The organism is Sphingomonas sp. (assembly GCF_036402235.1).
In the GTDB taxonomy this organism is placed as follows: Bacteria; Pseudomonadota; Alphaproteobacteria; order Sphingomonadales; family Sphingomonadaceae; genus Sphingomonas.
Genome location: NZ_DASWTG010000082.1, coordinates 1 through 42,924 on the forward strand (window position 1 = coordinate 1; position 42,924 = coordinate 42,924).

39 protein-coding genes, 1 tRNA gene and 1 pseudogene are annotated in these 42,924 nt (G+C 67.5%); 19 read left to right on the forward strand and 22 right to left on the reverse strand.

The features are described 5' to 3' along the window. Positions 1 to 124, forward strand: a pseudogene (locus VGD28_RS16805) (IS630 family transposase); the annotation flags it as partial. Between the two features lie 12 nt (positions 125 to 136). Here VGD28_RS16805 and VGD28_RS16810 read toward each other — a convergent pair. From VGD28_RS16810 to VGD28_RS16865, 12 genes are all read right to left on the reverse strand, one after another. Further along, complete coding sequence (locus VGD28_RS16810; protein WP_331029505.1) at positions 137 to 967, reverse strand: aldose 1-epimerase; 831 nt, start codon at positions 965 to 967, stop codon at positions 137 to 139. Beyond that, entirely contained in the window at positions 964 to 1,851 is an 888-nt protein-coding gene (locus VGD28_RS16815; protein WP_331029506.1) for an SMP-30/gluconolactonase/LRE family protein, read from the reverse strand. The genes VGD28_RS16810 and VGD28_RS16815 overlap by 4 nt, the downstream gene beginning before the upstream one ends. Then, on the reverse strand, positions 1,851 to 2,639 hold the full coding sequence (locus tag VGD28_RS16820) for an SDR family oxidoreductase (protein ID WP_331029507.1): 789 nt from the start codon (positions 2,637 to 2,639) through the stop codon (positions 1,851 to 1,853). Before VGD28_RS16820 ends, VGD28_RS16815 begins: the two co-directional genes overlap by 1 nt. Then, positions 2,640 to 3,710 (reverse strand): fumarylacetoacetate hydrolase family protein, encoded by a 1,071-nt coding sequence (locus VGD28_RS16825; protein ID WP_331029539.1) that lies wholly within the window; start codon positions 3,708 to 3,710, stop codon positions 2,640 to 2,642. A 144-nt stretch (positions 3,711 to 3,854) separates the two neighbouring features. Then, positions 3,855 to 5,429: an aldehyde dehydrogenase (NADP(+)) gene (locus VGD28_RS16830; RefSeq protein ID WP_331029508.1), complete on the reverse strand. Its 1,575-nt coding sequence runs from the start codon at positions 5,427 to 5,429 to the stop codon at positions 3,855 to 3,857. A gap of 177 nt (positions 5,430 to 5,606) precedes the next feature. Next, a complete protein-coding gene (locus tag VGD28_RS16835) occupies positions 5,607 to 6,353 on the reverse strand; it encodes a FadR/GntR family transcriptional regulator (RefSeq protein WP_331029509.1) in 747 nt (248 codons plus the stop codon). A 93-nt stretch (positions 6,354 to 6,446) separates the two neighbouring features. Continuing rightward, the gene (locus VGD28_RS16840; protein WP_331029510.1) at positions 6,447 to 9,323 is read right to left on the reverse strand and encodes a TonB-dependent receptor; all 2,877 of its coding nucleotides are present in this window, start codon (positions 9,321 to 9,323) and stop codon (positions 6,447 to 6,449) included. Positions 9,324 to 9,427: 104 nt separating this feature from the next. After that, positions 9,428 to 10,351: a rhamnogalacturonan acetylesterase gene (locus VGD28_RS16845; protein ID WP_331029511.1), complete on the reverse strand. Its 924-nt coding sequence runs from the start codon at positions 10,349 to 10,351 to the stop codon at positions 9,428 to 9,430. A gap of 131 nt (positions 10,352 to 10,482) precedes the next feature. After that, a complete protein-coding gene (locus tag VGD28_RS16850) occupies positions 10,483 to 11,235 on the reverse strand; it encodes a glucose 1-dehydrogenase (protein WP_331029512.1) in 753 nt (250 codons plus the stop codon). Between the two features lie 9 nt (positions 11,236 to 11,244). Further along, entirely contained in the window at positions 11,245 to 12,516 is a 1,272-nt protein-coding gene (locus tag VGD28_RS16855) for an MFS transporter (protein WP_331029513.1), read from the reverse strand. 157 nt (positions 12,517 to 12,673) lie between these two features. Further along, positions 12,674 to 14,851 (reverse strand): alginate lyase family protein, encoded by a 2,178-nt coding sequence (locus VGD28_RS16860; protein ID WP_331029514.1) that lies wholly within the window; start codon positions 14,849 to 14,851, stop codon positions 12,674 to 12,676. Next, positions 14,848 to 17,007, reverse strand: coding sequence for a polysaccharide lyase 6 family protein (locus VGD28_RS16865; protein ID WP_331029515.1), 2,160 nt, complete (start codon positions 17,005 to 17,007; stop codon positions 14,848 to 14,850). The genes VGD28_RS16860 and VGD28_RS16865 overlap by 4 nt, the downstream gene beginning before the upstream one ends. Before the next feature lie 205 nt (positions 17,008 to 17,212). Between VGD28_RS16865 and VGD28_RS16870 the strand changes: the two genes are divergently transcribed. The 5 genes from VGD28_RS16870 to VGD28_RS16890 all read left to right on the forward strand — a co-directional run bounded on the left by VGD28_RS16870 (position 17,213) and on the right by VGD28_RS16890 (position 22,244). After that, positions 17,213 to 18,121, forward strand: a complete 909-nt coding sequence (locus VGD28_RS16870) for an SH3 domain-containing protein (RefSeq protein ID WP_331029516.1) — start codon at positions 17,213 to 17,215, stop codon at positions 18,119 to 18,121. A gap of 78 nt (positions 18,122 to 18,199) precedes the next feature. Continuing rightward, positions 18,200 to 18,688, forward strand: coding sequence for an asparaginase domain-containing protein (locus tag VGD28_RS16875; protein ID WP_331029517.1), 489 nt, complete (start codon positions 18,200 to 18,202; stop codon positions 18,686 to 18,688). 141 nt (positions 18,689 to 18,829) lie between these two features. Continuing rightward, a complete protein-coding gene (gene kdgD / locus VGD28_RS16880) occupies positions 18,830 to 19,756 on the forward strand; it encodes a 5-dehydro-4-deoxyglucarate dehydratase (RefSeq protein WP_331029540.1) in 927 nt (308 codons plus the stop codon). Between the two features lie 20 nt (positions 19,757 to 19,776). Then, positions 19,777 to 20,703: a LysR substrate-binding domain-containing protein gene (locus VGD28_RS16885; protein WP_331029518.1), complete on the forward strand. Its 927-nt coding sequence runs from the start codon at positions 19,777 to 19,779 to the stop codon at positions 20,701 to 20,703. Next, a complete protein-coding gene (locus VGD28_RS16890) occupies positions 20,700 to 22,244 on the forward strand; it encodes a carboxylesterase/lipase family protein (RefSeq protein WP_331029519.1) in 1,545 nt (514 codons plus the stop codon). The genes VGD28_RS16885 and VGD28_RS16890 overlap by 4 nt, the downstream gene beginning before the upstream one ends. Positions 22,245 to 22,246: 2 nt before the next feature. Here VGD28_RS16890 and VGD28_RS16895 read toward each other — a convergent pair whose 3' ends face one another. The 3 genes from VGD28_RS16895 to VGD28_RS16905 are packed head-to-tail and all read right to left on the reverse strand — an operon-like array spanning position 22,247 to position 25,715. Further along, on the reverse strand, positions 22,247 to 22,504 hold the full coding sequence (locus tag VGD28_RS16895; RefSeq protein ID WP_331029520.1) for a hypothetical protein: 258 nt from the start codon (positions 22,502 to 22,504) through the stop codon (positions 22,247 to 22,249). A 53-nt stretch (positions 22,505 to 22,557) separates the two neighbouring features. Continuing rightward, positions 22,558 to 24,387, reverse strand: coding sequence for a hypothetical protein (locus tag VGD28_RS16900; RefSeq protein ID WP_331029521.1), 1,830 nt, complete (start codon positions 24,385 to 24,387; stop codon positions 22,558 to 22,560). Beyond that, a complete protein-coding gene (locus VGD28_RS16905; protein WP_331029522.1) occupies positions 24,384 to 25,715 on the reverse strand; it encodes an MFS transporter in 1,332 nt (443 codons plus the stop codon). The genes VGD28_RS16900 and VGD28_RS16905 overlap by 4 nt, the downstream gene beginning before the upstream one ends. Positions 25,716 to 25,999: 284 nt before the next feature. Between VGD28_RS16905 and VGD28_RS16910 the strand changes: the two genes are divergently transcribed. The 3 genes from VGD28_RS16910 to VGD28_RS16920 all read left to right on the forward strand — a co-directional run bounded on the left by VGD28_RS16910 (position 26,000) and on the right by VGD28_RS16920 (position 30,810). Then, entirely contained in the window at positions 26,000 to 28,786 is a 2,787-nt protein-coding gene (locus VGD28_RS16910; RefSeq protein ID WP_331029523.1) for a TonB-dependent receptor, read from the forward strand. Positions 28,787 to 28,910: 124 nt separating this feature from the next. Beyond that, a complete protein-coding gene (gene epsC / locus VGD28_RS16915; protein ID WP_331029524.1) occupies positions 28,911 to 29,867 on the forward strand; it encodes a serine O-acetyltransferase EpsC in 957 nt (318 codons plus the stop codon). Between the two features lie 196 nt (positions 29,868 to 30,063). Then, entirely contained in the window at positions 30,064 to 30,810 is a 747-nt protein-coding gene (locus tag VGD28_RS16920) for a DUF1080 domain-containing protein (protein ID WP_331029525.1), read from the forward strand. Positions 30,811 to 30,875: 65 nt separating this feature from the next. Here the strand turns inward: VGD28_RS16920 and VGD28_RS16925 are convergent, their stop codons facing one another. The 6 genes from VGD28_RS16925 to infA all read right to left on the reverse strand — a co-directional run bounded on the left by VGD28_RS16925 (position 30,876) and on the right by infA (position 33,999). Beyond that, positions 30,876 to 31,886 carry a DUF1080 domain-containing protein gene (locus tag VGD28_RS16925; protein ID WP_331029526.1) on the reverse strand — a complete coding sequence of 337 codons (1,011 nt, stop codon included), beginning with the start codon at positions 31,884 to 31,886 and terminating at the stop codon, positions 30,876 to 30,878. Positions 31,887 to 31,951: 65 nt separating this feature from the next. Then, positions 31,952 to 32,027 (reverse strand) — tRNA-Phe (locus tag VGD28_RS16930). 51 nt (positions 32,028 to 32,078) lie between these two features. Beyond that, positions 32,079 to 32,273 carry a DNA gyrase inhibitor YacG gene (locus VGD28_RS16935; protein WP_331029527.1) on the reverse strand — a complete coding sequence of 65 codons (195 nt, stop codon included), beginning with the start codon at positions 32,271 to 32,273 and terminating at the stop codon, positions 32,079 to 32,081. Beyond that, positions 32,270 to 33,208 (reverse strand): ribonuclease, encoded by a 939-nt coding sequence (locus VGD28_RS16940; RefSeq protein ID WP_331029528.1) that lies wholly within the window; start codon positions 33,206 to 33,208, stop codon positions 32,270 to 32,272. The genes VGD28_RS16935 and VGD28_RS16940 overlap by 4 nt, the downstream gene beginning before the upstream one ends. Then, entirely contained in the window at positions 33,201 to 33,770 is a 570-nt protein-coding gene (locus VGD28_RS16945) for a nucleoside triphosphate pyrophosphatase (protein WP_331029529.1), read from the reverse strand. The genes VGD28_RS16940 and VGD28_RS16945 overlap by 8 nt, the downstream gene beginning before the upstream one ends. A 10-nt stretch (positions 33,771 to 33,780) precedes the next feature. After that, on the reverse strand, positions 33,781 to 33,999 hold the full coding sequence (gene infA, locus VGD28_RS16950; RefSeq protein WP_066578926.1) for a translation initiation factor IF-1: 219 nt from the start codon (positions 33,997 to 33,999) through the stop codon (positions 33,781 to 33,783). A 164-nt stretch (positions 34,000 to 34,163) separates the two neighbouring features. Between infA and VGD28_RS16955 the strand changes: the two genes are divergently transcribed. From VGD28_RS16955 to VGD28_RS16985, 7 genes are all read left to right on the forward strand, one after another. Beyond that, positions 34,164 to 34,736, forward strand: a complete 573-nt coding sequence (locus tag VGD28_RS16955; RefSeq protein ID WP_331029530.1) for a NifU family protein — start codon at positions 34,164 to 34,166, stop codon at positions 34,734 to 34,736. Further along, complete coding sequence (locus tag VGD28_RS16960) at positions 34,736 to 35,326, forward strand: malonic semialdehyde reductase (RefSeq protein WP_331029531.1); 591 nt, start codon at positions 34,736 to 34,738, stop codon at positions 35,324 to 35,326. The genes VGD28_RS16955 and VGD28_RS16960 overlap by 1 nt, the downstream gene beginning before the upstream one ends. Positions 35,327 to 35,330: 4 nt before the next feature. Further along, positions 35,331 to 35,948 carry a tRNA (adenosine(37)-N6)-threonylcarbamoyltransferase complex dimerization subunit type 1 TsaB gene (gene tsaB, locus VGD28_RS16965; RefSeq protein WP_331029541.1) on the forward strand — a complete coding sequence of 206 codons (618 nt, stop codon included), beginning with the start codon at positions 35,331 to 35,333 and terminating at the stop codon, positions 35,946 to 35,948. Continuing rightward, positions 35,945 to 36,421 (forward strand): GNAT family N-acetyltransferase, encoded by a 477-nt coding sequence (locus tag VGD28_RS16970; RefSeq protein WP_331029532.1) that lies wholly within the window; start codon positions 35,945 to 35,947, stop codon positions 36,419 to 36,421. Before tsaB ends, VGD28_RS16970 begins: the two co-directional genes overlap by 4 nt. Positions 36,422 to 36,528: 107 nt before the next feature. After that, complete coding sequence (locus VGD28_RS16975; RefSeq protein ID WP_331029533.1) at positions 36,529 to 36,945, forward strand: MucR family transcriptional regulator; 417 nt, start codon at positions 36,529 to 36,531, stop codon at positions 36,943 to 36,945. Positions 36,946 to 37,071: 126 nt separating this feature from the next. Next, the gene (locus tag VGD28_RS16980) at positions 37,072 to 37,494 is read left to right on the forward strand and encodes a Fur family transcriptional regulator (RefSeq protein ID WP_331029534.1); all 423 of its coding nucleotides are present in this window, start codon (positions 37,072 to 37,074) and stop codon (positions 37,492 to 37,494) included. Between the two features lie 170 nt (positions 37,495 to 37,664). Further along, positions 37,665 to 38,477, forward strand: coding sequence for a lysophospholipid acyltransferase family protein (locus VGD28_RS16985; RefSeq protein ID WP_331029542.1), 813 nt, complete (start codon positions 37,665 to 37,667; stop codon positions 38,475 to 38,477). Between the two features lie 104 nt (positions 38,478 to 38,581). On the opposite strand, the gene VGD28_RS16990 is transcribed toward VGD28_RS16985, so the two are convergent. Continuing rightward, entirely contained in the window at positions 38,582 to 39,391 is an 810-nt protein-coding gene (locus tag VGD28_RS16990) for a L,D-transpeptidase family protein (RefSeq protein ID WP_331029535.1), read from the reverse strand. Positions 39,392 to 39,755: 364 nt separating this feature from the next. Between VGD28_RS16990 and VGD28_RS16995 the strand changes: the two genes are divergently transcribed. From VGD28_RS16995 to VGD28_RS17005, 3 genes are read left to right on the forward strand one after another with little or no spacing between them, the layout of a single operon-like run. After that, positions 39,756 to 40,316 (forward strand): murein L,D-transpeptidase catalytic domain family protein, encoded by a 561-nt coding sequence (locus VGD28_RS16995; protein WP_331029536.1) that lies wholly within the window; start codon positions 39,756 to 39,758, stop codon positions 40,314 to 40,316. A gap of 45 nt (positions 40,317 to 40,361) precedes the next feature. Beyond that, positions 40,362 to 40,868 carry a CinA family protein gene (locus VGD28_RS17000; protein ID WP_331029537.1) on the forward strand — a complete coding sequence of 169 codons (507 nt, stop codon included), beginning with the start codon at positions 40,362 to 40,364 and terminating at the stop codon, positions 40,866 to 40,868. After that, entirely contained in the window at positions 40,868 to 42,919 is a 2,052-nt protein-coding gene (locus tag VGD28_RS17005) for an NAD(+) synthase (RefSeq protein WP_331029538.1), read from the forward strand. Before VGD28_RS17000 ends, VGD28_RS17005 begins: the two co-directional genes overlap by 1 nt. Positions 42,920 to 42,924: the final 5 nt, after the last annotated feature.

A 42,924-nucleotide genomic window follows, 5' to 3' on the forward strand; every position in this document is an offset into this window, starting at 1 on the left:
CCTGCGCAAGGCCGCAGAGCGCACCGTCGAGGCAACATGGAAACGCATCGGCCAACTCCTCGACGCCTTCCCGCCCCACGAATGCGCCAACTATCTCAGAAACAGCGGATATGCCTCAATCTAAACAGGACAGACTCTAGATGCTCAGAATCATCGCCAGTCCGCGCGTCTGGCCGGGCGCCAGCAACTCCATCCCACCGCGATTGATCGCGTCGGGCAGGTGACTCACCGGCTCGGCGCAGAAGAAGCCGGCACCCGGCGGACGATAGATGTGCAGCACATCCGCGCCCTCGCCACGCATCGCAAATCCGCCCCAGCCTTGTCCGATCGCGGCCGCGCCGTCCCAGTCCTCATAGGCATTGTCGATCAGCGTCGTGCCCGCAACCGCTTCACCCGCCGACCAGTCGCCGAACCGTGCAGGCGCCGCCGGCTCGGTCGGCAGCATCGTTTCATCCGCGAGCCACACGCGCTCAGCCGCGAAGGTCAGATGTGTTTCCGCGTCGCACGGGAAATAGGGGTGCAGGCCCAGCCCGGCGGGCATCGGCGCATTCCCGGTGTTGGTGATCGACAGCTCGATCCGCAGGTCGCACGGTGCGAGCGTGAAGCGCTGCTCTGCCCGATAGACCCAGGGCCAGCTCGCGCCGCCGTCATGCGCGTGCGTCAACGTCGCCTGATCGGCAGCCGCTTCGGCCACTGTCCATGCCGACTGCCAGCCGAGCCCGTGCAGGCTGTGCGGATGATCACCGAAATTCAGTGGCAGCTGATGCGCCTGCCCGTCAAAGGTGAACCGCCCGTGCGCGATGCGGTTGGCATAGGGGACCAGCGGGAAGCAGCCGGTCTCGAGCGGATCGCGCGCGCCTTTCGGCGCCGGGCGCAGCACGTCGTGCCCGTCATGCCGCAACGCGCCGATCGCACCGCCCAGCGCGGGCACCAGCTCGAGCACCCAGCCATGCGCCTCGAGCTTCACAGCCCGACCGAAACCTCGGTCCCCGGCATCCCTGGGACGGAAACCTGAAACGCGAACAGGTCGCCGGCATGCGGCTCCGCAGCGCGCCCCTCCGCATCGAGATGCTTGTTGGCGGTGGTCGCATAGACGGTGCGCAGGTCCGGCCCGCCGAACGTGACCTTGGTGATCGCGCTCACGGGGAACTCCACCACCTCCAGCAGTCCGCCCGCCGGCGAATAGCGCCGCACCGCGCCGCCATTGTAGAGGCCGATCCACACGCAGCCCTCGGCATCCACCGCGGGACCGTCGGGGAAGCCTTCGGCGTTGGGAATGGTCGTGAAGATGCGCGACTCACCCAGCGTCCCGTCCACGCCGACGGCCGCAGCATGGACGCGCCCGCCCAGCGTATCGACATGATAGAGGGTGCGCCCATCGGGGCTGACCGCGGGGCCGTTCGAGATGCTCACCGCCGCCGTCTCGGCAACGCAGCGGCCATCGCCGCCGAGGCGGTAGATCCGCCCGGTCACCGCGCTCTCACCGTCGTCCATCGTGCCGAACCACAACCGCCCGGCCGGATCGACGGTCCCGTCGTTGAGCCGGTTGCCGGGCAGCGCCGGCTCGGGATCGACCAGCGGCGTGAAGCTGCCATCGGTGGTGTCGAAGATCGCAAGCCCCGTCTGCAGCCCGGCGACGAACTTGCCGTTAGCGGCCGGCAGGCAGAAGCCGATCTGCGCGGGTGCATCCCAGCTGCGCTTGCCGCCGCTGGCGGGATCGAGGCGGTGCACCTTGCGCGACTTGATATCGACGAACCACAGCGCGGCTTCGCGCGCGACCCATACCGGCCCTTCGAGCAGGGGCGCGCCGAGCGCCCAGACCGATTGCGGCGCGCTCAGCACGACGCCCATCAGCGCCAGCCCGCATCCACGAAATAGCTGTGCCCGGTCACCAGACGCGCATCATCGGAGGCCAGGAACAAAACCATCGCCGCAACGTCCTCCGGCGCGAGCCGCCCGTCAAGGCATTGCGCCGCGACGATCTCCGCCTCGCCTTCTGGGGTGTACCATCTGAGCTGGCGCGGGGTGCGGACATTGCCGGGAATGACGCAAGTCGCGCGGATGCCGTCGCGGCCGAGGTCGCGCGCCAGGCTGCGCGTCAGCCCTTCGATCGCCGCCTTGCAGGTCTGGTAGAGAACCAGGTCGTTGAGCCCGAGGTGCCACGAGATCGACCCGAGGTTGACGATCGCCCCGCCGCCCTTGGCGCGCATCGCCGGAACCACCGCCTGCGCGCAGAAGAACATGTGCTTGAGGTTCACGCTCAGCCGCTCGTCCCAATAGGCTTCGGTGATATCCTCAATCGAATGGCGGTCGTCGTTCGCGGCGTTGTTGACGAGGATGTCGAACCCGCCCGAGCGCGCGATCAGCTGCGCGATCATCGCCTGGAGCGTGGAGACGTCGGTGAGGTCGATGCGCTCGAAGCACGCCTTGTGCCCGTCCGCCGTCAGCCGCTCGACCAGCAGCATGGAATCGGTTTCAGCGATATCGAAGAAGGTGACGTCGGCGCCCTGCCGGGCAAACCCTTCGACGATCCCCGCGCCGATCCCCGAACCGCCGCCGGTGACGAGCACCCGCTTGCCGGCCAGGCTGGGATAGAGCGCGTGCGTCGATGCCTCGATCGCGGTCGGATGCGCGCCCATTCAGACGGTCTCCGTCACGCGCCGCGCCGCGAGGCTGCGGTAGAGGTCGCGAATGCCGAAGGTCCAGGGCGCGGCATCCTTCGAGGTGGTGACGCGATTGGCGAGCGTGCCCAGCCGCGGCGAGTAAATCCGCACTGTGTCGCCGACCTTGTGCGTGAAGCCGCGGCCGGGATCGTCGCGGTCCTGCACCGGCGCGAACAGCGTGCCGAGGAACAGCGCGAAGCCGTCGGGATATTGATGCTCGGACAGGGTTTGCCGCACCAGCTCGAGCGGGTCGCGGCTGATCTGGTTCATCGAGCTATGGCCTTCCAGGCGATAGCCCTCCGGCCCCTCGATCAGCAGGTCGAGTTCGGCATTGCGCACATCGTCGATGCCGAAATCCGCATCGAACAGCCGTACGAACGGCCCGATCGCACAGGCGGCGTTGTTGTCCTTGGCCTTGCCGAGCAGCAGCGCGCTGCGCCCTTCGAAGTCGCGCAGATTGACGTCGTTGCCCAATGTCGCGCCGACCACCTTGCCCGCAGCATTGGCGATCACCACCACTTCGGGCTCGGGATTGTTCCAGCTCGAATCCGATCGGATGCCGATCTCCGCCCCCCAGCCGACCGAGGACAGCACCGGCGCCTTGGTGAACACCTCCGCATCAGGGCCGATCGCGACCTCCAGATATTGCGACCACATGCCGGCCTCGATCAGCGCGGTCTTGAGCTTCGCAGCCTCGTCGCTGCCCGGCACCACCGACCGGATTCCGCCGCCGATCTTGTCCTCCAGCTCGGCGCGGATCGCCGCCGCCGCGCCCGCATCGCCCCGCGCGCGCTCCTCGATCACCCGCTCGATCGCCGAGACCGCGAAGGTCACGCCGCACGCCTTGACGCACTGAAGGTCGATCGGCGCAAGCAACGCACAAGCGCCGCCGCCGACGGTGAGGTCGTCCACGTCGCAGAGATAGGTCCCCTCGACCGCCGCCGGATCGGGCAAGTCGAAAAGGTCGGCGGTGGTCGGCGCTTCGGCCGACACGTCATGGACGCGGCCTTCGCGAACGATGACCGGCGCCGGCCCGTCGGCCAGCATCACCCGCCCCGCGAGCACGGCTCGCGCGGCATCGTCAGGAAGCGCCGATCGATCGAAAGCTTCAGGCACAAATCTCTCCTTCAGCCCGAAGCGAGCCGGGCAATGATAGCGCTATCATTCCTTCTCCCTCCCCGCAAGGGGGGATCAGATCGTCCAGGCGCCGTCGATCCGCGCGACCGTGCCCGCCTGCCCGCCTTCGCGCAGCGCCGCGGGCAGCAGCGCCGCGGGCATGTCCTGATAGCTCACCGGGCGCAGGAAGCGGTCGATCGCCAGCGTTCCGACCGAGGTGCTGCGCGCGTCCGACGTCGCGGGATAGGGGCCGCCATGCACCATCGCATGCGTCACCTCGACCCCGGTCGGCCAGCCATTGGCGATCACGCGGCCAACGGTGCGCTCGAGCACGGGCAGCAACGCCTGCGCCGCGGCATAATCGCCCTCGTCGACCTGAAGCGTCGCGGTAAGCTGACCCTCCAGCTCGCCCAGCACAGCGGTCAGCTCGTCGAGGCTCGCGCAACGCACCACGACCGACGAGACCCCGAACACCTCGTGCAGGTGCACCGGATCGGCGAGAAAGTCCTTGCCTGCCACGCTGAACAGCGCCGCGCGGCCGCGGTTCGGCCCCTCCGGCTCGACGCCTTCGGCCACCTTGGTGACGAAAGCGCTGCCGGCGAGCTTGGCTTTGCCGCTCTCGAACGCTTCCCAGATGCCGTCGGTCAGCATCACCTGCGCCGCCTGCCCCGACAGCACCTCGCCCGCGCGAGCGACGAAGGCGTCGAGCTCGGGGCCGTCCACCGCCATCACCAGGCCCGGATTGGTGCAGAACTGGCCCGCGCCCATCGCGAGGCTGGCGACGAACGCCTCGGCCAGCGCGGTGCCGCGCGCCTTCAATGCTTCGGGCATCAGGATCACCGGATTGATCGCCGACATCTCGGCATAGACCGGGATCGGGCGCGGGCGCGCCGCGGCGATCCGCATCAACGCTTCGCCGCCACCGCGCGAGCCAGTGAAGCCCACCGCCTGAATGCGCGGATCGGCGACCAGCGCCTCACCCACCTTGCGCGAAATGCCGTTGACCATGCTGAACACGCCGGCCGGCAGTCCGCACTTCTCAGCAGCGCGCGCAATCGCCGTCGCGATCAGCTCGGCGGTGCCGGGATGCGCGCGATGGCCTTTGACCACCACCGGACAGCCCGCCGCGAGGGCGGAGGCGGTGTCGCCGCCGGCGGTCGAGAAGGCGAGCGGGAAGTTGGAGGCACCGAACACCGCGACCGGGCCGAGCGGGATCATGCGCAGGCGCAGGTCGGGCTTGGGCGGGGTGCGTGCGGGATCGGCATGATCGATGCGCAGCTTCTGCCACTGGCCGTCGCGCACTTCCTTCGCGAACAGGCGCAGCTGACCCGCAGTGCGCCCGCGCTCGCCGGTGATGCGCGCGGCGGGCAGCCCGGATTCGCGGCAGGCCCGCTCGATCAGCGCGTCGCCCAGCGCCTCGATCTCGTCGGCGATCGTCTCGAGGAAGCGCGCGCGCTCCTCGAGCGGACGGGTCGAATAGGGCAGGAACGCGGCTTCGGCCGCAGCGCAGGCGTCGGCGACGTCCTGCTCGCTCGCGCCGGCGAAGCCGGCATCGTCAATGTCCGCTCCGGCGGCGGGATCATAGGCGCGGAAGCGCGCGTCCGACTGACGGCGCTCGCCGCCGATGAAAAGTCCGCCCGTCAGTTCCATGATCGTCTCCGTAGATCGGCGGCCGCGTCCGCAGCGCGGCGGGAAGGATGCCCAGCCCATCTAGAAACATCATATGAATTTTCAACCCGGGCCGGGCGCATCTGGTAGCGCTACCAAATTTTAGCGTCAACGCAGCGCCATCGTCAACGCGCGATCATTGCGTTTTCGGCGCAAATATCAGCGCAGGCGCGCGCTCATCAGGAACCGTTCGCGGCTCTCGGCCGCCTTGCGCCGCAACTCGGAGATGGCGCGCTCCTCGGTCGCATCGAGCATCGCCTCGAGCAGCCGGTTGAAGTGCGCACGCATCGCCACGCGCGCCGCGGCCGGATCCCCGGCGCGCAGCGCATCGACGATCGCGCCATGCTCGCGCTGGCGGGTGCGGCCGTCATGCTGGCAGACGCTGGCATAGGTGGTGCGCACTTCGGGCACGTCGGTGCGCATCCGCCACAGCGACTTGATGACGTGGATGATCGCCTGATTGCCCGAAGCCGATGCGATCAGCAGATGGAACTCCTGATCGGCCTCGGTCGATCTGGCGTCGTCGCCATCGTCATGCCCCATGATCTCGAGCAGCTCGTCGAGCCGGTCGAGCGTCTCGGGCGTGATCGTCGAGGCCGCCAGCGCCGCCGCCTCGGATTCGAACAGCGATCGCGCCTCGGTCAGCTCGAACGCGCTGACCGCGGGCGGCTCGTCGCCGCGCACGGTCTTGGCGTCGGTGACATAGACGCCCGATCCGGTCTTGATCGTCACCATCCCGCGCGCCTGCAGCGCGATCTCCGCCTCACGCACCGTGACGCGGCTGACGCCCAGCTGCTCGGCGATCTCGCGCTCGCCGGGCAGCCGCGATCCGGGGGGATAGCTCCCCCCTTCGATCATCGCCGCGATGCGCTCGGCGACTTCCTGAAACAGGCGGCGTTCAGCCATGCAATTCCTCGGTTCGATCCGGTCCGGCCTTCCGAATGCCCTAGCCATCTTCCATTTGGAATAGGCAATTGGTCCGCAAGGCCGGACGCGCGATCAGAGTCGGACTCGGGCGCCGATGAAGTAGCGCGGCCCGTAATAGTGATACTGGCGGATGCTGCCCTGCACCGGCATGTCGGTGATCTTGGGCGAATCGAGGATGTTGGTCGCCTCGAACCGCAGCGAGACGTTGCGGTTGATGTCGTACGAGGCGCGCAGGTCGAACGTCTCGTTGCCGCGGACGTAGCGCAGCTGCGTATTGCCGCCGACAAAGTCCTGATAGTAGTTCGACCGGTAGTTGTAGATGCCCTGGATCGAGAAGCCCTTGAGCTGATAGTAGAGCTGGGCCGAGACGACGTGCTTCGAGAAGCCCGACAGGCCGGCCGGCGGCACGATCCGTGGCGTCGTCACCCCCGTCGCCGGCGTGAAGATCTCGCCGAGCAGGATGTCCTCATTCTCGAAATTGGTGTCGGCATAGTTGTAGCTGACCTTGCCGCCAAAGCCGTCGAGTGGCTTGGGCAGCCACGAGAAGCGGTTGGCGAGCGTGATCTCGACGCCCCATAGCTGGCTCTTGTCTGGGCTGTTGGCGGTCTGGGTCACCGGAACAGTCACCTGCTGCCCGCCAATGGTGAACTGCTCGTCAGCCTGGATCGGCATGAAGCCGCCGCTGAACTCCTTGAAGTAGAGCGTCGCCGAGAACAGCGAATCCCGGTTCGGATAATATTCCAGCGCAAGGTCGCCGTTCCACGACATCAGCGGCTTCAGCGCCGGGCTGCCGTTGGCCCGTATCTCGCTGATCGCCTCCTCGATCGTCGTGCCGTTGGCGTCGAGGAAGAAGGTGCGCCCCGCCCCCAGCGCGCTCGGCGCGGGGCGAGACATCGCGCGATAGGCGGCAGCACGCAGCAGCAGCCGGTTGGGCCGCAGCTCGAAGATCGCATTGACGCTGGGCAGGAAGCGCGTGGTCTCGCTCTCCAGCGTCACCGTCTCGAAGCTGCCGGTTACCGGCTCGAGCGTGATCGTTCCGTCGCCGTTGTTCTTGACGTTGAGCGCGCTGCGCAGGCCGATCGACTTGACCTTGGTGTTGACCACGCGCACGCCGAAATTGCCGCGCACCGGCATGTCGCCCAGATCGCCCGCATATTCGGCCATGACGTAGCCGGCCAGCGTCTGCTCGGTCACGTCGCGATTGGCGGGCGAGCGCATCTCGGCGGGACGGCCCGGATCCTCCGACCCGGTATATTCGCGCATCAGGCACAGCGGGTCGAAGGTCGCCCAGCTGGTGATGGTGTTGCCGCGCGCCTGCTCGAGGAAGCCGGTCTGCGGGAATTGCGTGCGGCACAGCAGGTTGATCCGCGCATCCTCACGGCCCGCAGGCGGATCGATCGGCGAGATGACAGGCTCGTTGCGCACATCAAAATCGCGATAGGTCTGCTCGGCCCAGCGCCCGCCGACAGCGATGTTGGTGATGAAGCCGTCCAGCTTGTAGTCGGCGTCGAGCCGCACGCCCCAGATTTCGTTGCGCCGCTCGCTCTCGTCGCGGCGGGCGCGTGCATCGTCCCAGAACAGCGCGTGGTTGGTGATGTCGAAGCGCGGATCGAAGGTGATCGACGGCGCATAATTCCCCGGCTTGACCTCATAGGTGTAGGGGATGCGCATATGGTTGATCGGCTGACGCACGCCGTTCATGTCGAGCGCGTCGGTGCGCAGGCGGACCTGGCGCTCGATCTCGGTGCGGACGGTGCGCGAATAGGAGCCGTCGAGCGCGAGCGTCAGCCGGTCGCTCGCCTGCCAGCGCAGGTTCGCGCCGCCGCCCAGATACTCCTCGGAGCGCGCCAGGTTCGACGCGGTCGATTCGATCGCGCTGCGCCCGTTCATCTTCTGGATGACGCCATTCTCGTCGAAGACGATATTGGAAAGGCTGTTGCGCATCTCCGAGATGTTGAGGTCGCGCCGGTTCTCGACGAAGGTGCGGTCCGAATATTGCCCGTCGATGTTGAGCTCGACTCGATCGGAGAATTTCCACTGGATCGCGCCGAAGATCGCGTCGCGCTGGTCGGTCTCGCTGATCTGGCGCCACGCCATCGAGTTGGGCGCGAGATAATAGGGAGTGCCGGCCGCCGCCTGAGCGGGCGTGACCGCGGTGCAGTTGCTGTTGTTGGCGACCGCGATGGTCGCGTTGCACGCCGTCCAGGTCGAGCTGCCCGCGACGGTCTCTTCCGGATTGTTGGTGCTGTTGCGCTGGACGCCGATCGCGATGCCGAGCTCACCGAGGCCGCCCAGCTCATACTGATCGACATAGGAGAGCGTCCCGCGCCAGCCCCAGGCTGACGATCCGATCACCTTGTCCTGATAGGGGCTGTAGTTCGCCTTGATCTCGCCCTGGATGCGCGTCTTGCCGAAATCGAGCGGGCGCAGCGTGCCGATGTCGATCGTGCCGGCGACGCCGCCCTCGACCAGATCGGCCTGCTGCGTCTTGTAGATCTTGATGTTGTTGACCAGCTCCGAGGGGAACTGGTTGAAGTTGACCGAGCGGTCGCCCGACCCGTTGGTCGCGTCACGGCCGTTGAAGGTCGAATTGGACAGGAACGGGCCAAGACCGCGCAGCGCGATCTCCGATGCGCCGCCCTTTTCGCGGTGCGTCGTCGCGCCGGTGATCGTCTGGATCGCCTCGCCCACCGACAAAGCGGGCAGATCGCCGATCTCGTCGGTGGACAGCGCATCGACGATCGCGGTCTCGCGCTTCTTGACGTCGATCGAGGTCCGCATGGTCTCACGGATGCCGGTGATGACCAGCTCTTCCTCGTCCGCCGGCGCCTCGGCAGGCGGCGCATCCTGCGCCATCGCCTGCGTCGCGGCGAGCAGCGACAATGCCGCGCTTCCCATCAGCCATGCGCGGATGCGCACCGAGCGCTCGGCGGTTGCCGGCTTACCCATTTCTTCCTCTCCCTGAGTCCGATCTTGTCGATCTACTGTTTGCCGGTTGCCAACCAATTGTCAACCGATTGCGCATGCCGTTATTAGATAATTGGTCCTACCAATTACGGAACCAGCTGTGATGCCAGCACCGGAACGGCGCGCGCCAGATCCTCGGCCACAAGTTTGGCGAACACGCCCGCCCCGGTCTCGCCGACATGCGTGTAGTCGAACTTGCGCGTGTGCTGGCCACGCGGGCCGCCGGGCTTGACCGGCAGGTCCGGCAGCCGCGCCTCTTCGGCCGGCCGCGGCTTAAGCGTCGTCCCCGCTTTGGCCGCCGAGCGCTCCTCGGCGGTCGGCTCGGCCTGCGCGAGAGCCATCGATTCCTCCGCGCCCAGCCGCTGCACGATCGCCGCGCTGCGTCGGTTGAGATCGACCAGCGGGGCACTGGTCGCGGCGGCGACCTTGCGCACCTGCTCGGACCAGCTCTCGAGCGTGTTGTCCAGCTTGCCGTCCCTGAACTGGCGCCGCACCAGCGGAGTCACCAGCACCGGGATCGCGCCCGCCGCGCGCACCTCCTCGACCATCTTCGTCAGGTTCGCCGGGAACTCCGTGCCCTGCTCGGTCCAGCGCTCGGGCGCGCTCGACTGGTCGTTATGGCCGAACTGGATCAGTACATAAGTCGCGCGATACCCCGGCACCTTGGCCTCGGCGAGCGCGATCGGCCACGAGCCTTCCTGACGATAGCTGCGCGTCGAGCGCCCGCCGCGGCCGAGGTTGAGGCAGGCGACCGACGACTTCACATGCCGCGCACAGAACATCGATGCCCAGCCGCTCCCGACCGCCATGGTCGAATCCCCGACCAGCACGATCTTGTACGGCTCGATCGGCGGCGCATCGGTGCGCTCGCGCGCCTGCTGGGCATGAGCCGCCGGGGCGAGCGCCAGCGCAGCGGCGGCGAGGATCAGCTTCGACAGAAATCGATCCTCCCCCGCCAGGGAGTGTCGGGTTGGATTGCCCCCGGCAATCCAAGCCCGTGCCGGGGGCACGGGCGACCCGACACTGTGGCGCGCGCAGCGCGACGGAGGGGGAGGACTCCCAACCGCCGTGACCGCGTCCGCCCCCTCCGTCAGCTCCGCTGACACCTCCACCTGGCGGGGGAGGATTGAACCGATACGCATCACGAGAAGAACAGCCCGCCGTTGATGTCGACGTTCGTGCCCGTGAGGAACGAGGCATCGCCCGAGGCAAGGAAGGCGACCGCCGCCGCGACCTCGTCGGGATGCCCCTCGCGGCGCAACGGGGTGTTGCCGGCAACCACGGCGCGACCCTCGGGCTTGGAGAAGATGTCGTGGAACGAGGTGCCGATCAGCCCCGGACACAGCGCGTTGACGCGGATGCCCTGCGGCCCCAGCTCCTTCGCCCAGCTGCGCGTGATCGTCATCATCGCGCCCTTGGACGCGGCATAGACGCTCGCGCCAGGCCCGCCGCCGTCGCGCCCAGCCTGCGAGGCGATGTTGACGATCGCCGCGCCCGCGCCGAGGTGCGGCAGCGCCGCCTTGGTGACGAGGAAGGCGGACTTGAGGTTCAGGTCCATCACCGTGTCGAAGAATGCCTCGTCCATCTCGGCGAGCGTCTTTCGCGCGACCATGCCGCCCGCGCAGTTGACCAGTATGTCGATCTTGCCGCCGAATGCCTCGGTCGCCGCCTTGACCAGCCACGCGACCTCGTCCGCCTTGGTCACGTCGGCGCGCGCGAGCAGGCCGGTGCCGCCCGCCGCCTCGATCGCGTCGAGCGTGGCCTTGGCCGCCGCCTCGTCGCTGCGATAGTTGATGACGACCTTTGCGCCTTCGCTGGCGAGCCGCAGGGAGATCGACTTGCCGATATCGCGTCCACCGCCGGTGACGATCGCGACCTTGTCCTTGAAACGCATGTAAGCCCCTTATTCTTCGGTTTTGGGTTGAACGGGTTCGATCCGGCCGCCGAGCCAGATGCAGAGGAGCGAGAGCGGCACCAAGGCCGCGCCCAGGATGAAGATCGGCGCGAAGCTGGTCTTGGTCATGACGGGCACGAGCCAGGTGGTGACCAGCGTGCCGGCGACCGCCGCCGTGCCGCTGATCCCCGCGAGCGAGCCCACCGCGCCGCCGCCGAACCAGTCGCTCGGCAGCGTCTGGATGTTGTTGATCGCCATCTGGAAGCCGAACAGGATCGCTGCGATCAGCAGCACCGCATAGAGCGGCGTCGAGGCGGTAGCCGTCAGCAGCAGCGCCGGCAGCATGATCCCGCAGCCGAGCGTGATCGCGGTCTTGCGCGCCTTATCCGTGCTCCAGCCGCGCTGGATCAGCTTGCCCGACAGCCACCCGCCCGACAGCGATCCCGCCATCGCGCCGACGAACGGCACCCAGGCGAACATGCCGATCTGCTTGACGTCGAAGCCGAAGCTCTCGTTGAGGTAGATCGGCAGCCACGACACGAACAGCCACCAGATCGGATCGAGGAAGAAGCGCCCGACCATCACCGCCCAGGCCTGTTTGTAGCGCAGCAGCTGGCCCATCGACGGCGCGTAGCCGGCGGGTTTCGCGTCGCCGTGGACGCGCTCGTTGGCGCCGAGGATATGCTCGCGCTCGGCCTTGCTCAGCCAGGGGTGAGCATCGGGATCGGACTTGTAGACCCACAGCCACGGCAGCAGCCACAGGAAGCCGAGCACGCCGACGATCAGGAAAGTGGTGCGCCAGCCGACCAGGCCGAACAGGATCGCCACCAGCGGCGCGGAGACGATCGCGCCCAAGGACGCGCCGGCGTTGAAGATACCCTGCGCGAAGGCGCGCTCGGAGCGCGGGAACCAGGTGGCGTTGGCCTTGGCCGCGCCGGGCCAGTTGCCTGCTTCGCTGATCCCCAGGGTAGCGCGCAGGAGGCCGAGCATCGCCATCGACTTGACCAGGCTGTGCGCTGCGATCGACAGCGACCACACGATGATCGAGATGGCGAAGCCCATCCGCGTGCCGACCACATCGAAGATCTTGCCGAACAGCGACTGGCCGAGCGCATAGAAGACCATGAAGATGGTCACCAGCAGCGCATAGTCCTCCTTGTCGGCGCCGATGTCCTTGGCGACCTCGGGCCACATCACCGCGAGCGCGTTGCGGTCGATATAGTTGATCACGGTCGCGACCGCGATCAGCCCGATGATCCACCAGCGGAAACCCGATTTCATCGCGCGCTACCCTTCTTCACCAGACGGCCGTCATCCCCGCGAAGGCGGGGATCCATTGCCGCTGAACGCCGTGCTCTTTCCGCGACTTCGGCCAGAATGGATTCCCGCCTTCGCGGGAATGACGCGGCATTCTTGCTCAAGCCGAACGCATGGCTCGTCACTTGCCCGCTCCTTCGCCATCGAACCGGCCGACCGGTCCGCGCCATTCGAGCTTGCGCCCGTTCACGGTGACGCTGTGCGCCTTGTCCGCCGTCGTATCCGCCGCGATCGCGACGAGAATGTTCCGCCCACCGGCGAGTGCGATCGTCGCGATGCGCGCGTCGTCTACCTCGGTCATCGACAGGCCCGTCACCGCGCTGCGGCTGTTGGTCGTCGTCTCGGTCGCCGCGTCGTAGCGGCCGTGCGGCTCGATCAGGCTCAGGAACGCGGCGTCGCCCGCGCCCGCGATCCGCTGGATCACCACCGGCTCGCGCCGCAGGTTGAAGCGCGGGTCGTTGGCGCCGCTCTCCGCCAGGATCACCTGCGCGCCTGGCGTCGCCATGCGATAGGTGTAGAAGCGTCCGTCGGTGATCCAGGTCACCCGCCCCTGCCCATTGGCGAGCGGCGCCATCGCGTCGACCCACAGGTGCTGGTAGCCGTTCGCCTTGCCCAGCACCGGCCGCGCGGCGACGTTCGACGCGAGCTTAAGGTCGGTATCGATGATGTGCCCGGCAAAGTGCAGCGGCAGGTCATAGGTCGCCTTGACCCCGCCCTTCACCGTGAGCAGGTCGAGCACCAGCGGCGAGCCCTTCTCGACCTCGAGCTGCACCAGCGCACGGCGGAAGGTGACGCCCGGATAGGCCCCCGCCATCTCGCCGATCGACCAGCGCGCGAGGCCTTCGCCCCTGAACGCAAGCTGCGCCGGCGACGCTGCCTCGGCCGGCTTGAGCTTGGCGTCGAAATGGCTGGTCTCGTTCACCACCAGCGTGTTGTGCGCGATCGTCTGCTGCGCCCAGCTGTCATTCTCGGGCAGGTAACGCCCGCCGTCCTTGGCCTCGATGTTGAGGAAGCGCGCCGCGCCGTAATCGGTCACGATCGCATTGCCATTGTCGTAGAGCAGCCAGTTGAGCTTGTCGAAATGGCCATGGCCCATGCCCTGCGCGGTGTTCTTGGCGACGATGACCTGCGCCTTGTCCTCCGGCCCCGAGCGCAGGATGGCGAGCGCGCCGTCCTTGCCCTCGGGCCCGTCGCGCAGCAGCGTCGAGGCGAAGGCGAAGGGCTTCGCCTTGCCCGCCGCGATGTCGCGCGCGACCGCGAAGCCCTGCGGCGACAGCGCGACCTTGCCCTGCCATTGCGCGATCCCGAGCAGCCCCGGATCGCCGCTCGCGGCATAGCCGATCGCGACGCCTTGATAGAGTTCCTCGGTCTTGAGGCTCTTGTCCGGCATCGCGTCGTTGATCGGGAAGAAAAAGCCGGCGTAGGTCGTCTGGATTGCGGTGCGGATCGCCTTGAGCACGATGCCGTCGCGATACTCGAAGATCTTCCGCTCGGGCTCATTGTCGGCGATCGCCTGTGCGAACACCACGAAGGGCTGGAGCGCGTAACGCTGGTAATAGGGCCCTTCGGCATAATAGCCGTCGGGCGAGAAGAGCAGGTCGAGCTGGCGCAGGAAGCCGACCTTGCCGCTGCGGTCGCTCCCTTTCAGCGCCTGCTCCACCAGCATTTTGTCGCGCAGCACATAGCCGGTCATGCCGACCCCGGCATTGGCCCAGGTCGAATGGTTGTGGATGCGGTCGAAGGTGGTCGGCTCGCTCGTCAGGAAGGCGGCCATGCGGCGGAACAGCTGGTCGTCGATCGTCTTGCGCTCGGCGACGGTCAGATCGCCGCGCACCGCGTCATAGCCCTGGATCGCATGGACCAGCCACACGCTGTCGTTGAGGCTCTGCCAGAACAGCCTTCCGGGCACCTGGTTCGCCGCCGCGGGATGCTTGCCCAGTCCCGGATAGAGCTTCGCGTATGCCAGCAGCATGTCGCGGACATAGTCGGCGTAGCGCTTGTCGCCGGTCACCCGGTACAAGGTCCCCGCCAGCTGGATCAGCTTGTAGTTGTCCTTGTGCCGCTCATGCGTCGGCCCGCCGCCGCGATCCTTGGGCACCGGCACATCGATGCCCGCGTGCATCCCCGCCTCGACCGCCTTCTTCGCCGCGGCCAGCTCGCGTGCGAACAGCGGCGCGCGGGCGCCCTCGGCCGCCATCGCGCGATAGGCTTCGCTGGTCGCGAGCACGGGCGCGGCGTCCTGTGCGAGGGCAGGCGGAGCACCAGCAAGCAGCGCAGCAAGCAGCGCAACGCGGATCACGGGCGCGCCACCACGATATTGCCGGTCAGCGCCACGTCGGGTGTGCCCTGCTTGTAGAGCTTCACGATCTTTGGCTCAGGTGTCGCAGCGAAGCGGTTGTCGGAAATCCGCACCACCGGCGCGCCGACGCTGTTGACGATCTCGATTCCGCTCGCCTCGGCAAAGCGGTTGCCCGCGATCTCCACCGACTGCACGCCGGAGAGGCGCACCTTGCCGCCCCGCGCGATCGCATTGTTCGTCATTACGAAGCGCGGGCCGAAGGTGCTCTCGTCGGTCCCCAGCCGCGCGACATCGGCGATCGTCGCGACCTCGGCGAACTGGCTGTCGGCGATCTCGATCTGCTCGGCGCTGTAAAGGCCCTTGGTGCCGGCTTCGGCCGCCGCGGCGACCACCGCGCCCGACACTTTGGCGAAGCTCGATCCGCGCACCTCGACTTTCTCGGCAAAGGTCGCGGGGGTCGCCGCGAACACGTCGAAGCCCGGCGCGATCAGGTCGCGCACCGCGACGTCCTCGAGCGTCACGCGATAGTTCAAAGTGCTCACCGACTGCGGCGCGCGCACCAGCGCATTACCCGCCACAGCCGGTGAGGCGGCGCCGGAGAGGGTAGCGCCGCGAAGAACGATGCTGCCGCCCGGCAGCAACTGGAACAGGGTCGACGCGGCGCTCTCGATCACCGCTTCGCGGGGGCCGGCGACGGTCAGCGGATGCGCGACCGGGATCGGTTGCGCCACGCGGTGTGTGCCAGCCGCGATACGCACCGTATCGCCCGCCGCCGATGCGGCGACAGCATCGGCCAGCGCACCGGCAGCCGCGGGCACCGCAATCTGCCGGCCGGTCGCTGCAGCAGGCGCGTCCTTGGGATACCAGGCGGGACCCGTCTCCTCGCGCTTGAGCGGCACAAGGTCACGCGGAGCGCCCGCATTCACGGCCGGATCGGCGGGATAGAGCAGGCCATTGGCCGCGCGCTCGAGCTTCGCCGCCTGCCGCACATTGCCGGCCATCGCGATGCCCGAGACATCGCCTTCGTTACGCACGATGTCCTTGCCGTCGGCATTGACGATCAGGTTGCGCTCGAACCGGCTGCTCACCGGCGGCGCGCTGCGCTCGGCGTCGGCACCGGCGCCGAAGGTGATTCGCGCCGCCTCGATGACCGAATTCCGCTCGATCCGCGCATTGGCGACCTGATGATAGCGGTTGATCACCGAGTTCGGCACGCCATTCATCACCGCGATGGCGCTGAGGAACGATGTGCCGGTGACGCCCTCCAGATAATTGTCGCGCACAATCTGGTCGCGGTTGATCACGCGGATGCCGCCGGTGCTCGGCTTGCCCTTGCCGAGGAAGACGTTGCGCTCGACCAGATTGCCATTGCCGTGGCGCAGCACGATCGCGCCCTGCGACTCCACGATCATGTTGCCGCGGATCACATTGCCGCCCGATTTGATCGAGATGATCTCGACTTCGCCGTCGCATTTCTCGAACCAGTTGCGCTCGATCACACTCTTGGAATCGCTCAGCGATTCGTCGCTGGTGCCGATGCGGATCGTCTCTCCGCCGTTCGAACCGAGCGGGGGGCGGGGACCGAAGAAATTATGGTCGATCTGGGCACGGTTCTCGCCGCCCTGCCCCTTGGGCCGGATCACCGCGAGCGCCACCCCGGCATTGCCCTTGCCCGCAAACCAGCTGTGATCGACGCGGTTATCCGTGCCGTAGATCGCGACCCAGATATCCTCGGCGCGGCGATCGGGGTTGGTGAAATGGTCGACGACGATCTGCGTCAGCCGCACGTTGCGCGCCACCATCTTCGAGTCGCGGCGGAAGGCGATCAATTCCTTGGTCGGCGAGAAGCCGTTGCGGAAGACGAGACCCGACACCACCAGATGCGCCCCGCCGATGCGCAGGTTCGACTGGCCGGAGAGAATGACCTTGCCCGGCGTCTGCGCGGCGAGCGTGATCGGCTTGTCTGCGGTGCCGGCCCCGGTGAACACGATCTGGAAGTCGCGCCATTCGCCATCGGCAAGCAGGATGCGGTCGCCGGGCGCAGCCTTCTTGACCGCCGCGGCATAGGCGGCGGGATCGCGCACCAGATGATCGGCGGCCAATACGGGCACCGGCGCCAGCAGCACGCACATGATCAGCGCCCCCATTGCCCGCATGCCATCCGCTCCCTTCAATCTGCTCTGCCCATTGGACTAACCAAGTGGCATGAACTGTTCAAGAGTTGATTATACCACTTCATCAAATTGGTATAACGGCATCGCTCCACGGTCCTGGGCGAACCGAACGCACCGGACGCGCAACGCATTGACATTTGCGTCGAACAGGCGCGCCATTCGCCCGCTTCGGCAGGGAGAGATAGACATGCGCAAAACGGCTTCGTTCGGCATCGTATCCATCATCGCAACCGGCATCGCTGCGGCCATCATCGTCCCCGGCATGGCGCAATCCGAAAGGATCACCGCCCGCGTCAACGCCCCGCTCAAGGCGGCGCCCAACCCGCAGTCGGCGATCCTCGCCACCGTGCCCCGCGGCTCCACGCTCACGCTGGAATATTGCAACGCCGATCAATGGTGCCGCGTCCAGTTCGGGCGCCGGCCGGGGTGGATGGCGGCGGTCAACCTCAACCTGCCGGCGGGCAACGAAACCGCCCGGCTGATCAGCCAGGCCCGGCTGCGCGCGGGGCCGGGCACGCAATATCAAAGCCTGGGGACTCTTCAGGCCGGCACCCGCGTCAACGTCATCCGGTGCCAGCAGCAATGGTGCAACATCAGTGCCGGCTTTCGCCGCGGCTGGGTCGCGAGCCGGCTGATCGATCGCGGCGGCGACTGGAACAATCCGCGCCCGCCGCTGCCCGGCCCCGGCGCGCGCTCCGAACTTCAGATGTTCACCGGGCGCAATTGCCGCGGCAACACCTATTCGACGCGAGAGGCCGTGCCGAACGTCAACTATCCGGTCCGCTCGGTGCGTGTGATCGGCGGCACCGGCGATCCGGGGCGCGACGGCTGGCAGCTGTGCGTCGGCACCAACTATAACGGTATCTGCACCTCGACCACGCCGCGCTGCTCGAACCTTGACGAGCTTTCGGGCCGCGGCCTGCGTTCGGTGCGCCCCGCCTTCGGGCCGGGCAGCGGCATGCCGCAACCAACCATGTGCACCCAGGAATATGCCCCGGTCTGCGCGCGGCTGGGCCGGGAGGACAAGACCTTCGGCAATGCCTGCGAGGCCAAAGCGGCAGGCTATGTAGTCCGATATCAGGGACGCTGCCGGTAACGCAGCGGAGCACGGACCGGCCGAAACAGCAGCCGGTCCGTCTTTGCCGCGACGCTGCGCCCCGCTATAGGCGCGCGCATGGCTGACATCCTGATCCTCACCACCGGCGGCACGATCGACAAGCTCTATTTCGACGCGCTGAGCGAATATCAGATCGGCGACAGCGTGGTCGCGCGCCTGCTCGCCGTCGCGCGCTCGGCGCTCGACGTCCGCGTGGTCGAACTGATGCGCAAGGACAGCCTCGAGCTGACCGACGAGGATCGCGCGACGATCGCGCAAGCGGTGCGCGACGCGCCCGAGGATCGCATCGTCATCACCCATGGCACCGATACGATGACCGACACCGCCGCCGCGCTGACGGGCATCCCCGGCAAGCGCATCGCCCTGCTCGGCGCGCTCGCCCCCGCGCGGTTCGCGGAGAGCGACGCGACCTTCAACCTCGGCATGGCCTTTGCCACGGTACAGGTCGCCGCGGAGCCGGGCGTGTGGATCGCGATGAACGGCACGGTCTTCCCTGCCGGCAGCGTGCGCAAGGATCGCACCCGCAACAGCTTCGTCGCCGTCTGACTCCGCGGATCGATCCAAGCCGCGCATCGATCGATGGCGGCTTTGGTTTGGACGCCCAAGCCGCGAGCCAATAGTCACACCCTTCGAAGCGGTTCGCGCATCGATGCGAGATCGTGAGCTTGGGAGACGCATGTGACGACGATGAGCCCGGCCGACATGGGCCGCAGCCTTGGCCAGGGCCTCCTTTCCTTCCCCGTCACGCATTTCGACGCAGAAGGCCGGTTCGACGAAGCCCCCTATCGTGCGCATTGCGCATGGATGCTCGAGCATGACCTGGCCGGCCTGTTCGCGGCGGGCGGCACCGGCGAGTTCTTCTCGCTGACCCCGGCTGAGGTCGTGCAGGTGGTCAAGGCGGCGGTCGATGTCGGCGCGGGCAAGCTCCCCGTCATCTCCGGCTGCGGCTATGGCACCGCGATCGCGACCGAGATCGCGCGTGGCGCCGAAGCCGCCGGCGCCGATGGTCTGCTGCTCCTGCCCCCCTATCTGGTCGGATCGAGCCAGGAAGGGCTCGCCGCGCATGTCGAGGCGGTGTGCCGTTCCACCGGGCTCGGCGTGATCGTCTACAACCGCGACAACGCCGTGCTCAACGACGAGACTCTCGCTCGCCTGTGCGAGCGCAACCCCAACCTCGTCGGCTTCAAGGACGGCGTCGGCGATATCGAGCTGATGACGCGCATCTTCGTGCGCATGGGCGATCGCCTCACCTATATCGGCGGGCTTCCGACGGCCGAGACCTTTGCCACGCCGTACCTCACCATGGGCGTCACCACCTATTCCTCGGCGATCTTCAACTTCATGCCGAAATGGGCGCTGGCCTTCTACGCCGCGGTGCGCGCGGGCAATCACGCCGAGGTGCAGAAGCAGCTGCGCGAGTTCGTGCTGCCCTATCTCGACCTGCGCAACCGCGGGCGCGGCTATGCCGTGTCGATCGTCAAGGCAGGCATGCGCGTGATCGGCCGCGACGCCGGTCCGGTGCGCACCCCCCTCACCGACCTCACCGCGCAGGAGATGGATGAGCTTCGCGCGCTGGTCGAGCGGGCGTCCGGATCGATCGCCAAGGCCGCCTGAGGGGCGCGGTGCAGCCCGGCGTGACAGGACTTGCCGCGCCGCGCTACACCGGCGCCATGTTCGAATTGAGCCAGCTCCGCTGCTTCGTGGCCGCGGCCGAGGAACTCCATTTCGGCCGCGCGGCACAGCGTCTGAACATGACGCAATCGCCGCTCAGCCGGCAGATCCAGCTGCTCGAGCGAATCCTGGGCGTCACCCTGCTCGAACGCACCAGCCGCCAGGTCAGCCTGACGCCCGCCGGCCATGTCTTCCTGATCGAGGCGCGGCGCATCGTCCGCCTCGCCGAAAGCGCCTCGCTCTCCGCGCGCCGCGTGGCCAAGGGCGATGCCGGCAAGGTCGCGATCGGCTTCACCGCCGTCTCGGGCTACAGCCTCGTCCCCCAGATCGTCGCGCAGGCGCGCGCGAGCCTGCCCAATATCGACCTCGAATTGCGCGAGATGGTGAGCGGCGATCAGGTCGATGCGCTGCTCACCGGGCTGATCGACATCGGCTTCGTCCGCCCGCCGGTCGACCGCCACGAATTCGATACGCTGTGCGTGCTGCGCGAGCCGTTGCTGGTCGCGCTCCCGCCCGGCGATCCGCGGCAGGGCGAGCCCGCGCTGTCGCTCGACGCGTTCGATGGCGAACCGCTGATCATGTATGCGCGGCAGGGCGCGGGCTATTTCCACGACATGCTCGTGCGCCTGTTCGACGATGCCGGGGTAACGCCGAGCTATGTCCAGCACGTCACCCAGATCCACTCGATGCTCGGCCTCGTCCATGCCGGGCTGGCGGCGGCGATCGTGCCGCAATCGGCATCGGGGCTTCACCTGATGGACGTCCAGTTCCGCGCGCTGCGCACCGATCCGGAGGCGCCGGTCGAGCTGCACATGGCGTGGCGCCGCGACAACGCCAATCCCGCGCTCGAGCCGATGCGCCTGCTCTGCGCGCAGATGGCCGGGGCATGATCGCCCGCCGCGCACTGCTCGGCGCGCCCTTGCTGATCCCTGCGACGGCATGGGGCGTGCAGCGCGGCGACCCGGTCGCGTCCACCCGCCACGGCCGGGTACGCGGCACGCGCGAGCGCAGCGTTCTCATCTTCCGCGGCGTCCGCTACGGCGCCGACACGCGGCCCCGCCGCTTCGAGCGCGCGCTGCCGCCCCAGCGTTGGGCGGATATCGCCGACGCCACGCGCTACGGCGCCGCCGCGCCGCAGACCCGTGCCGCCGAACCGACCAGCGAGGATTGCCTGTTCCTCAACATCTGGACCCCCGCGCTCGACCGCGCCCGCCGCCCGGTGATGGTCTATTTCCACGGCGGCGCACATGCGCATGGCTCGGGCTCGGACCCGCTCTACGATGGCGCCAGCCTGGTGCGCCGCGGCGATGTGGTGGTGGTGACGCTCAACCACCGGCTCGCAGGGCTGGGCTATGCCTATCTCGCCCAGCTCGGCGGCCCTGCGGAATCAGGCAATGCCGGCAATCTCGACATCGTCCTCGCGCTGCAATGGGTGCGCGACAATATCGCGGGCTTCGGCGGCGATCCGGACCGGGTGATGATCTTCGGCCAGTCGGGCGGCGGCGCCAAGGCGATCACGCTGATGGCGATGCCCGAGGCGCGCCCGCTGTTCCACCGCGCCGCGACGATGAGCGGCCAGCACATCACCGCCGCCGGCCCGCGCAACGCCACGACCCGCGCCCGCGCGTGGATGGAAAAGGCAGGCGCCAGGACCGTTGCCGAACTCAAGACCCTTCCCGTCGAGAAGCTCGTCGAGGCGATGGCGATGCCCGATCCGATCGAGCGCAAGGGCGAGATCAGCTTCGTCTCCACCCTCGACCACCATGTCCTGCCCCGCCACCCCTTCGTTCCGGACGCCCCGCGCGAGGCGGCGCACATCCCGCTGATCGTCGGCAACACGCATGACGAGACCGGCCTGTGGATCGCCGACTGGCTGAAACGCGGCGACACCGATTGGGGTAACCTCGCCGAGCGCATCGGCGCGCAGATCACCAAGGATGTCGCCCCCGACTGGGTCGTGCAGCGCTATCGCGAAATCTATCCGGAGAAGACCCCCGGCCAGATCCTGCTCGCCGCGACCACCGCGGGCCGCTCCTGGCCTGGCCACCTGATCCAGGCCGAGGAACGCGCCAGGATCGGCGCGCCGACCTGGATGTACCAGCTCGACTTCCCCTCGCCCGAGGCCGGCGGCGCGCTCGGCGCGTTCCACACGCTCGATATTCCTTTGGTGTTCGATAATGTCGCGGCCAAGGGTTCGCGCACCGGCGACACCCCAGCCGCACGGCGCCTCGCGGGGCGAATGGCCGACGCCTTCATCGCCTTCGCCCGCACCGGCGATCCCAATTGCGCAAGCGTGCCGGCGTGGCCACGGTTCACGCTGGAGCAGCGGCAAACGATGATCTTCGACACCGACACGCGCGTCGTCGCCGACCCACGCCGCGAGGAACGCCTGCTCTGGTCCGTCGCGCCGTACATCAAGCCGGGCGGGTGAGGTCAGTCGCCGGAAAGCTCGGTGTAGATGTTGCGCAGAAGCTCATCCCCCTTGTTGGAGGAAGAAATCAAACAGGGATCGTCCCATTCATTCTGATAAGTAAATGTCTCGCCGCCGAAGGAAACGACGGTGGCAATCCCAGCAGCCATTGCCTTCCTACCGGGATATCGCGCGTCAATGCACGCTTGAACCTCATCCAGATCACTGGGTTCAAACTCAAGCGATAGATGTTCGCCTATGTTCAATAAGGTGACAGCCATTCGGAGAAGCTACAGCGGCCGCTCACCTTTTTCCACCGGTAGCGGCGGTCCGCCTACCGATCCCATGGAAAGGCCAGCGTCGGCGCATTGGCATAACGCCGCATCCCGATCCCCAGTCGCGCCCCGCAGCCCGGCTCCAGCCGCAGCGTAAAGTCGCGCCTGCCCACCGCCACTTCCTGACCCTCAAGCGTTACGGTTTCGATCCGGTGCTCGGCATAGGCGCCGCCCTGCACCACCACCGTGCGCGCGACCTTGCCGAGATTGACCAGCGTCACTTCGGTCGAGGTGTCCCCCAGCATATGCACCAAAGCCGCGACATCCTGCGGCACTCCCGCGCGTCGCTTCTCGGGGTCGAAATAGCGCAGCCGGCAATGCAGCACGACGCCACCCTGATTGGGCGAGGTCGACGACCAGGGCGGGCGGGCGATGTGCATGCCGCCGGTCATCAGCTGGATCAGGCTCCTGACGCTCGCCGGGGTCTTGTCGAGCGGCCAGTCGGCGAGCCGCGTGTCGCGCGTGGTCGTGTCCTCGCGCATCCGTTTCTCGCGCTCGGCGATGCGGGCGAGGTCGGCGTTGAGCGCCTCGACCGGATAGGTTTCGTTCTTGCCGAGCAGGAACGAGACCCACGGATTCTCGCCCGCCAGTTCCAGATCGTCCGCGCGCTGCGTCACATACCAGATCTCGAACCCGTTCAGGCGATAGGGCCCGGGCTTCCACCCGTACCAGCCGTCCGCGCCATACATGGTCGGCGTCTCGAACTTGCCGTCGCGCTGGCGCCCGGCATCGTTGATCCGGGCATTCTGCCGCCGCCACACCTCGATGTACGCGGAATCGCCCGTCAGCAGGGTGCCGTTGAGGAAGGCGGTGATCGATCGCGGCACGCGATTGCGGTTCTCGCGCTCCCCCGTCTGCGGCACCACGGGGGAGAACCCCCAGCCATAGACCCCGCCCCACCAGTCGGCGGCCGTCTTGCCGTCCAGCCCCACCTTGCTCGGCACGATCCCGTCATTGGCGTTGGCGCGGCTCACCCACGCGTCGAGATACTCAAGCGCCCAACGCCGGTAGCGCTCGCCCCCGCCCAGCGCATAGGCGTTGAGTGCGAGCGTGGTCGCTTGCAGGTTGAGCGGATTGTCGCCGACCACATCGGTGTACTCGACATAATGGTCGAGCGTCTGCTGATAGGTGCTCTCGCCATGCTCCATATGGAAGCGCTCGCCCGCCTCGAACGGATCGCCTGCCCAGTCGAGCGCAGTCGCGTCGCGCAGCATCGGCCCGCGGCTGCCGTTCATCACGCTGCGGATGACGCGATGCGCGGGGTCGTAGTTACGCACGCTCGGGTCGTGCCCCGTATAGAAGTCGGCAAAGCGCCGGGTGCGCACGATCAGCGCCGGGTCGCGCGGCGCCGACAGGCCGAGCACGTTGAACGTCGTCAACCCCTCGGAATTGTGCTGCCAGTCCATCTGCACCGGGAAGTCGCGGTGATACATGCCGGCCCGCGCGATCGGCACGTCCACCGTCCGCGTCGCGGCATATTGCTTGAGATGCCCTTCCCAGAAGCGCTGCGTCAGCGTCAGGATGCGGTCGGGCGCGCCGAGCGCATGCAGGATGGCCCAGTCGTTGGTCGCCTCCGCCGCATCGTCCGGCCCGTCATTCGCGCCCCAGCGCTCGAACACCAGCAGATGATCGCGCTTATCGACATATTTGGCATAGAAGGCTTCGCACGCCTCGGCATTGCGCGCGATCAGCTTGCGCTGAAGCATTGCCCATTCAGGGGCCGCCATCGGCGTGGCGATCCTGAGTTGCACCTTCGCTGCTCGCGCCGCCGCGGGAACCAGCGTCGCAGCCGCGCCGCCCAGCAGAAGCCCTCTACGATCCACCCTCATTCGCCGATCTGCATCCGGCGGATCGGCCCGGCGACCACCAGGAAGGCGAAGATCGTCATCAGGCAGTGCACGCCGACATAGACCAGCGCCCAGTCGAACGATCCGGTCGCCGCGACGATGAAGCCCACCACGATCGGCGTGACGATCCCGGCCATGTTACCGAACATGTTGAACACGCCCCCGGAAAGACCTGCGAGCCGCTTCGGGGCGACATCGGCCATCACCGCCCAGCCGAGCGAGGCGACGCCCTTGCCGAAGAAGGCAACCGACATCAGCGTCACCACCAGCCACTCCTGCTGCGCCCACACGCACGCGATGATCGCGGTGGCGAGCAGCATCCCCACCGTCAGCGGCCCCTTGCGCGCAAGGTCGAGCGATCCGGTGCGCTTGAGGATCAGGTCGGAGACATAGCCCCCGGCCAGCCCGCCGACAAAGCCGCACAATGCCGGCGCGGCGGCGGCGAACCCCGCCTCCATGATGTTGAGGCCGCGTTCCTTCACGAGGTAGATCGGGAACCAGGTGACGAAGAAATAGGTCAGCACGTTGATGCAATATTGCCCGAGATAGATGCCCAGCATCATCCGGTTGGCGATCAGCTTGCCGACATTGCCCCAGTCGAACGCCGCCGCGCTGCCCGCGCCGCCATCCTCCATATGGATCAGGCCGCCGCCCGCTTCGATATGGTCGAGTTCGGCAGCGTTGATCGACGGGTGCCGCGCCGGGCTGTGGATGTAGCGCAGGAACACCGCAGTCGCGATCAGGCCCAGCACCCCCATCACCCAGAAGATCGAGCGCCAGCCGAAGCTGTGCGCGAGCCAGCCCATCAGCGGCGCGAACGCGACCAGCGAGAAATATTGCGCCGAATTGAAGATCGCCGACGCGGTGCCGCGCTCGGCCGACGGGAACCACGACGCCACCAGCCGCGCATTGCCCGGGAAGGACGGGGCCTCGGCCAACCCTACCAGGAAGCGCAGCGCGAACAGCATCGCGACCGCGGGCAGGAAGGCGATCATCCCGGCAAGGCCCTGCAGCGCGGTGAACATCGACCACAGCGCGATCGCGGCGGCGTAGACGCGCTTGGTGCCGAACTTGTCGAGCAGCAGGCCGCCCGGCACCTGTGCGAGCACATAGGCCCAGGCGAAGGCGGAGAGGATGAAGCCTGTCTGCACCGGGTTCAGCCCCAGCTCGTGCGCCGCCGCGCTCCCCGCGATCGAGAAGGTTGCGCGATCGGCATAGTTGACGCTGGTGATGATGAAGATCAGCGCAATGATCGCGTGCCGCACATGCGTCGGGCGCAGGTCGGTCGCCGGGGTGCGCTGGTCGGTCACGCGTCGCTCTCCTCAGGGGGCCGCGCGTCCGATGCGCGCGATCCTTGCCTTCGATACCGGTAACGGGGGCGCCGGGGGGCGTCCAAGACAAAGAGCGGGACGATCGAGCCAGAAACTGGCTTGATCTGCGCCGCACTTGCCAAGAGATCGCAGCGATCAGTGCATCTCGTGCATCGATTCATGTCCGATTGGCGTTGGCCTCGCCGCCCCCGCCACGACTAGCTGAACATCGCAATCGGCTCGTCCACGAAGCCGTCCACAGCCAGTCGAGAGGGGAGTCTGAAATGTCCCGTGCCCATATCCTGAAGTCCGTGTTCGCGCTGTCGGCTGCGGTCACCGCCCTTTCCGCCGCCCAGGCGCAGACCGCGCCGGATCAGGCCGACGAAGCCGCAGCCCCCGCCGATGCCGGCCAGGAAGTGATCGTCACCGGCTTTCGCGAGAGCCTCAGCAGCGCGCTCAACGTCAAGAAGCGCGAGACCGCCGCGGTGGACGCGATCAAGGCCGAGGACATCGCCGAATTCCCCGACCTCAACCTCGCCGAATCGCTCCAGCGTATCCCCGGCGTCGCGATCAGCCGCGTCAACGGCGAGGGCCGCAACATCTCGGTCCGCGGCCTCGGCCCCGAATATAGCCGCGTGCGCATCAACGGGATGGAGGCGATCGGCACCACCGGCGGCACCGACAATTCGGGCGGCGTCAATCGCGGCCGCGGCTTCGACTTCAACATCTTCTCGTCGGACCTGTTCAACAGCCTGACCGTGCGCAAGACCGCGACCGCGGACGTCGAGGAAGGCTCGCTCGGCGGCACCGTCGACCTCCAGATCGCGCGCCCGTTCGACTATCGCGAGCCGACCGCCGTGGTCTCCGCCTCGGTCAGCTACAACGACCTCGCGCAGAAGGCGAAACCGCGCTTCTCGGGCCTGCTCACCACCACCAGCCCCGACGGCAAGTTCGGCGCGCTCGTCTCGATCGCGTACGAGGAACGCCGCCTGGTCGAGGAAGGCGCCAACATCACGCGCTGGACCTATGGCGGGTTCAACGGCGGCTTTCACCCCTCCTCCACGATCGCCGGCAAGACGATCGCGCAGATCAACGACACCAACCCCGCCACCGCGCTGTTCCACCCGCGCATCCCGGGCCTGGTCAGCTACGATATCGAGCAGAAGCGCCTCGGCGCCGCGATCGCGCTGCAATACCGCCCGAGCGACTCGACCCTCATCTCGATCGACGGTCTCTATTCGCGCCTCGACGGCACGCGCAAGGAAGCGCAGTTCCAGGCGATAGGCTTCAGCCGCTCGGGATCTGGCAAGCCCCAGACGATCATCCGCTCGGGCACGGTCGACGCCAACAACAACATCATCAGCGGCACGTTCGACGCGGTCGATCTGCGCGTCCAGGCGCGCTACGACGAGCTCAAGACCGACTTCTATCAGCTCACCGGCACGCTCGAACAGAAGTTCGGCGACAGCCTCCGGTTCGAGGGGATCGTCGGCTATTCGCGCTCCGAGTTCCGCAACCCCGTGCAGACCACGGTGACGCTCGACGCGGCCAACACCAACGGCTTCTTCTACGATTTCTCGACCCGCTTCCCGACGATCCGACCGGGCGTCGACATCACCAACCCGGCTACCTTCGCCTTCACCAACGGCACGTCCGAAGTCCGCATCCGCCCGCAGTCGGTCGACAACAGCTTCACGAACGCCAAGGGCTTCCTCGAATGGACGGCCAGCAACGTCCTGAAGCTAAAGATCGGTGCCGACTGGCGCCGCTTCGAATATGATTCGAGCGAGCGCCGCCGCCTGTCGGGCGAGACGGTGGTGACCACGCTCACCCCCGCGCAGATCGCGCCGCTGACCACCCAGTTCACCGGCTTCGGCCGCGGCCTCGACGTGCCCTCGGGCACCCCGACCGGCTGGGTCGTGCCCAATCTCGACGCCTTCCAGTCCTTCCTCGGCACCGCGACCAACCCCACCTACGCCACCGGCGGGGTCGAGAACGCCACCGCGCGCGGCTCGTTCGTCACGGTACGCGAGGATGATCTGGGCGTCTGGGGCATGGCGGAGTTCAACCTCGCCGATGCCGGCCTGCCCGTGCGCGGCGATGTCGGCGTGCGCTACGTCAGGACCGATCAGCTCTCGACCGGCTATGCCAGCCAGGGCGCGACCGTGAACCTCGTCACCGCCGACCGCAGCTACGACCGCTGGCTGCCCTCGGCCAACCTCGTCTTCGACGTCACCGACACGCTGCTGGTCCGCTTCGCCGCGGCCAAGACGATCGCGCGCGCCGGCATCGGCTCGCTCTCGCCGGGCGGCAACCTCAACGTCTCGGGCGGCAACCGCACCTTCAGCTCGGGCAATCCCGACCTCATGCCGACCGAATCGACCAACCTCGACGCCTCGATCGAATGGTATCCGACGCGTGGCGCGATCTATGCGGTCGCGGCGTTCCAGAAGGACATCGGCAGCTTCGTCCAGACGCTCAGCACCGGCGTCCCCTATTCGAGCCTCGGCCTGCCGAACTCGCTGCTCGACGGCACCACCGCCACCCCGTCGGACATCTTCATCGTCAGCCAGCCGGTCAACTCGCAGGGCGGCATGCTGCGCGGGTTCGAGGTGAACGTGCAGCAGCCCTTCACCTTCCTGCCGGGCTTCCTCAAGAATTTCGGCGTGCTGGCGAACTACACCTATGTCGATTCCGACATCGAGTACCGCCTGTCCGCGACCGGCACCGACACGGTCACCGCGACCCTGCTCGGCCTGTCCAAGCACGCCGCCAACGCGACGCTCTATTACGAGACCGAGAAATTCTCGATCCGCGGCTCTATCGCCTATCGCTCGAGCTACCTCACCGCAGTGCCGGGGACCGAGGGCAACGCCTATAACGGCACCAATGCGACCACCAATATCGACGCGCAGATCTCGTACAACGTCACCGACAAGATCAAGCTGAGCCTTGAAGGCATCAACCTGACCGACGAGCTCAACGACCAGTTCGTGGACGAGACCAACCGCCTGAACGTGCTGACGCACAGCGGCCGTCAGTTCGTGCTGAGTGCCCGCGTGGCGTTCTGATCCTCCCTCTCGACAGAACGCCCGCACGTTCCCTGGCCAGCCGCTTTCCTATGCGGCTGGCCGTTTCTTTTGGCCTGCACGAACCAAAACTATCTTCCTGCGCCAACCTATTCCTATCAGATTGATGGGCGAATATCGGCATGGCGAAGGACAGGCGATGGGCAGGCAGCAGGCGGCGGTGGAGATCTATCCGCGCAATCTCGACCGGGTGGTCGCGGGCCTTCGCGACGCACGCCGCGAATGGCGGCAAGGGCATGACCGCCACGCCGAGCAGGGCATCGAATTCCCCTCCCGCCGCGTGCTTGCCCGGCTGCTGCGCGAGCTTGGCACCGCGCTCTTCCCGCTGCGCCTCGGCCCGCCCAAGCTGACCGCCAGCAACGAGAATGCCTGGGTCGAGGCGACGCTCGAATCCACCCTCTCGCAGCTCGGCGCGCAGATCGAGCTCGAACTGCGCATCGCCCGCCCCGGCATCTCGCGGATCGAGGAGGGCTATGCCGTCGAGCATATCCTGACCGACTTCGCCGAAAGCCTCCCCGGCATCCGCCGCCTGCTCGATGCCGATGTCGCGGCCGGCTATGCCAATGATCCCGCCGCGCGCAGCGTGGACGAGGTGCTGCTGTCCTACCCCTCGATCGCCGCGATCATCCACCACCGGCTCGCGCACCGCCTCCATGCGCTCGGTGCGCCTTTGGTCTCTCGCATCATCTCGGAGATTGCACACGGCGAGACCGGCATCGACATCCACCCCGCCGCAAGGATCGGGCACAGCTTCTTCATCGATCACGGCACCGGCATCGTCATCGGCGAGACCGCGGTGATCGGCGATCGCGTGCGCATCTATCAGGGCGTCACCTTGGGCGGCGAGCCGGTCGCGCCAGGCGCTGCCCATGCCGCAAGCTCCCGCATCCGCCGCCATCCGCAAATCGGCGACGATGTCGTGATCTTCCCCGGCGCGGTGCTGCTCGGCCCGATCCGGGTGGGCGCGCGCAGCCGGATCGGCGGCAATGTCTGGCTCCGCGGCGACGTCCCCGACGACAGCCTCGTCGAGCTCCCCGCGCCCCGCGTGCGGCCGATCGACTAGAGGCGGATTCAGCTGCGCTGAACCAGACACCAGGATGGACATTGCCGTCCATCAGACGGGTCGTCTATGGCCGGACCCATGAACGGTCCGACGGGCGAGCGGCGTGCCCACAAGACCGCCGGATATGGGAGGCAATCAACGCATGAAACCGGCCCTTGGAATCGCGCTTGCGTCGTTGATTGCCGCATCGGCTTTCATGCCGGAGCGCCCGGCTGAAGCCTCGCCGCGGTGGAAGCGGCTGTTCGACGGCCGGACGCTTGCCGGATGGACGCCCAAGATCGCCGGCGAACCGGCGGGTTCGGATGCGCGGCGGACCTTCATCGTCAGGAACGGCAAGCTGGCCGTCTCCTATGCCGGATATGACCGGTTCGCAGGCCGGTTCGGCCATCTGTACTACGATCGGCCCCTGCGCTTTTTCCGGCTGCGCCTGCGTTACCGGATCCTTGATCCCGGCCTGCCCGACACGCCGGTATGGGCGCGCAGCAACAGCGGCGTGATGTTCCTGTCAGAAAGCCCGCACGACGTGGGTCGCGACCAGCCCTTTCCGGTATCGCTCGAATTCCAGCTGCTGGGGCGCGATGGCGATGCGCCGCGGCCGACCGGCGCGGTCTGCACGCCGGGAACCGACATCGATATCGGCGGCCAGCGCGCGGCCCAACATTGCACCCCTTCAAGCGGACCGACGATCCCCAACGGCACCTGGGCCCGGCTGGAGCTTGAGGTGCTTCCCTCCGGCGAGATCATCCAGCGGATCAATGGCACCGTGGTGCATCGCTATACCCGGCCCAGGCTCGATCCCAGCGACCCGTTCGGCAAGGCCGTCATCGCCCGCTCGGGCGGCGAAGCGCGCCTGACCACGGGTTATATCGCGCTCCAGGGCGAGGGGTATCCGGTCGAGTTCGACGATATCGAGCTGCAGGTCCTCGACGGCCCGGGCGGATGACTTCGGCGTCCTGAAGAAGAAGGGTGCCGGGGGATCGCCGACGCCGTGATGTTCAGCCGGATGCTCTACCAACCGGGCCGCCCGGGCGCGTGCCGGGAAGGCGCGCTCTCGGTCGGCGCTTTCGCCTCCACGATCCGCGGCATCGTGCGGATCGGCTGAATCGTGATCGCGCGGAACCAGGTCTCCGCGCCTTCCGACTGGAGCTGGATATGGCCATGCGTCAGCGGCACGCGGGTGCCGTCCGGCGCGATCGTCGCCATCCCGCGCAGCTCCGCCACCGGCACGCCGTTGACGACGTGGATCGCATGGTCGCCGACGACATAGAGGTCGAGCGTGTTCCATTCGCCGATCGCGCGCTCCGGATCGCTGGCGCCCTCGACATTCCAGGTCGCGGTGCCGTTGATCATGTCGATCGTGCGTCCGCCGGCGCGGAAGCGCAAATGCGGCGCGATCAGCGACGGGTCGAACGCGACGGTGGTGCGCGCCCGCACCTTGCCGCCGACGGTAACGATCATGCCGGTCGATCCCTTCATGATCTCGAACTCGACCGATGGGCGCCACGTCCCGAAGACCTCGCCCGGCTTGCCATGGGTATGATAGAGCAGGCCGTTATTGGGCGGCGCCTTCGCGCGCGGCGCCCAGGTCCGTGCGCCCCATTTATATTCGAGGCGCAGATGATAGTCGCGGAAGTCCCCGCGATGCACCAGGCTGCCCCAGGTCTCGCCCTTGATCCAGATCGCGGGGGCGCCGTCGATCCAGCGCACCGCAAAGTCGTCGCTGGTGTCGCGCCCGGTGCCGATCGGCATGCTGCCCGGCGGCGGCCCATAGGTGATGCCCGGGTCCGCATAGCCCAGCCATGGCTGCCATCCGTCCAGGCTGCGTCCGTCGAACAGCGCGATCGGCGCGCCGGCTGCGCGCGGCACATCGGCCAGTGTCAGGCGTTGGGCCGCGGCCGGCGGATCGCCGGCGATCGCGCGCGCCTGTTCGCGGGAATCCTGCGCCAGTGCGGCGGCAGGAAGCGCAAGGGCAAGCAGCGCCCAGCCAGCCCGCCTTACGCCATGCCTGATTGCGCGCACCCGTCCCTCCGCGTGAATCCTTCGCCGGACAAGACCGGTGGCGCGCGTCGAACTCAAGGAAGAAATGGTGCCCGGGGACGGAGTCGAACCGCCGACACTGCGATTTTCAGTCGCATGCTCTACCAACTGAGCTACCCGGGCATCTCGTCGCACCCGGGATTCAAACCGGGAGACGCGTTGGAAGCGGCGCTCTTAGTCGGCGGTTTCGCCCCTGTCCAGCCCGCTTTGCGCGCCTTCCATATCATCGGGGTCGATCGCCGCGCCGGGCAGGCGATAGCCCTCGCCCAGCCATTGCAGCAGGTCGCGGTCCTTGCAGCCGCGGCTGCAGAACGGCTTGAACGCCGGGTCGGGGGTCTTGCCGCAGATCGGGCAATCGTCGCGTTTCACCTTTGCTCCACAAATTCCATGCGCCCGCCGGTGCGGCGGTGCAGCTCGGCGACCCATTCCGGCTCGCGCTCGAGCCGACGCAGCAGCGCCGGATGCAGCATATGGGTATCGGGCGCAGGCGGGGGAAGACGCTCCAGCCGCCGCAGCTCGGCACGCAGCGCGGCGCCCGCCGGGTCCGCCGCGATCAGCTCGGGCAGCGACATGCGGGAGCGCCGCCGCACGATCTGGAGGAAGCCGAAGCCGTTCATCGCGGTCCGCTCGAACGGCTGCGGCAGCGCCGCGTCGATCGCCTCGGCCACCGCGTTGCGCTCGTTCTTGTTGGCCAGCGTCGGGAAGTCGAGGCCGACCGATCCCGTGATCTCCATCCGCTCCATCGCCTGCGCGATCGCATGTGCCGCGCTGATCGACAGCGCGCCGAGCGGCGCCGCGCCGTCGACATCGAACAGCGTCATGGCGGGCGTCACCGTCATGCGCAGCGCGCCGCCGGCAAAGCCGATCTCGCCCGTCGCGGCCTCCTCGAGCAGCTCGGACCAGCCGGCATCCTCGAGCAGGTCGGGCTCGTGCGCGCGCAGCTGGCGCACCGGAAGATCGGTCGCCCTGATGCGCGTCAGGAGATCGGGACCCGGCATCGGCGGCGCGTCGGCGGGCACCGCCTTGGGCAGCTTGGCGCGTCCCGCCTCGGCGATCGCCTCGCGCACGATGCGCGCGGTGAAGCTCGCGCCCTGGGTGATCCTGGGCGGGAGCGGGTCGCACAGCGCCTCCTCGCCGGTCTCCAGCTGTATCTTGCCGGTGACCCGATCGATCAGGCGTGCGCGCGCAACCGTGCCCGCGCGCACGCCGCCGGGCAGCTCGATCGCCGCCTTCCAGATCACGCCGCGCGCGACCAGCGCCGCACGGTTCTCGCCGATCCCGGCTTCGTAGAGCCACTCAGCCAAGGGCGTAGCCCGCGCTCTCCAGCAGCGCGCGGGTCTCGAACACCGGCAGGCCGACCACACCCGAATGGCTACCCGCCAGGAAGCGCACGAACGCTTCGGCACGGCCCTGAATGGCGTATCCGCCCGCCTTGCCCATGCCCTCGCCGCTCGCGACATAGGCGTCGATCTCGGCATCGGTCAGCCGCTTGAACGCGACGATCGTGTCGGAAAGCCGCATCCGCGCCTTGCCCGCCCTGTCGATCAGGCAGACCGCAGACAGGCAATGATGGCGCCGTCCGGACAGCAGGCCCAGCATCCGGCGCAGGTCGGCCTCGTCCACGGGCTTGCCCAGGATGCGGCGGCCGACCGCGATGGTCGTGTCGCCTGCCAGCACGATCTCGTCGTCCGCGCGCGCGACCGCCTGCGCCTTGCCGAGCGCGATGCGCTGCGCATAGGCGCGCGGCAGCTCGTCCCTGAGCGGCGTCTCGTCGATGTCGGGCGCGGCGATACGCTCGGGCGTGACGCCGATCCGCGCCAGCAGATCGCGGCGGCGCGGGGAGGTGGAGGCGAGCACGAGCCGCACAGGCCCGGCCTTATTTGAAGCGATAGGTGATGCGGCCCTTGGTCAGGTCGTAGGGCGTCAGTTCGACGAGCACTTCGTCGCCCACCAGGACGCGGATGCGGTTCTTGCGCATCTTGCCGGCGGTGTGGCCGAGAATCTCGTGATCATTCTCGAGCCGGACGCGGAACATCGCGTTGGGGAGCAGCTCCACCACGCGGCCGCGCATTTCAAGCAGTTCTTCCTTGGCCAAACAAACCTCTTGGGGTCGAAGAGAAAAAGACGCGGTGCCTTACTCTTCCTCGCCCCAAAAGGGAAGCGTGACAGTTCAGCGCATCAGTAGCGGTAGTCGGGGGGCAACAAACGGTTTCCCGCTGCTCGCTTGATGCGGGCGGCGTTCAGGCCCAAATGGGGGGCATGCTGATCGAGACCGAAGCCACGCCCAACCCGGCGACCCTCAAATTCCTGCCCGGCCGCACCGTGATGGATGCCGGCACCCGCGACTTCGCGACGCCCGAGGAGGCGGAAGCCTCGCCGCTTGCGGAAGCGCTGTTCAATCTCGGCGACGTCACCGGCGTGTTCTTCGGCCGCGACTTCATCTCGGTCACCGCCGCGCCCGGCGTCGACTGGACCGGCCTCAAGCCCGATGTTCTCGGTATCCTGCTCGATCACTTCAGCGCCAGCATGCCCCTCTTCCGGCAGGGCACCGCGGCAGGCTTCTCCGTTCCGCCCGAGGATGTCTTCACCGACGATCCCGAGGACGCCGACATCGTCGCGCAGATCAAGGAGCTGATCGAGACCCGCGTGCGCCCCGCGGTCGCCAATGACGGCGGCGACATCGTCTATCGCGGCTTCGACAAGGGCAAGGTCTATCTCCAGATGCAGGGCGCCTGCTCGGGCTGCCCCTCCTCGACCGCGACGCTCAAGAACGGGATCGAGCAGCTGCTCAAATATTACGTCCCCGAAGTCACCGAAGTGCGCGCCGTCTGATGGGGGCTCCGCTCGACGAGGCCGGCCTCGACACGATCTTCCGCACCGCGCGCACCTATAACGGTTATCTGCCGGGCGAGGTGACCGAGGCGGACGTCCGCGCGATCTACGATCTGCTCAAGATGGGACCCACCTCGGCCAACATGCAGCCCGCGCGCTTCGTCTGGTGCCTGAGCCAGGAAGCGAAGGACAAGCTCGCCGATTGCGCGACCGGTGCCAATCCGCCCAAAATCCGCGCCGCGCCCGCCGCGGTCGTGATCGGCATGGACTATGATTACCACGAACAGCTCCCCTGGCTGTTCCCGCATACCGATGCGAAGAGCTGGTTCCCCGATCCCGAGGCGCGCAAGATCCACGCGCTGCGCAACGGATCGCTCCAGGGCGCCTATCTGCTGATCGCGGCGCGCGCGCTCGGCTTCGACACCGGCCCCATGTCGGGGATCGATTTCGAGGCGACCGACCGCGCCTTCTTCGCCGACCAGCCCTCGGTCCACGCCAATTTCATCGCGACCATCGGCCGCGGCGATCCGGCGAGCATCTTCGGCCGCAGCCCGCGACCCACATTCGAGCAGTTCAACAAGATTGCCTGACGCACTGCTCACCCTCGTCATCGAAACCGCCACCACTGCCTGCTCGGTCGCGCTGATCCGCGACGGAGCGGTGGTTGCCGAGCGCCATGAAGTGGTCGGCCGGGGGCATGCCGAACGGCTGATCCCGATGATCGCCGAGCTGCCCGACGGCGGCCGCGCGGACCGCATCCTCGTCGATTGCGGCCCCGGCAGCTTCACCGGCATCCGCGTCGGCATCGCCGCCGCGCGCGGGCTGGGGCTGGGCTGGGGCGTGCAGATTGCGGGCTTCTCGTCGCTCCCGCTCGTCGCCGCCGCCGCACTCGCCGCCGATCCGGCATTGACCGACCTTGCCGTCGTCCTCGAAGGCGGACATGGTGAGGTCTTCATGCAGGCATTTTCCCGCCCGCTCGGCCCGAACGGCCCGTTCGCATCGCTCAAGCCCGAGGCGGCACTCGCCGCGCTCCAGGGCCGCGCGGCGATCGGCAACGGCATCCGCCATCTTTCCGCGCTCGATCCCGCGCTCGACCTTCGCGACGCGCTCCCGCGCGCCGCCGACGCCGCACTGCTCGCGCCCGGGTTCACCGCGCTCGCGCCGCATCCGATCTACGGCCGTGCGCCGGACGCCACGCCGCTGGCGACATGAGCACCGCGCCCCGGCTCGTCGAGATCGTGCACGGCACCCCGGCCGATATCGCAACGCTCAATGCGATCATGGCCGACGCCTTCGACCCCCGCTTCGGCGAGGCATGGACCCCGAGCCAGTGCCTGGGAATGATCGCGCTCCCCGGCGTGTGGTTCAGCATCGCCTGGAGCGGCAACCGGCCCGCCGGCTTCGCGCTCGCCCGCGCGGTCGCGGACGAGGCGGAACTGCTCCTGCTCGCCATCCGCCCGGCGATGCGCCGCAGCGGCATCGGCACCGCGCTGCTGCGATCGATCCTGACCGACGCACGCGAACGCGGCGCCGATGTCCTGCATCTCGAAGTGCGCGCTAACAATGAAGCGGTGCATCTCTATCGTAACGAAGGCTTCGAGAAGATCGGCGAACGTCGCGATTACTATCGCGGCAAGGATGGTAAATTGTTCGATGCGCACACCTTTTCGAGAAAGATCGGTTGAATTCGACGAACTGCACTGCAACTGGACTTGCAATCGATCCATTCCCGATCAATAGCGCGCAACGCGGCGTGTAACTTGCTGCCGCAGCCAGGTACGAAAGGATCATCATGGACGCCCAGAACGACATGCAGGAAACGCTGGTCACGCTGACCGCGGATATCGTTGCGGCCCATGTCAGCAACAACAGCGTTGCAGTCTCGGATCTTCCGCTTCTGATCGCGAACGTTCACGGCGCGCTCGCTGGTCTTGGCACCAAGGCACCCGAGCCTGAGGTGAAGAAGCAGGAACCGGCGGTGTCGATCCGTTCGTCGATCAAGCCCGACTATATCGTCTGCCTCGAGGACGGTAAGAAGCTCAAGATGCTCAAGCGGCACCTGATGACCCACTATCAGATGACGCCGGAACAGTATCGCGCCAAGTGGAACCTGCCCGCCGACTATCCGATGGTCGCGCCCAACTATGCCGAGCAGCGCCGCAGCCTCGCCAAGAAGATCGGCCTCGGCACCAAGCGCCGCAAGCGTTGAGCTTCCCTTGATCGGGGCCGGAACCGCCAACCTCAACAAGAGCGCCGGCCTGGGCCATGGCCCGGGCCGGCGTCGCTGATTCTTGGTCCCCTTTTTTCTCGAACCGATTGTCGCTACATCACCGCCATGGCCCGCAAGATCGATCTCGAAGCCCTTTGCCATGAGAAGGGCCTCCGCATCACCGAGCAGCGCAAGGTGATCGCCCGTGTCCTCTCCGAAGCGGAGGATCATCCCGATGTCGAGAAGGTCTATGCCCGCGCCTCGGCGATCGACCCGGGCATCTCGATCGCGACGGTCTATCGCACGGTCCGCCTGTTCGAGGAGGCGGGAATCCTCGACCGTCACGATTTCGGCGACGGCCGTGCGCGCTACGAGCCAGCGCCCGAGGCGCATCACGACCACCTGATCGATGTCGAGACCGGCAAGGTGATCGAGTTCGTCGATCCGGAGCTCGAGTTGCTGCAGAAGCAGATCGCCGAGCGGCTGGGCTTCCGCCTGGTCGACCATCGCATGGAACTCTACGGCGTCGCGCTCGACCGAAAGAGCTGACCTGCCCATTTCCTGTCCCCGTTCGTGCTGAGCTTCGAAGCACTGTTCCTTCGCGATACGAGAGGAGCGTGCCAGCGCTTCGACAACCCCGGATCGGGTCCGGGGGCGAACGGGGGGATAGCGTGACCGATAGTCCTGCGGATCGCCGCCTTGCCGCCGCGCAGGGCGAGATGACCGCCCTCACCCCGTCCGAAGCCTTTCGCTTCTGGCGGCGCGTGGGCCTGTTGCTGCTGGCCCTGATCATCCATGTGCCGATGCATTATCTGTGGCGGCTGCTGCGCCTGCCTTCGCCCTGGCCGCGCTGGTTCCTGCGCCGTGCCGGACGGATCGCGGGCGCACGGGCCGAAGTGATCGGCACACCGCTGCGGCGCGACGTCTTCTACATTTCCAACCACCTCTCCTGGATCGACATCCTCGCACTGGGCGGCGCGAGCGGCACCGCCTTCGTCGCCAAGGCTGAGATCGGCGAGACGCCGGTGGTGGGCTGGCTCGCCGGGCTCAACCGCACCGTCTATGTGAAGCGCGAGAACCGCATGGGCGTCGCCGAGCAGATCAACGAGCTGCGCGACGCGCTGGCAGAGAATTGGGCGATCACCGTCTTCCCCGAAGGCACCACCACCGACGGCCGCTCGTTGCTCCCTTTCAAGACGCCGATGCTGCGCGTGCTCGAGCCGCCGCCGCCCGGCGTGATGGTCCAGCCGGTGCTGCTCGACTATGGCGCGGCGGGCGAGGAGATCGGCTGGGTGGGCGAGGAAGGCGGGGTCAACAACGCCCGCCGCGTGCTCGCGCGCAGGCACAGCTTCCCGCTGCGCATCCACTTCCTCGAGCCGTTCGACCCGCGCGACTTCCCCGGCCGCAAGGCGATCGCCGCGGAAAGCCGCCGCCGGATCGAGGAAGCGCTAGTCGCAGCATTGGGCGGCCCGCTGCGCCCCTTCGCCTGGTCGGTCGCGCCGGTGAGCTACGCCCCGCCCGCCGCAGACTAGCGCCGACTTTATTAGCGCGGCATCAGTCCGCCCCCCACCGGCCACTCAGCGCCAGTATCCTGGTGGGAGAGCGGGCGGCGCCGTTTCAGCGAAGCTGAAAAACCCTAGCGCCGCCGGCCCGGCAATTGCTGCACCACCGGCTCCAGCGGCGCGAAGGTGACGCCGCCCCCGCTCACGACATCCTGCGTCTCGACCACCGGGATGATCACGTCGTTGCTCGCGGTGACCAGGTCGAACGCGCCGGTCTGGAATATCGCGGGATCGGTGCGCAGGAAGGGCGGCGGATCGAGCGCCTTGACCACCTGTTGGGCCAGCACCAGCCGCGGCACGCCGCGGCGCACGCGCGGGTCCTCGATCTCGTAATTCACCACCGACACCTGCCCGCCCAGCTCGGTGATCGCGAACAGCCGCCGCGCAAACTCGCGCGGGAAGCGGATGCAGCCGTGTGAGGCAGGATAGCCCGGCAGCACCCCGGCATGCAGCGCGATCCCGGTCCAGGTCAGCCGCTGCATGAATGGCATCGGCGCGTTGCTGTAGAGATTGGAGCGGTGGAACTCGCGCTTCTGCAGGATGGTGAATTCGCCCGCGGGCGTCGATTTGCCGCGCTTGCCGGTCGACACGGTCGACGCCGCGATCAGCACCCCGTCGCGATAGACATAGGCGATCTGTCCCGGCAGGCTGATCAGGATCGAGATCGCGCCGGGTCCGCCGATCTTCTGGAACCCGCCCTCTTCCAGCCACGCCCATTGCCCGTTACGCAAGAGCAGTTCCTCATCACCCGAGGCGCGGACCTGCTGCGCGGTAGCGGGACTCGCAAGGGCGAACGCAGCGCCCATCGCGCCCAACAGAATCGCCCGCAATCCTGCCCGCACCGTGACACAACTCCGCCTCGACTCGCCGATGGTTAACGGCATCTTGACTGAACGGGTGCCATGCAAACCGCGCATTTCAAAGCTGAATCCCGTTCCCCCGCGGTCCCGTTCCGGGCCGGGCGGGAACGACAAACCGGGCCGCAGACGGGGTGAACCGGTGTCCCCCCGGGAACTTGTTCAGGCGAATCGGAAGATTCATTTGCTATATTCTGTGTCAGAGCGAGTTTAGTCGGGGCGCAGGTAGCGCATGAATGAACTGATCGACGCGGTCGCTTCGCGCCGCGCATTTCTGAAGTCGGCAGCAGCTGTCGCTGGGACTGGCCTGCTTGCAGGTTGCGCGGCGCGCTCCGTCACGACCGCGGCGGTTCCCGGGCCCGCCGCCCCGATTCCCGTTCCGGCACCGCCGGTGGCGACCCCGATCGCTCAGCCAGCCCGGATCGCCTCCGCGCCCCGCGGCATCCGCCCCGAGCTGTTCGAGCGTGCGATGGCAGCGCTCCAGCGCCACGGCAGCCGCATCCGCCAGCAGGACCGGATCGCGATCGCCGATTTCTCGCTGCCCTCGTCGCGGCTGCGCTTCCATTTCGTCGATCTGCACAACGGCGCGGTCCGCTCGATGCTCGTCTCGCACGGCATCGGCTCGGACCCCGCGCATACCGGCATGCTCCAGCGCTTCTCGAACGAGGTCAATTCGGAAGCGACCTGCGAAGGCGCCTTCCTCGCCTCCAACTATTATGTCGGCAAGCACCAGCTGTCGCAGCGGCTGATCGGGCTCGATCCGACCAACAACAATGCGCTCGACCGCGCGATCGTGATCCACGCCGCCTGGTATTCAAACGCTGACATGATCGCCAAGCACGGCAAGCTCGGCCGCAGCCAGGGCTGTTTCGCGGTGGGCGAGCGGGAGCTGGACAAGGTCTTCACGCTGCTCGGCGAAGGCCGGATGATCTACGCCGAGAAGGCTGCCTGATCTGGGTCAGTGGCATGTTCGCGATGGCGCGGCTAAGACCGGGCCATGACGGAAACGCTATCGCCGGTCCTACCTGACGACATCGACCGTGCCGCACGCGATGTGCTCGAAGCCGCTTGCGCGCGAAAGCTCAGCCTCGCCACTGCCGAAAGCTGCACCGGGGGCATGCTCGCCTCGCTGCTCACCGATGTCGAAGGCGTCAGCTCCACCTTCGAGCGCGGCTTCGTCACCTATTCGGTCGATGCCAAATGCGAGTTGCTCGGTCTTGCGCACGAGCTCGTCGAGCGTTGCGGCGCGGTGAGCCGCGAAGTCGCGGTCGCGATGGCGCAGGGCGCACTCGCCGGCAGCCATGCGGACATCGCGCTGGCGATCACCGGCTTTGCCGGACCCGGCGGCCCGGATGACGAGCCGGGTCTGGTCCATTTCGCCTGCGCGCGCCACGGGCTGAAGACAGCGCACCGCGAGGCGCATTTCGGCGATATCGGTCGTGGCCCGGTCCGGATCGAATGCATGCGCGTTGCGCTCGAGATGATCGCGGAGGCGATGAACTGATGGCCAAGCACCCCTTCTACTCGATCCATTCGCACGGCCTGGTGCGCGTCGGCGCCTGCACGCCGCGCGCGACCGTCGGCGACATCGCCGCCAACGCCGCATCGCATATCGCGCTCGCGAAGCAGGGGGATGCGGCGGGCGCCGACCTGCTCGTCTTTCCCGAGCTGAGCATCACCGGCTATGCGCTCGACGATCTGCATCTGCAGGATGCGGTGCTGCGTGCGACGCGCCAGGGCCTCGGCGATCTGGCCGCGGCGAGTGCGAAGCTGCGCCCCGCGCTGGTCGTCGGCGCCGCACTCGAACGCAACAACCGCCTCTACAATTGCGCGGTGGTGATCGCGCGCGGGCAGGTGCTGGGGGTGGTGCCCAAGACCTTCCTCCCCAACTACCGCGAATATTATGAGAAGCGCTGGTTCGCCTCGGGCCGCGAGCTTTCGGGCGAGATCGAGCTGGCGGGCGGGACCCTTCCGTTCGGCCCCGACCTGATCTTCGCCGCGCAGGACTTGCCCGACTTCGTCTTCCATGCCGAGATCTGCGAGGATTTCTGGGCGCCGATCCCGCCCTCCACCTATGGCGCGCTGGCCGGGGCGACGATCCTCTGCAACCTTTCCGCCTCCAACGTCACGATCGGCAAGTCGCGCCAGCGCGCGCTGCTGTGCGCCTCGCAATCGGAGCGCGCGATCGCCGCCTATGTCTTCTCCGCCGCGGGACCCGGGGAAAGCACCACCGATCTCGCCTGGGACGGGCAGAGCCAGATCCACGAGCTGGGTGAGCTGCTCGCCGCCTCGGGCCGCTTCGATACCGAGGAGGAGCTGGTCCTCACCGATATCGACGTCGCGCGCATCCGGCAGGAGCGGATGCGCACCGGCACCTTCAACGACGGCGCCGCCGCGACCGGCCATCCCGAGACCGAGTTCCGCCGCATCGCCTTCCGCCACGAGCCGGCGATGGACGATACCGGGCTGCGCCGGGCGATCCGCCGCTTTCCCTTCGTGCCCAACACGCCCGCGAAGCTCGACGAGGATTGCTACGAGGCCTTCAACATCCAGGTCGAAGGGCTGCGCAAGCGCATCGAGGCGACCGGGGCGCAGCGCCTCGTCATCGGCATCTCGGGCGGGCTCGATTCGACCCACGCGCTGATCGTCGCGGCCAAGGCGATGGACCGGCTCGGCCTGCCGCGCGCCAACATCCTCGGCTTCACCATGCCCGGCTTCGCGACCGGCGAAGGCACGAAAGGCAATGCCTGGGCGCTGATGAAGGCACTCGGCATCACCGGCGAGGAGATCGACATCCGCCCTGCCGCGCGCCAGCTGCTCACCGACATGGGCCACCCCTATGCCGACGGCGAGCCGGTCTACGACATCACCTTCGAGAATGTGCAGGCGGGGCTGCGCACCGATTATCTCTTCCGCCTCGCCAACCAGCGCGGCGGCTTCGTGGTCGGCACCGGCGACCTCAGCGAGCTGGCGCTGGGCTGGTGCACCTATGGCGTCGGCGACCATATGTCGCATTATGCGGTCAATGCCGGCGTGCCCAAGACGCTGATCCAGTATCTGATCCGCTGGTGCGTCGCGACCGGCCAGTTCGATGCCGCGACCGACAAGGTGCTCGAAGCGATCCTCGCGCAGGAAATCTCGCCAGAGCTGGTGCCGGCCGGCGCCGACGGCGCGCTGCAGAGCACCGAGGACAAGATCGGGCCCTACGCGCTCAACGACTTCTTTCTCCATTATACGGTGCGCCATGGCTTCGCCCCGTCGAAGATCGCGTTCCTCGCCTGGCATGCGTGGAAGGACGCGGGCGCTGGCGAATGGCCGCTGGGCATCCCCGTGGAAGCGCGTGCGCACTATGACCTTGCGACGATCCGGCACTGGCTGGAGAAGTTCCTGTTCCGCTTCTTCGTGACGAGCCAGTTCAAGCGCAGCGCGATCCCCAACGGCCCCAAGGTCTCGCCGGGCGGCGCGCTCTCCCCGCGCGGCGACTGGCGCGCGCCGTCGGACGGCACGGCCAGGCCCTGGCTCGACGAGCTGGAGGCAAACGTCCCTGGCGGATAATCCTC

Excerpts from the sequence above, each read along its gene's own strand:
- VGD28_RS16815 (WP_331029506.1), bottom strand. The coding sequence starts at position 1,851 with ATGGGCGTCGTGCTGAGCGCGCCGCAATCGGTCTGGGCGCTCGGCGCG.
- VGD28_RS16820 (WP_331029507.1), bottom strand. The coding sequence starts at position 2,639 with ATGGGCGCGCATCCGACCGCGATCGAGGCATCGACGCACGCGCTCTAT.
- VGD28_RS16825 (WP_331029539.1), bottom strand. The coding sequence starts at position 3,710 with ATGCTGGCCGACGGGCCGGCGCCGGTCATCGTTCGCGAAGGCCGCGTC.
- VGD28_RS16830 (WP_331029508.1), bottom strand. The coding sequence starts at position 5,429 with ATGGAACTGACGGGCGGACTTTTCATCGGCGGCGAGCGCCGTCAGTCG.
- VGD28_RS16835 (WP_331029509.1), bottom strand. The coding sequence starts at position 6,353 with ATGGCTGAACGCCGCCTGTTTCAGGAAGTCGCCGAGCGCATCGCGGCG.
- VGD28_RS16840 (WP_331029510.1), bottom strand. The coding sequence starts at position 9,323 with ATGGGTAAGCCGGCAACCGCCGAGCGCTCGGTGCGCATCCGCGCATGG.
- VGD28_RS16850 (WP_331029512.1), bottom strand. The coding sequence starts at position 11,235 with ATGCGTTTCAAGGACAAGGTCGCGATCGTCACCGGCGGTGGACGCGAT.
- VGD28_RS16855 (WP_331029513.1), bottom strand. The coding sequence starts at position 12,516 with ATGAAATCGGGTTTCCGCTGGTGGATCATCGGGCTGATCGCGGTCGCG.
- VGD28_RS16865 (WP_331029515.1), bottom strand. The coding sequence starts at position 17,007 with ATGCGGGCAATGGGGGCGCTGATCATGTGCGTGCTGCTGGCGCCGGTG.
- VGD28_RS16870 (WP_331029516.1), top strand. The coding sequence starts at position 17,213 with ATGCGCAAAACGGCTTCGTTCGGCATCGTATCCATCATCGCAACCGGC.
- VGD28_RS16875 (WP_331029517.1), top strand. The coding sequence starts at position 18,200 with ATGGCTGACATCCTGATCCTCACCACCGGCGGCACGATCGACAAGCTC.
- kdgD (WP_331029540.1), top strand. The coding sequence starts at position 18,830 with ATGAGCCCGGCCGACATGGGCCGCAGCCTTGGCCAGGGCCTCCTTTCC.
- VGD28_RS16890 (WP_331029519.1), top strand. The coding sequence starts at position 20,700 with ATGATCGCCCGCCGCGCACTGCTCGGCGCGCCCTTGCTGATCCCTGCG.
- VGD28_RS16895 (WP_331029520.1), bottom strand. The coding sequence starts at position 22,504 with ATGGCTGTCACCTTATTGAACATAGGCGAACATCTATCGCTTGAGTTT.
- VGD28_RS16900 (WP_331029521.1), bottom strand. The coding sequence starts at position 24,387 with ATGAGGGTGGATCGTAGAGGGCTTCTGCTGGGCGGCGCGGCTGCGACG.
- VGD28_RS16910 (WP_331029523.1), top strand. The coding sequence starts at position 26,000 with ATGTCCCGTGCCCATATCCTGAAGTCCGTGTTCGCGCTGTCGGCTGCG.
- epsC (WP_331029524.1), top strand. The coding sequence starts at position 28,911 with ATGGGCGAATATCGGCATGGCGAAGGACAGGCGATGGGCAGGCAGCAG.
- VGD28_RS16920 (WP_331029525.1), top strand. The coding sequence starts at position 30,064 with ATGCCGGAGCGCCCGGCTGAAGCCTCGCCGCGGTGGAAGCGGCTGTTC.
- VGD28_RS16955 (WP_331029530.1), top strand. The coding sequence starts at position 34,164 with ATGCTGATCGAGACCGAAGCCACGCCCAACCCGGCGACCCTCAAATTC.
- VGD28_RS16960 (WP_331029531.1), top strand. The coding sequence starts at position 34,736 with ATGGGGGCTCCGCTCGACGAGGCCGGCCTCGACACGATCTTCCGCACC.
- VGD28_RS16970 (WP_331029532.1), top strand. The coding sequence starts at position 35,945 with ATGAGCACCGCGCCCCGGCTCGTCGAGATCGTGCACGGCACCCCGGCC.
- VGD28_RS16975 (WP_331029533.1), top strand. The coding sequence starts at position 36,529 with ATGGACGCCCAGAACGACATGCAGGAAACGCTGGTCACGCTGACCGCG.
- VGD28_RS16980 (WP_331029534.1), top strand. The coding sequence starts at position 37,072 with ATGGCCCGCAAGATCGATCTCGAAGCCCTTTGCCATGAGAAGGGCCTC.
- VGD28_RS16985 (WP_331029542.1), top strand. The coding sequence starts at position 37,665 with ATGACCGCCCTCACCCCGTCCGAAGCCTTTCGCTTCTGGCGGCGCGTG.
- VGD28_RS16990 (WP_331029535.1), bottom strand. The coding sequence starts at position 39,391 with ATGCCGTTAACCATCGGCGAGTCGAGGCGGAGTTGTGTCACGGTGCGG.
- VGD28_RS17000 (WP_331029537.1), top strand. The coding sequence starts at position 40,362 with ATGACGGAAACGCTATCGCCGGTCCTACCTGACGACATCGACCGTGCC.
- VGD28_RS17005 (WP_331029538.1), top strand. The coding sequence starts at position 40,868 with ATGGCCAAGCACCCCTTCTACTCGATCCATTCGCACGGCCTGGTGCGC.